This window comes from Streptomyces sp. NPDC040610, assembly GCF_055594065.1.
Window position 1 is genome coordinate 37,022 of sequence record NZ_JBVIXA010000006.1, and the last position, 40,789, is coordinate 77,810.

At 73.4% G+C, this 40,789-nt stretch carries 36 protein-coding genes and 2 pseudogenes; 17 read left to right on the forward strand and 21 right to left on the reverse strand.

The window, feature by feature from the left end; all coding sequences use genetic code 11:
* The 5 genes and pseudogenes from ACZ6AA_RS21540 to ACZ6AA_RS21560 all read right to left on the reverse strand — a co-directional run.
* A pseudogene (locus ACZ6AA_RS21540) lies at window positions 1-1,950 on the reverse strand (hypothetical protein); the annotation flags it as partial.
* Window positions 1,951-2,050: 100 nt separating this feature from the next.
* Window positions 2,051-2,953, reverse strand: a complete 903-nt coding sequence (locus tag ACZ6AA_RS21545; protein ID WP_468483931.1) for a hypothetical protein — start codon at window positions 2,951-2,953, stop codon at window positions 2,051-2,053.
* Complete coding sequence (locus ACZ6AA_RS21550) at window positions 2,950-3,084, reverse strand: hypothetical protein (protein ID WP_468453423.1); 135 nt, start codon at window positions 3,082-3,084, stop codon at window positions 2,950-2,952. The genes ACZ6AA_RS21545 and ACZ6AA_RS21550 overlap by 4 nt, the downstream gene beginning before the upstream one ends.
* Window positions 3,084-4,610: a hypothetical protein gene (locus tag ACZ6AA_RS21555; RefSeq protein ID WP_468453421.1), complete on the reverse strand. Its 1,527-nt coding sequence runs from the start codon at window positions 4,608-4,610 to the stop codon at window positions 3,084-3,086. Before ACZ6AA_RS21555 ends, ACZ6AA_RS21550 begins: the two co-directional genes overlap by 1 nt.
* A gap of 148 nt (window positions 4,611-4,758) precedes the next feature.
* A complete protein-coding gene (locus tag ACZ6AA_RS21560; protein WP_468453419.1) occupies window positions 4,759-5,463 on the reverse strand; it encodes a GntR family transcriptional regulator in 705 nt (234 codons plus the stop codon).
* A 211-nt stretch (window positions 5,464-5,674) separates the two neighbouring features.
* Between ACZ6AA_RS21560 and ACZ6AA_RS21565 the strand changes: the two genes are divergently transcribed.
* From ACZ6AA_RS21565 to ACZ6AA_RS21585, 5 genes are all read left to right on the forward strand, one after another.
* Complete coding sequence (locus tag ACZ6AA_RS21565) at window positions 5,675-6,976, forward strand: MFS transporter (protein ID WP_468483929.1); 1,302 nt, start codon at window positions 5,675-5,677, stop codon at window positions 6,974-6,976.
* Window positions 6,973-7,755, forward strand: a complete 783-nt coding sequence (locus tag ACZ6AA_RS21570) for a putative hydro-lyase (RefSeq protein WP_468483928.1) — start codon at window positions 6,973-6,975, stop codon at window positions 7,753-7,755. The genes ACZ6AA_RS21565 and ACZ6AA_RS21570 overlap by 4 nt, the downstream gene beginning before the upstream one ends.
* 115 nt (window positions 7,756-7,870) lie before the next feature.
* The gene (locus ACZ6AA_RS21575; protein ID WP_471459493.1) at window positions 7,871-8,635 is read left to right on the forward strand and encodes a LamB/YcsF family protein; all 765 of its coding nucleotides are present in this window, start codon (window positions 7,871-7,873) and stop codon (window positions 8,633-8,635) included.
* A gap of 95 nt (window positions 8,636-8,730) precedes the next feature.
* A complete protein-coding gene (locus ACZ6AA_RS21580) occupies window positions 8,731-9,363 on the forward strand; it encodes a 5-oxoprolinase subunit B family protein (protein WP_468453514.1) in 633 nt (210 codons plus the stop codon).
* Complete coding sequence (locus ACZ6AA_RS21585; protein WP_471459495.1) at window positions 9,360-10,247, forward strand: 5-oxoprolinase subunit C family protein; 888 nt, start codon at window positions 9,360-9,362, stop codon at window positions 10,245-10,247. The genes ACZ6AA_RS21580 and ACZ6AA_RS21585 overlap by 4 nt, the downstream gene beginning before the upstream one ends.
* A 107-nt stretch (window positions 10,248-10,354) precedes the next feature.
* On the opposite strand, the gene ACZ6AA_RS21590 is transcribed toward ACZ6AA_RS21585, so the two are convergent.
* The 5 genes and pseudogenes from ACZ6AA_RS21590 to ACZ6AA_RS21610 all read right to left on the reverse strand — a co-directional run bounded on the left by ACZ6AA_RS21590 (window position 10,355) and on the right by ACZ6AA_RS21610 (window position 16,572).
* The gene (locus tag ACZ6AA_RS21590; protein WP_468483926.1) at window positions 10,355-11,212 is read right to left on the reverse strand and encodes an SGNH/GDSL hydrolase family protein; all 858 of its coding nucleotides are present in this window, start codon (window positions 11,210-11,212) and stop codon (window positions 10,355-10,357) included.
* A gap of 497 nt (window positions 11,213-11,709) precedes the next feature.
* A pseudogene (locus ACZ6AA_RS21595) lies at window positions 11,710-12,858 on the reverse strand (glycosyltransferase); the annotation flags it as partial.
* Window positions 12,859-12,872: 14 nt separating this feature from the next.
* Window positions 12,873-14,003, reverse strand: a complete 1,131-nt coding sequence (locus ACZ6AA_RS21600) for a glycosyltransferase family 4 protein (protein WP_471459498.1) — start codon at window positions 14,001-14,003, stop codon at window positions 12,873-12,875.
* Window positions 14,004-14,432: 429 nt separating this feature from the next.
* Complete coding sequence (locus ACZ6AA_RS21605) at window positions 14,433-15,851, reverse strand: HEAT repeat domain-containing protein (RefSeq protein ID WP_468483925.1); 1,419 nt, start codon at window positions 15,849-15,851, stop codon at window positions 14,433-14,435.
* A 301-nt stretch (window positions 15,852-16,152) separates the two neighbouring features.
* The gene (locus ACZ6AA_RS21610) at window positions 16,153-16,572 is read right to left on the reverse strand and encodes an ankyrin repeat domain-containing protein (protein WP_468453403.1); all 420 of its coding nucleotides are present in this window, start codon (window positions 16,570-16,572) and stop codon (window positions 16,153-16,155) included.
* A 360-nt stretch (window positions 16,573-16,932) separates the two neighbouring features.
* Between ACZ6AA_RS21610 and ACZ6AA_RS21615 the strand changes: the two genes are divergently transcribed.
* Together ACZ6AA_RS21615 and ACZ6AA_RS21620 are read left to right on the forward strand one after the other, a co-directional pair.
* Window positions 16,933-17,127: a hypothetical protein gene (locus ACZ6AA_RS21615; RefSeq protein ID WP_030360399.1), complete on the forward strand. Its 195-nt coding sequence runs from the start codon at window positions 16,933-16,935 to the stop codon at window positions 17,125-17,127.
* Window positions 17,128-17,173: 46 nt separating this feature from the next.
* Window positions 17,174-18,745 (forward strand): P-loop NTPase family protein, encoded by a 1,572-nt coding sequence (locus tag ACZ6AA_RS21620; RefSeq protein WP_468453401.1) that lies wholly within the window; start codon window positions 17,174-17,176, stop codon window positions 18,743-18,745.
* Between the two features lie 21 nt (window positions 18,746-18,766).
* Here ACZ6AA_RS21620 and ACZ6AA_RS21625 read toward each other — a convergent pair whose 3' ends face one another.
* The gene (locus ACZ6AA_RS21625) at window positions 18,767-20,272 is read right to left on the reverse strand and encodes an SCO1417 family PLP biosynthesis transcription factor (RefSeq protein ID WP_468453399.1); all 1,506 of its coding nucleotides are present in this window, start codon (window positions 20,270-20,272) and stop codon (window positions 18,767-18,769) included.
* A gap of 97 nt (window positions 20,273-20,369) precedes the next feature.
* Here ACZ6AA_RS21625 and yczE point away from each other — a divergent pair, with 97 nt between their 5' ends.
* The 3 genes from yczE to ACZ6AA_RS21640 all read left to right on the forward strand — a co-directional run bounded on the left by yczE (window position 20,370) and on the right by ACZ6AA_RS21640 (window position 22,747).
* On the forward strand, window positions 20,370-21,059 hold the full coding sequence (gene yczE / locus ACZ6AA_RS21630; RefSeq protein ID WP_468483924.1) for a membrane protein YczE: 690 nt from the start codon (window positions 20,370-20,372) through the stop codon (window positions 21,057-21,059).
* On the forward strand, window positions 21,056-21,823 hold the full coding sequence (locus ACZ6AA_RS21635; protein WP_468453395.1) for a glycerophosphodiester phosphodiesterase: 768 nt from the start codon (window positions 21,056-21,058) through the stop codon (window positions 21,821-21,823). The genes yczE and ACZ6AA_RS21635 overlap by 4 nt, the downstream gene beginning before the upstream one ends.
* 549 nt (window positions 21,824-22,372) lie before the next feature.
* Window positions 22,373-22,747: an RNA polymerase-binding protein RbpA gene (locus tag ACZ6AA_RS21640; protein WP_030360404.1), complete on the forward strand. Its 375-nt coding sequence runs from the start codon at window positions 22,373-22,375 to the stop codon at window positions 22,745-22,747.
* 308 nt (window positions 22,748-23,055) lie between these two features.
* Here the strand turns inward: ACZ6AA_RS21640 and fxsA are convergent, their stop codons facing one another.
* The 4 genes from fxsA to ACZ6AA_RS21660 all read right to left on the reverse strand — a co-directional run bounded on the left by fxsA (window position 23,056) and on the right by ACZ6AA_RS21660 (window position 27,232).
* Window positions 23,056-23,649 (reverse strand): FxsA family membrane protein, encoded by a 594-nt coding sequence (fxsA, locus tag ACZ6AA_RS21645; protein ID WP_468453393.1) that lies wholly within the window; start codon window positions 23,647-23,649, stop codon window positions 23,056-23,058.
* Window positions 23,650-23,711: 62 nt separating this feature from the next.
* Window positions 23,712-24,506, reverse strand: coding sequence for a polyprenol monophosphomannose synthase (locus ACZ6AA_RS21650; protein WP_468453392.1), 795 nt, complete (start codon window positions 24,504-24,506; stop codon window positions 23,712-23,714).
* A 592-nt stretch (window positions 24,507-25,098) separates the two neighbouring features.
* On the reverse strand, window positions 25,099-26,736 hold the full coding sequence (locus tag ACZ6AA_RS21655) for an amidohydrolase (protein ID WP_471459502.1): 1,638 nt from the start codon (window positions 26,734-26,736) through the stop codon (window positions 25,099-25,101).
* Between the two features lie 55 nt (window positions 26,737-26,791).
* Window positions 26,792-27,232, reverse strand: coding sequence for an Lrp/AsnC family transcriptional regulator (locus ACZ6AA_RS21660; protein WP_468453388.1), 441 nt, complete (start codon window positions 27,230-27,232; stop codon window positions 26,792-26,794).
* A 320-nt stretch (window positions 27,233-27,552) separates the two neighbouring features.
* Here ACZ6AA_RS21660 and ACZ6AA_RS21665 point away from each other — a divergent pair, with 320 nt between their 5' ends.
* Window positions 27,553-28,008 carry a hypothetical protein gene (locus ACZ6AA_RS21665; RefSeq protein WP_468453386.1) on the forward strand — a complete coding sequence of 152 codons (456 nt, stop codon included), beginning with the start codon at window positions 27,553-27,555 and terminating at the stop codon, window positions 28,006-28,008.
* A gap of 51 nt (window positions 28,009-28,059) precedes the next feature.
* Here ACZ6AA_RS21665 and ACZ6AA_RS21670 read toward each other — a convergent pair whose 3' ends face one another.
* Window positions 28,060-29,160: a phosphotransferase family protein gene (locus tag ACZ6AA_RS21670; protein ID WP_471459505.1), complete on the reverse strand. Its 1,101-nt coding sequence runs from the start codon at window positions 29,158-29,160 to the stop codon at window positions 28,060-28,062.
* 32 nt (window positions 29,161-29,192) lie between these two features.
* Window positions 29,193-30,320: an Rv3169 family protein gene (locus ACZ6AA_RS21675; RefSeq protein ID WP_468453382.1), complete on the reverse strand. Its 1,128-nt coding sequence runs from the start codon at window positions 30,318-30,320 to the stop codon at window positions 29,193-29,195.
* Window positions 30,321-30,774: 454 nt separating this feature from the next.
* On the opposite strand from ACZ6AA_RS21675, the gene ACZ6AA_RS21680 reads away from it, so the two are divergent.
* The gene (locus ACZ6AA_RS21680; RefSeq protein ID WP_471459507.1) at window positions 30,775-31,206 is read left to right on the forward strand and encodes a hypothetical protein; all 432 of its coding nucleotides are present in this window, start codon (window positions 30,775-30,777) and stop codon (window positions 31,204-31,206) included.
* Here the strand turns inward: ACZ6AA_RS21680 and ACZ6AA_RS21685 are convergent.
* The gene (locus tag ACZ6AA_RS21685; RefSeq protein WP_469005399.1) at window positions 31,169-32,341 is read right to left on the reverse strand and encodes an acyl-CoA dehydrogenase family protein; all 1,173 of its coding nucleotides are present in this window, start codon (window positions 32,339-32,341) and stop codon (window positions 31,169-31,171) included. The two genes, ACZ6AA_RS21680 and ACZ6AA_RS21685, sit on opposite strands and share 38 nt — an antisense overlap.
* 455 nt (window positions 32,342-32,796) lie before the next feature.
* On the opposite strand from ACZ6AA_RS21685, the gene ACZ6AA_RS21690 reads away from it, so the two are divergent.
* Window positions 32,797-34,047, forward strand: a complete 1,251-nt coding sequence (locus tag ACZ6AA_RS21690) for a glycoside hydrolase family 18 protein (RefSeq protein WP_468453376.1) — start codon at window positions 32,797-32,799, stop codon at window positions 34,045-34,047.
* Between the two features lie 59 nt (window positions 34,048-34,106).
* On the opposite strand, the gene ACZ6AA_RS21695 is transcribed toward ACZ6AA_RS21690, so the two are convergent.
* Window positions 34,107-34,775: a TetR/AcrR family transcriptional regulator gene (locus ACZ6AA_RS21695; RefSeq protein WP_471459510.1), complete on the reverse strand. Its 669-nt coding sequence runs from the start codon at window positions 34,773-34,775 to the stop codon at window positions 34,107-34,109.
* A gap of 138 nt (window positions 34,776-34,913) precedes the next feature.
* On the opposite strand from ACZ6AA_RS21695, the gene ACZ6AA_RS21700 reads away from it, so the two are divergent.
* Genes ACZ6AA_RS21700 through ACZ6AA_RS21710 form a run of 3 tightly spaced genes read left to right on the forward strand, consistent with a single transcriptional unit; the run spans window position 34,914 to window position 37,522 of the window.
* Window positions 34,914-35,528: a DUF6230 family protein gene (locus tag ACZ6AA_RS21700; RefSeq protein ID WP_468453372.1), complete on the forward strand. Its 615-nt coding sequence runs from the start codon at window positions 34,914-34,916 to the stop codon at window positions 35,526-35,528.
* Complete coding sequence (locus ACZ6AA_RS21705; RefSeq protein ID WP_468453370.1) at window positions 35,519-36,481, forward strand: DUF6114 domain-containing protein; 963 nt, start codon at window positions 35,519-35,521, stop codon at window positions 36,479-36,481. The genes ACZ6AA_RS21700 and ACZ6AA_RS21705 overlap by 10 nt, the downstream gene beginning before the upstream one ends.
* A gap of 42 nt (window positions 36,482-36,523) precedes the next feature.
* Window positions 36,524-37,522 carry a hypothetical protein gene (locus ACZ6AA_RS21710; RefSeq protein WP_468453368.1) on the forward strand — a complete coding sequence of 333 codons (999 nt, stop codon included), beginning with the start codon at window positions 36,524-36,526 and terminating at the stop codon, window positions 37,520-37,522.
* Here ACZ6AA_RS21710 and ACZ6AA_RS21715 read toward each other — a convergent pair.
* A complete protein-coding gene (locus ACZ6AA_RS21715) occupies window positions 37,500-37,643 on the reverse strand; it encodes an SCO1431 family membrane protein (RefSeq protein ID WP_468453366.1) in 144 nt (47 codons plus the stop codon). The genes ACZ6AA_RS21710 and ACZ6AA_RS21715 overlap by 23 nt on opposite strands.
* A gap of 206 nt (window positions 37,644-37,849) precedes the next feature.
* On the opposite strand from ACZ6AA_RS21715, the gene ACZ6AA_RS21720 reads away from it, so the two are divergent.
* Window positions 37,850-39,337, forward strand: a complete 1,488-nt coding sequence (locus ACZ6AA_RS21720) for a M1 family metallopeptidase (protein WP_471459513.1) — start codon at window positions 37,850-37,852, stop codon at window positions 39,335-39,337.
* Between the two features lie 49 nt (window positions 39,338-39,386).
* Here ACZ6AA_RS21720 and ACZ6AA_RS21725 read toward each other — a convergent pair.
* The coding region (locus ACZ6AA_RS21725; RefSeq protein ID WP_471459515.1) for a peptidase C39 family protein at window positions 39,387-40,789 on the reverse strand (1,403 nt) is incomplete at its 5' end.

Consider the following 40,789-nt stretch of genomic DNA (forward strand, 5'->3'; position numbering starts at 1 on the left):
TTCCCCCCCCCCCCACCCCCCCCCCCCTCCCCCCCCCCCCCCCCCCCCCCCCCCCCCCCCCCCCCCCCCCCCCCCCCCCCCGCCGCGCCCGCTCCCGCCGGATCCGCCCGGCAGGCCCAGGAGTTCGGCGACGCGCTCGTCCTGCGCGAGGGAGTCGGCGGTGCGGCTCTCCGCGTCGTGCGCCTGCTCGGCGGCCGTCGCCGCGTCCTCCGCGCGGGCCGCCGTCAGCTCGGCGCGGGCTTCGACAGCGGCGGCTTCCTTGGCCTGGTCGGCGGCCCGGCGTGCGGACTCGCGGGCCTCGTCCCAGGCGGCGACCGCGGTCTTCTCGGCGTCGCTGGCGGCGAGCGCCGCGCGGGCCGGGTCGGCGTCGGGTGTGCTGTCGTCGAGCCAGCCCGCGCGGACGGCCTCGGCGGTCTCCTGCTCGACCTCGGTGAGGCGCTGGCGCAGGTGCCCGGCCTCGCTGCGGGCGCGCTGCGCCTCGGTCGCGGCGGTGGTGGCGTCGCGGTGCGAGGCCTCGCCGGTCTCCTGGAGGGCGGCGGAGCGCTCCTCCTCCTCGTTGGCGTGGGACTCGGCGTCCTCGGCCGCGGTGTGCAGGGCGCGGACGAGGTCGGCTGCGGCCTTCGCGCGGGCGGCGAGGGCCGGGGCGGCGTCCCGCTCGGCCTCGCGGATGGCGACGGCGACGCGCGCGGAGCGGTCGGCGGCGGCGCGGTGGCGCAGGACGGCCTCGGCGGCCTGCCAGGCGGAGTGCAGGGTGCGGGCGTCGGCCAGCTCGCGGCGCTGGGCGGCGGCGGCCTTCTCGGCGACGGTGAGGGCCAGGGAGGCGTGCCGGTAGGCGAGTTCGGCGGCGATGAGCGCGGAGCGGCCGCGGGCCTGCTCGGCGGCCGTGACGGTGTGCGCGGCGGCGGTGACCTGCTCGGCCAGTTCGGCGGCGCGGCCCCGCTCCTCGACGGCGCGGGCCGACAGGCGACGGGCCAGGGTGCGGGTGCGGCGTTCGGCGCCCGCGTGCACGTCACGCGCGCGTGCCCGGGTGTCCGCGGCGTCCACGATGCGGCCGAGGAGGTCCACGGAGCCCGCGGTGAAGTCGCGCTCGGCGATCAGCTCGGCGCGGCGGCCCAGCTTGTTGCCGAAGCCGTGCACCAGGTCGGCGAGGCCGTCCGTGTCCCGGGTGTCGGTGACGGCGCGCAGCAGCAGGTCGGTGAAGTCGGAGTCCTTCTTGACGGCGAAGAGGCCGGCGGCCTCGCCCTCGTCGGCGTTCATCTCGCGCTGGTAGCGGAACAGTTCGGGGTCGAGGCCGAGGTCCCCGAGGTGTTCGTTCCAGCGGTCGTGGATCTCCTCCCAGTGCACTTCGAGGTGCGGGTAGGCCTTCGTGGCCTCCATGAGGGCGTCCCGGAAGCCCTTCATGGTGCGCCGCCGCCCCTGTGCGCCGGACGCGCCCTCGGCGGACGGCCGCACGGCGGTGGACTCGGCTACCGGCAGCGAGTCCAGGCTGAGTCCGGGGCCGGGGCGGAAGGAGTACCAGGCCTCCGCGAACTTGCGCGGGTCGTTGGAGACCTGCCGTCCGCGCCACTCGCTCACCTTGCCGACGACGACGCACTCACCGGTGAGCGTGTGCTGCCACTCCAGGGCGACGTGTCCGCAGTCGTCGGCCAGGAGGAACTTGCGCAGCACTCCGGAGCTGGCGCCGCCCAGGGTGTTCCGGTGGCCCGGCAGCATCACCGAGAAGATCAGCTTGAGCAGGACGGACTTGCCGCCGCCGTTCTCCAGGAAGAGCACTCCGGCGGGCGCCGGGCGGCGCGGCGGGCCGACGGGCTCCTCCTCGAAGAACTCCGCCTGCGCGGGCGCGGGGTCGGGCACCACGTCACCGACGCCGCGCAGGTCCAGCACGGTGTCGGCGTAGCGCGCACCGGCGGGGCCGATGGAGTAGAGGCGGACCCGGGACAGCTCGTACATGGCGGCGGACTCTCGTCGTAAGTCGTGCGGGACGAAGAAACGGAACGTGGCGGAACGTCGGTGGACGCGGGCGGGGCGGCCGGATGCCGTCCCGCGCGGATCAGGAGTGGAACGGCAGGCCGGCGTCGGCCGCCAGCTCCAGGTCGTCGGTGTCGTCGGGGGGCAGCAGCGTCGCGGAGCCGTCGGTGACGGGCACGACGCCGAGCTCCAGGAGCTCGGCCATGGCGGCGGTGCCCGCCATGTCGCGGACCTGGAGCTGATAGCGCGCGGTGGTGCGGTAGGTCCCTCCGGAGTCGTCGCCGGTGCGCTGGAGGAACCCGGAGTCGGTGAGGAACGCGGCGGCCTTGCCCACGATGCCGGTGGTCGAACCGGCGAGCCTGCGCGCGTCCTTGGTGGCGCCCGTGGAGCTGCGGCGCGCCCAGATCCGCCAGGCGGACTCCAGGCCCGGCGCGTCCGACGCCGGGTCGGTGTTCTCGCCCTGCTCCTCGGCGCGCTCCTCAAGGCGGCGGCAGGCCTGTCGTACGAAGGCGTCGACGCCGTTGACCGTGACGCGGCCGATGTATCCGTCGTCGGCCAGGTCCTCGGGGCGCGGGAAGGCCATGGCGGCGACGGCGAGGTGGGCAAGGCCGTGCAGGAAGCGGTCGGTGGAGTCGGCGGCCGCCCGGCGTGCGTAGTCGCCCATGCGGACGGCGAACACGGAGTCCTCGGCGGCGGTCACCGCCATCCCCGCGCGCGGGGACACCTCGAGGACGACGAGGCCGAGCCCGGCCGCGACGGCGTCGGCGAGGCGGGCGAAGGGCGGGTCCTCGCGGTATCTGCGGAGCAGTTCGCCGTACTCCTGGTCGCGGGCGGGCTGGAGCTTGGGCTGGAGTCCGAACGCGACGAGGCGGGCCGCGTCGGCGGCGTCGGCCGGGGTGACGGCGGCGCTCGCGGTCGCCGCCGCCGGGGCCGCTGCGGCGTCCGGCTCGCCCCACGCGGCGTGCTCTGCGGGGTGATCGGTCACGGCTGGGGCTCCTTGGTGCGGTCGGTCGGTCGTACGTGTTCGGGGGCGTGGCCCGCGTCGTCGGGGGCTGTGCGCGCATCCCCGGGGGCGGCCGGGGCGAGGGCGGCGCGCCGCCTTGTGGGTGGTGTCATCAGGCCGCCTCCGTCCGGTCGGCCGCCATCCCCACCGCGTCGAGGAGTGCCGTGCCGACGATGAGGTCGGCGCCGCCGAACTCCGGGTCGTCGAGGTCGGTGCCGTCGTCCACGGCGAACAGCAGTTGCTGCTCGCCCTGGCGGTAGGCCGTGCCGACCGGCGGGCTCGCGGCGTGGACGGCGAGGAGGGCGACCAGGTAGGGCAGTTCGGGGTCGCGGCGGCGGGCGTCGGCGAGGAGCCCGGAGAGCCTGCGGGGCGCGTCGGGCGGCAGCGCGAGCAGTTCCATGGCGCTCGCCAGCTGCTCCTCGCTGAAGCGGCTGTCGTCGGGCGTGGCGATGAGGTCGGGCTCGGGCATCTCCGCGCCCAGGTGCTCGCGCTCCTGCGGCGGCGTGAGCAGTATGTCGACGAGGTCCCCGACCCGCACCGACACCGGCGTGCGCAGGCCCGTCCCGCGCGCGAAGAAGGCGTCGGTGACCCGGATCGCCTGCTCGGCGGGGAGCGGCAGGATCGGGGCGACCAACTGGCCGTACAGGTCGAGCCCTGTGCGCGCGGTGGGGGTGGCGAAGGCCTGCCGGTCCTGCTCGGCGCGGAACAGGGGGCCCGCTTCGAGGAGCCGGGACTGGAGCTGGGTGTGGCGGCGGATGCAGTCCTTGACGATGTCGACGAGCTCGGCGGCGCGGCGCTTGTGCTCGGGGTCCTCGGACTCGTCGCGTGCCTTGCGGATGTTCGTCAGGATCGCGTTCTCGTGGCGGTACCGGTCGGCCACGTGGTCCAGGGCCTCGGCGATCATGTCCGGCACGGACTGGAGCCAGTCCACCGCGCGGACGTTGCGCCGGGTCGCGTCGAGGGCCCTGCGGAGGGTCTCCGAGTACTGCACGGTGCGGTACCGCGCCTGTTCGGCGGCGAGCTGGGCGTCGGCGAGGCGGCCGCGGCTGATCAGGACCTCCAGCTTCACCTCGGCGGCGATCTGGGCGCTGGTGACGTCCGTGTCGAGGGCGCCGACGAGGACGTTCACGGCCTCGTCGGTGGTGCGCAGGCAGACACCGCCGCCGTAGCCGGGGACCTCCTCGATCAGTTTGAAGTCGTAGTCCCGCCGGACGTAGGTGCCGTCCGGGTCGAAGGTGCCGTACACCGCGCGGAAGCCGCGGTCGACGCTGCCCACGTTGATCAGGTTCTCCAGGACCCAGCGGGCGACGCGCTCGTGCTCGGCGGTGGGGCGGCGCGGGGCCTGGGCGGCGACGCGGGGCAGCAGCCGGGCGACGACCTGGTCGTGGTCGGCGCCCGTGTCGAAGTCCATGTTCAGCGTGACGAGGTCGATGGCGGACAGGGCCACCTCCGCCATCGCGTACACCGAATACTCCCCCGCGAGGTTCGCCTTGCGGGCGTCCAGGTCGTGCAGCGGGGCCGTGCACGCGAGCGCGCGCAGGCGCCGTGCCAGGCCCTCGTCGGCGGCCGGGCCCGGTGCGGGCCGCGGCCCCGCGCTGAGCTGGGACGGAACGGAGTCCGGTACGGCAGGCGAAGTCACGGTGCACAGACTAGGTCCTCGGTCTGACAACGGTCGAAACGACGCAGATGCCCCGCCGCCCCGACCTGCCCCGGGGACTCGGCCCGCCCCTCGGACCGGCGCACCCCACGACCTCGACGCGCACCGCCGACGAGCGAGTCCCGCGACCTCAGCCCGGCCCGGCCCCACCCGCCGCGACCCGGCGCGCGTACGTGTCGACGAGCCCCTGCAGCGAGTCGTCCAGGTAGATCCCGAGCAGTCGCTCGGCCTTCGGGCCGAGGCCCGCCCGCAGGGCGTCCAGAATCTCCTGGTTGCGCACCAAGTAGGGCTCGTGGAGGCGGCGCGGGTCGTCCACCACGTGGAAGGCGAGCCGCAGTTCGGCGAAGACGCTGCGCATCAGCTCGTCGGTGCGGGCGCTCCCGGCGAGCGCGACGAGCTCACGGTGGAAGTGGATGTTGGCCGTGGAGACGCCGTTCCAGTCCCGGCGGCTCGCGGCCGACCTGCCCTCGGCGACGGCTCCGGCGAGCGCGTCCACGGCGTACGGCGGGCGGCCGAGGCCGTGCACGACGGCACACTCCACCAGGCGCCGGGTGCGGTAGATGTCCTCGACGTCCTCGACGGTCAGGACCCGCACGAAGACGCCGCGGTTGAGTTCGTGGACGAGCAGCCGCTCGTGGGTGAGCAGCCGGAAGGCCTCGCGGAGGGTGTTACGGGAGACGCCGAGCGCGCCGCCGATGCTGTCCTCCGACAACCGGGTGCCGGGTGGGAAGTACCCCTCGGCGATGCGGCTCCGGAGGATGTCCGCGACGCGCTCCGCGGTGCTGGTGCGTCCCAGGAGCGCGCGGTCGTCGGCGAGACCGGTCAGTTCAGCCATGATCAGCCATCCCCTCAGCCATGCCCGGATTCAACCGCAGATACAAGAACGAGACAACATGGGTATTGAGGGATCGTTGAACAATCCTCTACGTTGTCCGGCAGGCGTCACCCCGCCCCCGTCCCCAGAGGGCACCGGCCACGCGCCGGTCAGCACACCCCCGCTCCTCAGAAGCACCCTCCAGCTCCGCCGACTCCTCTGTGAGGTGCCCATGAGCACGACTCCCCCGCCTTCCGCGATAGAGCTGGACGACCAGCCGCGCGGGGATCAACCACCCGACGACGACGGCGCGTTCGGCTGGCTGCGCGCGCTCGGCCCGCGCGGCCGCCGCGCGTTCACCGGTGCCTTCGGCGGGTACGCGCTCGACTCCTACGACTACTTCACGCTGCCGCTCAGCATGGTCGCGCTCTCGGCCTACTTCGGCCTGAACAGCGGCCAGACGGGTCTGTTCACGACCGTCACGCTGGTCGTGTCCGCGGTGGGCGGCGCCGTCGCGGGCGTCGTCGCGGACCGCATCGGCCGGGTGAAGGCGCTGATGATCACCGTGATCACGTACGCGGTGTTCACGGTGGCCTGCGGCTTCGCGCCCAACTACGAGACCCTGCTGGTCTTCCGTGCCCTCCAGGGGCTCGGTTTCGGCGGCGAGTGGGCGGTCGGCGCGATCCTGGTCGCCGAGTACGCGACCGCCAAGAACCGCGGCCGCACGCTCGGCGCGATCCAGAGCGCCTGGGCCGTCGGCTGGGGGCTCGCGGCGATCGTCTACACCCTGGTCTTCCAGTTCCTGGACGACGACATCGCCTGGCGCGTCATGTTCTTCACCGGGGCGCTGCCCGCCCTGCTCGTGATCTACGTACGCCGCCATGTGCACGACGCCCCCGAGGCTGCCGCCGAGCGCGAACGGAGCACGGAGAAGGGCTCGTTCACGGCGATCTTCAAGCCGGGGCTGCTGCGCATCACCCTGTTCGCGGTGCTGCTGTCCACCGGTGTCCAGGGCGGCTACTACACGCTCGCCACGTGGGTGCCGACGTACCTCAAGGAGGACCGCGGCCTGACGGTCGTCGGCACGGGCGGGTACCTGACGTTCCTGATCTCCGGTGCCTTCATCGGCTATCTGACGGGCGGGTACCTCACCGACAAGCTGGGCCGCAAGCGCAACATCGCGTTGTTCGCGTTCCTGTCCGCGGCCAGCATCGCGGCGTACACGAACATCCCGGACGACGCCAACGGCCTTCTCCTGGTGCTCGGTTTCCCGCTGGGCTTCTGCATGTCGGCGATCTTCAGCGGCTTCGGTTCCTTCCTGAGCGAGCTGTACCCGGCCGCCGTGCGCGGCACGGGGCAGGGCTTCACGTACAACACCGGCCGCGCGGTGGGCGCCGTGTTCCCCACGACCGTCGGTTTCCTCGCGGACAGCTGGGGCGTCGGCGGAGCGCTCATCTTCGGAGCGTTCGGTTACGCGCTCGCCGTGATCGCCCTGTTCGGTCTGCCCGAGACGCGCGGAAGGGAACTGCTGTGAACCCCGAAGCCGTGAACCCCGTAGAGGCACGCTCGGCGTTCCGTGCGGGCCACAGCGCGCCGACGACCGGCTGGGCGCCCGGGCACACCCAGGCGAACCTGGTGTCCGTCCCCGCCGACTGGGCGTACGACATGCTCCTGTTCTGCCAGCGGAACCCGAAACCCTGCCCGGTCCTCGACGTGACCGACGCGGGTTCCTGGTCCACACCGCTCGCCCCGGGGGCCGATCTGCGCACGGACCTGCCGCGCTACCGCGTGTGGGAGGACGGTGAACTGGTCGACGAGCCCACCGACGTGCTCGGGCACTGGCGCGACGACCTGGTGTCGTTCCTCATCGGCTGCAGCTTCACCTTCGAGTGGTCGCTCGCGGCGGCCGGTGTACCGCTGCGCCATGTCGCGCAGGGCCGCAACGTCGCGATGTACGTCACCGACCGCCAGTGCCGTGCCGCAGGGCGGCTGCGCGGCCCCCTGGTGGTGTCCATGCGCCCGGTGCCGCCCCGCGACCTGGCCGCGGCGATCCGGGAGACCTCCGTGCTGCCCGCGGTGCACGGCGCACCGGTGCACTGCGGCGACCCGGCCGGACTCGGCATCGCCGACCTCGCCGAGCCCGACTTCGGCGATCCGGTGGACGCCGAGCCCGACGACATCCCGGTGTTCTGGGCGTGCGGCGTGACACCGCAGGCGGCCGTGATGGCGTCGCGACCGCCGTTCGCGATCACGCACGCGCCGGGCCGGATGTTCATCACCGACGCGCGCGACGAGCAGTACCGCGTCGCCTGACCGACTCGGGCGCGGCGCGGACCACGCCCCACGCGCGCGGGGCCGAGAACCCCACCGCGCACGAAACGCACCGCCACGCGCGCGGGGCACCCGAATTCACAGGAGCGATACGCACATGACCTGGGCCTCGATCGACCTCAACGCCGACCTCGGCGAGGGCTTCGGGCGGTGGCGGCTCACCGACGACGAGGAGCTGCTGTCCGTCGTCACCAGCGCAAATGTGGCCTGCGGCTTCCATGCGGGCGACGCGGCCACCATGCGGCGCGTGTGCGAGCGCGCGGCGGAGCGGGGGGTGCGGATCGGCGCCCAGGTGTCGTACCGCGACCTCGCGGGGTTCGGGCGGCGCGCGATGGACGTGCCGGCCGCCGAGCTCGCGGCCGAAGTGGCGTACCAGATCGGCGCCCTGGAGGTGTTCGCGCGCGCGGCGGGCGCCGGTGTGGCGTACGTGAAGCCGCACGGCGCGCTGTACAACCGCGTGGTGCACGACGGGGAGCAGGCGGCCGCCGTCGTGGACGGCGTGCTCCTCGCCGACGTCGGGCTGCCCGTCCTCGGCCTTCCCGGATCTCGTCTCCTGGAGGCGGCGGAGAAGGCCGGGCTCCCGGTCGTCACGGAGGCGTTCGCGGACCGGGCGTACACCGATGAGGGCACGCTGGTGCCGCGCGGCACCGACGGCGCCGTCGTCACGGAGCCGGACGCCGTCGTCGAACGGTCCCTCGGCATCGCCCGGTTCGGCGCCGTCACCTCGCACGGCGGGCGGCGCATCGACGTCCGGGCCCGCTCGCTGTGCCTGCACGGCGACACCCCCGGAGCGGTGGAGCTCGCACGGCAGGTCAGAGCGCGCCTCGAAACGGCGGGCGTGCGGGTGGAGGCGTTCGCATGAGCACCCGCCCGACGGCACAAGCACCGGCATCACCGCCGACGCCGACACGACTCATGTCACCCTCGACACCCATGATGCCGCCGTCGACGCCGCCCATGAAGGTCCTGCCCATGGGCGAGCGCGCCCTGCTCGTCGAACTCGCCGACGGAGCGGCCGCCGCGGCCCTGCACGCCGAGCTGCTGCGCCGCCGCGCGGCCGGGGACCTCGTCGTACGCGAGATCGTGCCCGCGGCCCGCACGGTGCTCCTGGACGGCCTCGACGGACCCGAAGGGCCCGACACCCCGCTCCGACTCGCCGCGCGCCTGCCCACCTGGGAGATCCCGCCGCTGCCCGCGCGCGCGGACGACGTCCTGGAGATCCCGGTGCGGTACGACGGCCCGGACCTGGCCGACGTGGCGGCGCTGTGGGACGTGCCGGTGCGAGACGTGGCCCGGATCCACTCGGCGGCCGAATTCCGCGTCGCCTTCTGCGGGTTCGCGCCCGGGTTCGGCTATCTGACGGGCCTCGACGGGGTGCCCGACGTGCCGCGCAGGGCGACGCCGCGCACGGCGGTGCCCGCGGGCTCCGTCGGCCTCGCCGGGCCGTACACGGGCGTGTACCCGCGCTCCTCGCCCGGTGGCTGGCAGCTGATCGGGTCGACGGACGCCGTGCTGTGGGACCACGCGCGCGTACCGGCGGCGCTCCTGTCGCCGGGCGCGCGGGTCCGGTTCGTGCCGGAGGGCCGATGACCGACCGGGCCTTCGCGGTCGTACGGGCCGGGGCGCTCACCACGGTGCAGGACGAGGGCCGTCCCGGGCACGCCCACCTCGGGGTGCCGCGCTCCGGCGCCCTCGACCGGCCCGCCGCCGCCCTGGTGAACCGTCTCGTCGGCAATCCGGCCGCCGCGGCCGTCCTGGAGACCACCCTCAACGGCTGTGCGCTGCGGCCCCGTTGCGACGTCACGGTCGCCGTCGGCGGCGCGCACTGCCCGGTGACGGTCGACGGGCGCGCGGTGGCCTGGGGCGCGCCGGTGCGGGTTCCTGCCGGTGCTCTCCTGGAGGTGGGTACCGCTGTCTCCGGAGTACGCGGTTACGTCGCCCTTGGTGGCGGCGTGGCCGTCGAGCCGGTCCTCGGCAGCCGCTCCACCGACCTGTTGTCCGGACTCGGCCCGCCCCCGCTGACGGACGGCGCGGTGCTGCCACTGGGTGCCGCACCCGTCGCCCACGCGCGTGTGGACGCCGCTGCGCAGCCCGGGCCGCCACGCGAGCTGATTCTGCGCGTGGCACCCGGACCCCGCACCGACTGGTTCACGGCCACCGCCCTGCGGACGCTCACCACGCGCGCGTACCGCGTGTCCTCGGCGAGCAACCGCATCGGCCTGCGCACCGACGGGCCGCCCCTGGAGCGCGCGGTGAGCGGCGAACTGCCCAGCGAGGGCATGGTCCTGGGCGCGATCCAGGTGCCGCCGGACGGCAGGCCCGTGGTGTTCCTCGCCGACCATCCGACGACGGGCGGCTACCCGGTCGTGGGCGTCGTCAGGGAACGCGACCTCGCGGCGGCGGCGCAGGCGGTGCCGGGGACGGTGGTGCGGTTCGTGGCGGTGGGGGGCTGGCCGGGGGTGCGCCGCAGGTGAGACGCCGGTGCGGCGTGGGTCAGACGCCTGTGGGCCGGGGGTGAGGTGCGGGTGCGCCGCAGGTGAGACGCCGGTACGCCACGGATCAGACGCCGGTGCGCCACGGGCTACGCCGCCTCCACCCGGCGCTCGGCGGTCCCGAGCCCCGCGAGTGCCGCCGCCGCGGCGTGCGCGTCCCGGACGTCGAGCCCGCCGCTCGTGCCCCGCACCTGGTGCCGCACCTCCTCCACGGCGAGGCCGAGCAACTGCGGCAGCAGATCGGTGCAGCGCCGGGCGATCCATCCGGTACCGGCCGTGGCCAGCCACAGCAGGCTCGCCGACGGGGCGGGCGGCGGCAGTTCGGGCTCGACGGCGGGGGCGGGCCCGGGTGCCAGGCCCTGCGCGGCGAGCAGCGCGTGGAAGCGGGCGGCGAACACCCGGTGCCCGCGCTCCCCGGGGTGCAGCCGGTCCGCGCTCCACAGGGCGCGGTCGGCGACCCACTCCTCGTCGGCGGCGTGCAGGTGGACGGCGCCGTGGCGTTCGGACAGGGCGTGCACGACGGCGTTGACCGCGCGCTGCCGCCGGGCCAGCGGGCGGCCGAGCGCGCCGGGCAGGCCCAGCATGGCGCCGGGGTCGGGCATGCAGGCGGTGAGCAGCACCGCGCCGTCCGCCGTGACGGCGCCGTACACCTCGTCGAGGCGCGCGGCGACGGCACGGATGTCGAAGGTGCAGCGCAGGGTGTCGTTGACGCCGACGACGACGGACACGATGTCGGGCCGCAGGGCCACCGCCCTGGGCGTCTGGCAGCCGTGCACGTCGCAGGTCTGCGCGCCGCTGACGGCCAGGTTGTGGAATTCCACGGGCCGTTGGGGCGTGCCGAGGCCCGCGGCGAGCAGCGCCGCCCAGCCCCGCCACGCGCCGTCCACGGGGTCCCCGACGCCCTGCGTGAGCGAGTCCCCGAGCGCTACGAACGTCACCCGACTCATCCGTCGGCGCCCCCGTCCGGCACGCCGCCGGGCCCCACCACGAGCCGCAGCGCCCGGACCCCGCCCTCGGCCGGTGCCGCGTCCCCGGCCGGTGCCCCGTCCCCGGCCGCGGCGGCCGCCACCCACGCACCGCCCTGCCCGGAGTCGGAACGAGGCCCGCGACTGACAGCCGCACCCGAGCCGTCCCCCGCAGCGACCCCGCCCCCCACAGCCACCGCACTCCTCACAGCCGCCCCGTTCCTGACAACCGCCCCATGCCCCACACCCGCCCCGCTCCTGGCAGTCGCCCCATCCCCAACAGCCGCCCTGTTCTTGACAGCCACCTCATCCCTCACATCCACCCCGTCCCTGGCGGCCGCCCCATCCCTCACACCAGCCCCATCCCTGCCAGCCATCCCATCCTCCGCATCCGCCCCATATCCCGCACCCACCGCATGCGACCTATCCATCGCATCTACCCCACACACCCCATCCACTCCCTGCACTCCCTGCACCCCATGCGCAGCCAAAAACGCCCCCACAGCCGCATCCCACCCAAAGCACTCCGCACGCGCGCGTGCCATCGCCCGTCGGATGTGCTCCGGGCGTTCGAGGACCGCCCGTACCGCGTGGGCGAAGGTGCGGGGTGTGTCGGCGGCGGCCGCCCCCGCGCCGCCCACGATCTCCGGCAGCGCGGACGAGGCGCTGGCCACGACCGGGGTGCCGCAGGCGAGCGCTTCGAGCGCGGCCAGGCCGAATGTCTCGCAGGGGCCCGGGGCCAGGCACACGTCGGCCGAGGCCTGGAGGGCGCCGAGCGCGGTGCGGTCCCCGACATGGCCGAGGAACGTCACCGGAAGCCGCCGCTCCCGCGCCCGCTGTTCGAGCCGCGAACGCAGCGGCCCGTCGCCCGCGACGACGAGCACGGCCGGTACACCACGCCCGCGCAGCGTCTCCAGCGTGTCGAGCGCCATGCCGGGCCGCTTCTCCACGGAGAGGCGGGAGCACAGCACCAGGAGCACATCGTCGTCCCCGCGCGCGTAGCGGTCCCGCGTCCGCCGGTCCCACAGCGCAGGGTGGCGGTCCGCCAGATCGACGCCCAGGGGGGCGCGTACGACATTGCCCGCCCCGACGCGTACGAACTCGCGCTCCGCCCAGGCCGTGGTGCACACCACGCGCGCGTAGGCGTGCGCAGTACGGGTGTTGAGCGCGTCGGCCGCGCGGCGCGCCAGGCCCGGCGGCAGCCCCCAGGTGCGCATCACGGCGTCCGCCGCCTCGTGGGAGACCATCACGGCCGGGACGCGGGCGCGGCGCGCCCACTCGCCGGTCCAGCGCAGGGTGGTGCGGTCGGAGACTTCGAGGCGGTCGGGGGCGAGGCGTTCCAGGAGGCGGGTGAGGCGCCGCCGGTCGGCTATGACGCGGTAGCCGCCGGTGCCGGGCAGCTCGGGCCCGGGCACGGTGATGACGAGTCCCTGCTCCGTGCGGACGGTGTCGGCGCGCTCTCCGGGGACGATCAGTACGGGGTCGTGGCCCGCGGCCAGGTAGCCGCGGCCCAGTTCCCGCAGGGCGGTGCGCAGTCCGCCCGACGAGGGCGTGACGAAGTTGGCGAGGCGCACGATGCGCAGCGGCCCTGCCGTGCGCGCGGTGCGTGCCGCGGCGAGGGGGTTCATGCCGAGGGCCGCGCTCATGCCGCCACCACCGTGCGTTCGGCGAGCACTTCTTCGTAGTGCTCGATGAGCTGGTCCCCGATGGCGTCCCAGGTCCGCCCCTGGACGGCGGCGCGTCCGGCGGCCCCGTACGCGGCCCGCAGCCCCGGATCGGCGGCCATCACCCACACCGCGTCCCGCACGGCGGCGGCGTCACCGGGCGGGACGAGGATCCCGGTGCGCCCGGGGACCACCAGGTCGAGCGGTCCGCCCACAGCGGGCGCGATCACGGGAACGCCGCTGGCCATGGCCTCCTGCACGGTCTGGCAGAAGGTCTCCAGGGGCCCGGTGTGCACGAAGACGTCCAAGGAGGCGAAGATCCGGGCGAGTTCGCCGCCGGTGCGGCGGCCGAGGAGCGTGGCTCCGGGCAGCGCCGTGCGCAGGGCGCCCGTGCTCGGCCCGTCGCCCACGACGACGACCCGGACGCCGTCGAGGCCGCACACCTGCGCCAGGAGTTCGACGTGCTTCTCGGGGGCGAGCCGCCCGACGTAGCCGATGATCAGTTCGCCGTCGGGGGCGAGTTCGCGGCGCAGGGCGGGGTCGCGCAGCGTCGGCCGGAAACGCTCGGTGTCCACGCCGCGCGGCCACATCCGCACCCGGGGCACGCCGTGCGCGACCAGGTCGGTGAGGGCGGCGGTGGAGGGCGCGAGGGTGCGGTCGGCGGCGGCGTGCACCGCGCGGATGCGCCGCCAGGCGGTGGCCTCGCCCCGGCCCATGTACGTGCGCGCGTAGCCGCCGAGGTCGGTCTGGTAGACGGCGACCGTGGGCAGGTGCTTGCGGGTCGCCGCGGCCATGCCGCGCGCACCGAGCACGAAGGGGCTGGCCAGGTGGACCAGGTCGGCCTGGTGCGCGCTCAGCGCCGCCGCCAGCCGCCGACTCGGCAACGCGACCCTGACCTGCGGATATCCGGGGAGCGGCAGGGAGGGTACGCGCACGACGGGGCACGGGGACAGAGGGTCGGCGTCGGCGTCGGCACCTGCCGCGGTGGCGGGGGCGACGACAAGGGGCTCGTGACCGCGCGCGACGAGCTGCCGGGCGGTCTGCAGGGCGCAGTGCGACACGCCGTTGATGTCGGGCGGGAAGGATTCGGTGACGATGACGACACGCATACCCGTGTTGTCGTCAGACGGGGCGTGCCCACGTCAACGTGGATCTTTCCTGACGAGGAACGTCCCATGAGCGTTGCGCTCCACGGAATGCCGCCATTTCGCCCCAGGCGGGGCGTTCCGCACTTCGCGGGGGCCGCCGCGCCCTGGGGAACGGTGGCGCTCCTGCGCGTGGAGGGTGCGGCGGGAGGGCCCGGTCTCCTCCGTGTACGTGGGGGCGGGGCGCCCCCGCGGCGCGCGGGTACTACGGGAGGGTGGGGCGGCACGGGAGGGCTGCCTCAAGGCCGCGCGGCGGCGCGGGACGACCGACTCAAGGCGCGGCGGCGACGCGGAAGGGCCGACTCCAGGCCCGGCGGCGGCGAGGGAGGAAGCCCTCCGGGAGGAAGCTCCCCGAAAGGGATGAAGCCCACGAAGCCCCCCGCCGCCCCACCCTCACACGGCAGGCGCGTCCGGCCCGATCCGGCTCCGTACCGCCGACTGCACGTCGTCCTCCTCGGCGGGATCCGCGGCGAGCCTGCGGAGGCGGTTGACCACGCGGGCGTCGCCGGTCTCGGCGTGGCGGGCGGCGACTTCGCGGGTGGACTCCTCGCAGTCCCACAGGCACTCGACGGCGAAGCCCGCGGCGAAGGAGGGGTCGGTGGCGGCGAGCGCGCGGGCGGCGCGGCCTCTGAGGTGGGAGGAGGCGGTCTCGCGGTAGACATGGCGCAGGACGGGCGCCGCGCAGCCGATGCCGAGGCGGCCCGCGCCGTCGACGAGCGGCCACAGGGTCGGTGCGTCCGGGCCTTCGCCGCGCACCGCCTCGCGCAGCGCGGCGAGCACCAGATGGCTGTCCTGGGCGCCGCCTCTGCAGGCGAGCACACGGCCGGCGGCCGCGCCGAGCGCGTCGGGGCGTCCGGCCCACTGCCGGGCCCGCTCGACGGCGGCGACGGAGCGCATCCGCTCGAACGTCTCGGCCGCGATGTCGGCGACGGCGCGCGACGGGCTCTGCGCCGCTTCTTCCAGGAGGTCGAGTACGCCGGGGTCGTTGGCGTCGGCCAGGTAGCACAAGGCCGTGCCGCGCTCGGCGTCCGCGCCGTGGCGGGCGGCCTCGAGGATCTCGGCGCGGTCCTCGGGCCCGGCGACGGCGGTCAGGCAGCGGGCGGCAGGCACATGCAGTGCGGCGCCGCGCTCCAGTCCTTCCTGGGCCCAGGCGAGCACGGCCCGCACGCTCCAGCCGGGGCGTGGCCCCGCGGGTGCGAGCTGGCGCTGCCAGCGGTCGAAGGAGCCGCGCTCGGCGGCGGCGCGCACGCGGCCGCCGATCTCGGGCCGAGGATCCTCCGCCCACAGCCGCCAGGGCCGGGGCTCGAAGGCGTCCCGCACGGCCTCGGTGAGGGCGGCCTCACCCTCCGCGTCGGAGGGGAAGCGGGCCAGCACGGGAACGGCGAGGGCGCGCAGGCCCGCGTCGTCGTCGCGCAGGGCAAGCTCGTCCAGGGCCCAGGCCCAGTTCGCCCCGTACTCGGCGTAGCTGCGCAGCAGGCGCAGGGCGTCCAGCCTGTCGTACGAGGCGAGGTGGCCGAGGACGGACAGCGCGAGCCCGGTGCGTGAGTCGTCCGGGTCGAGCGTGTCGTCGGGGTCGAAGAGATGGCGCTGGATCGCGCCGAGCCCGCCGTTCAGATCGAGGTAGAGCCGCGCGTAGTACAGCGAGCGGTTCTCCACCTGCCAGTCGTGCCGCGGGTCGTGCAGCACACAGTGGTCGAGGGCGGAGAGCGCCTCGGACCGAGGCGCGGTGAGTGCGTGCAGGGTGCCGTCGCCGCGGCCCCGCTGCAGCAGGCCGAGCAGCGTACCGCTGGGCGCTATGACCGGTTCGAACATGGGAAACAGCCTCACATCAAGCGTCGACGCAACCGGGAATCCGCACTACCTGGCCGCGCGCCAACACGTCGGGCCGCCCCACGTCTGTTGCTTGCTGAAGACCATCTTCCTCTGCCTCTCGTCGGTGACCCGGAGGGTCCCGGACGCCATGTCCGGGGTTTCGGGCCGCTCACGGTCCGCGCGCTGCGGCAACACCTGCCCCGACGTCGCGTCCGTGAATCACGTCGTCATGATGACCCAGCGGTTCAACCCGCCGCGACCACATTTCCGGCGCCCCCGTGCTGCCGGACCGCCTACCCGCTCAGGCGGCGCCGAACAGTGCGAGCAGTTCGGTCTTCTCGAACATGCGCGCGGTGTCGATCGCCGACGGCGTGCCCGCGGCCGGATCGGCGCCCCCGTCGAGCAGCGCCCGGACCACGTCGTCGGAGCCCTTGAAGACGGCACCCGCGAGCGGCGTCTGCCCCTTGTCGTTGGCGCGTCCGACGTCCGCGCCGCGCTCGATCAGGACCCGGACGGTGGCCACGTGGCCGTGGTAGGCGGCGAGCATGACGAGCGAGTCGCCGCTGTCGTTGGTGAGGTTCGCGGACACGCCCGCGTCGACGTACGCGGCGAGCGCGTCGGTGTCACCGGCCCGGGCCAGGTCGAAGATCTTGCCCGCCAGCGCCACGACCTCCGGGTCGGGGACGGCCGCGTTCCCCGTGTCGGGGACTTCATCGCTCACAGTGATGATCGCCTTTCGTGTTCCGCGTGCACAGGGCCGAAACGAATGCGCGGCCGGTCCGGATCGTTCCCGGTGTCCCAGCCGTGCAGCCGTACGAGTGAATCGACAGGGTACTGCCCGTCACGGCACATGACCGACCGCGTCCACGGCAAAGATCACGTCGAGTGACGTCCTCCCCCGGACGCCCACCCCGATGCTCGCTTCGAAACCGCCTCCGACGTGCACAGTCGACCCATCAGGCCGCCGCCGTTCGAGGTAAATATCGGAAATTTACCCCATTTGCACCCTTTATCGTATGGATACATGCTGTGAGCCTGGAAGAACTCATGGTGACTGTCCCCATCGACCAGGAGAAACCTCATGATCCTGTCCATCTCAGGCGTCGTGCTGCTCGGAGTCATCGTCTTCCTCTTCTTCCGCAAAGACGGACTGAAGGCCTCCCACGCGCTGGTGTGCGCGCTCTTCGGCTTCTACCTCGCGGGCACCGCCATCGCCCCGAGCATCAAGGCCGGCGGCGCGAGCCTCGCGAGCCTGCTCGGCGGCATCAAGTTCTGACGGTTTCCGACGGTTCACCGCTCACCACCACCCCCAGGAGAACGACGTGGCTCGGCGCCCTCTCCCCCGCATCCTGAGCAACGGCACCGCCCAGATCGCCCGGAGCCGGGAGCACATCGCGCGCAGTCGCGAACTCGCCCGGTCGGCCGCCGACAGTGCCACCGACGTCCTCCACCCGCTGATCACGATCACGCGCGGGCTGCGCCGCCTCGCCGGAGCCGGGCGGCGCAAGTGGTCCGAGACCCCCAAGGACCGCCGGGGCCCCCTGCTGTTCCTGGTGGCCTCCGTGGTCCTCGTCGTGGCGCTCATTCCCTACGGTCCGCTGCTCGCCGCCATCAGCCTGATGGCGGCCGCCGCCTGGACCGGCCGTGAGCGCACCGCGCCGGCCCCCTCCGGCCCGGACGACGCCCAGGTCCAGCGGTTGCAGTCGCTCTACGAAGCACTCGTGCCGTACTTCTCCGTCCCCGACGACCCGAGCCCGCTGTTCGCGCACGGCGGCGAGTGGGACAAGGCCTTCAGCGACTACACGTTCGACGACGACGGCCGCGTCTCCCGTCTGGTGCTGCGCTATCCCGCGTACTTCACCGACGGCGAGGCCGAATCCCGCGCGCGCATCGAGCAGTTGCTGCACGCCAAGTCGGGGCGCGGCCGGGAGTACCACTTCACCTGGGACGAGGAGGGCAACACCCTCACCGTGACCGTGCTGCCGCCGCTGCCCACCGACATCGCGGCCCAGCGCTTCGTCACCGCCCCCGGCGAGACCGTGCTCGGCTTCACCGACCCGTCCGCCGTGCAGCGCACCCTGCCCGTGGCCGACGGCGACGAGCAGCGCGACGTGCCGCCCGTCGTGTGGCGCACCGGCGGCCGCTCCACCGAGCCCCATCTGCTGGTCCTCGGCCACCCCGGCAGCGGCACCACCACGCTGCTGCGCTCGGTGGCCCTGCAGGCGCTCCAGTACGGCGACGTCGTCATCATCGAGGGCAGCGGCACCGGCGACTTCGCGTGCCTGACGGGGCGCGACGGCGTCCTCGCCGTCGAGTGCGGGCTCGCCGGGGCGCTCGCCAGCCTGGAGTGGGCGGCGCACGAGACGGAGCGGCGGCTCATCGCCGCGAACCGCGCCCGGCAGGCGGGCCACCCCCCGCCGGACGACATCAAACGACCTCTGTGGATCCTGCTCGACCGCCCCAGCACCCTCGGCCACCTGGCCGCCGCCGACGGCCACCGCGATCCGCAGACGCTGCTCCAGGTGCCGCTGCGGCACGGGCGCGCCGCGGGCGTCACCGTCGTCGTGGCCGACCAGCTCGACAGCGCGGACGCCCTCACCGACGCCGTGTGCCAGCACACCCGCGCGCGCGTGGTGCTCGGTCCGGCCACGCCCGGCCAGGTCGAGGAGGTCCTGGGCGCGCGGCCGCACACGACCCCCACGGCGGACATGCCCCCCGGGCGCGGCTATGCCCGCCTCGGCACCGGTCCTGTGCACCGCCTCCAGGTCCCGGCGACCCCCGACCCGTACGACGACGCCACGAGCGACGCGCACCGGCGGGCCGTCCTCGACCTGCTTCCCGCCCGCACGACACCGGCGGACGCGGCGCTGGCCCCCGCCGTCGCCGAGGGCTGAGCACGCCGGGCGGAGGGGCCCTCACGCCACGAACGTGTGCGGCCCCTCAGCCCCGGACCCGGCGCCCGTCCCCGACTCCACCAGCCGGGCAGCCGCGGCGAGGCGCACCGCGGCCTCCTCGGCGACGGCCCCGCCCACGGTGAACGGCAGGCGTACGTAGCCCTCGAAGGCGCCGTCCACGCCGAAGCGGGGGCCCGACGGCACGCGCACGCCCACGCGTTCGCCGACCTCGGCGATGCGCGAGCCGGAGAGCCCGCCGGTGCGCACCCACAACGTGAGCCCGCCGTGCGGCACTTCGAACTCCCAGCCGGGCAGCTCGCGGCGCACGGCGGCGACCAGCGCGTCGCGGTTGTCGCGGGCCTGCTCCCTGCGCACGTCCACGGCCTGCTGCCAGCCCCCGGTACTGAGCAGCCAGTTGAGGGCCAGCTGCTCCAGGACGGGGGTGCCGAGGTCGGCGTACGCGCGCGCGGCGACCAGGCTGCGGATCACGTCGGGCGCGGCGCGCACCCAGCCGATGCGCATGCCCGCCCAGAAGGCCTTGCTCGCCGAGCCGACGGTGATGACGGTGGAGCCCGCGGGGTCGAACCCGCAGACGGGGCGCGGCATGTCGAGACCGTCGTCGAGTCGGAGTTCGCTCATGGTCTCGTCGACGACCAGGACCGTGCCCGCGTGCCGGGCGGCGTCGACCAGGCGGCGGCGCTGGTCCTCGTCGGCGAGCGCGCCGGTCGGGTTGTGGAAGTCGGCGACGACGTACGCGAGCCGGGGCGCGGCGTCGCGCAGGACCTGGCGCCAGCGGTCCATGTCCCAGCCGCCGAGCCCCTCGGCCATCGCCACGGGCACCAGGCGCGCGCCCGCCTCGCGCATCAGCTGGAGGATGTTGGCGTAGCTGGGCGACTCCACGGCGATGCGCTCGCCGCGGCCCGCGAAGAGGTGACAGATCGCGTCGATGGCGCCCATGGCGCCGGTGGTGACCATGATCTGTTCCGGCATGGTCGGTATGCCGCGCGCGGTGTAGCGCTCGGCGAGCATGGCGCGCAGTGCGGGCAGTCCGGCCGGGTAGTCGCCGTGGGTGTGGGCGTAGGGCGGAAGCTCTTCGAGCGCGCCCTGCACGGAGCGGGTGAGCCAGGGCTCGGGCGCGGGCAGGGCCGCGCAGCCGAGGTCGATCATGGAGCCGAGCGCTTCCGGGGGCAGCGGTTCGAGGCCGCGCGCGGGCAGCGGGTTCCCGGCCGGGACCGCCGTCCAACTGCCCGCTCCCCTGCGGGACTCCAGGAAGCCCTCGGTGCGCAGCGCCTCGTAGGCGGCGGCGACGGTCGTCCGGCTGACGGCGAGCGCGACGGCCAGCTCGCGCTCGGCGGGCAGGCGGGCGGCCACGGGAACGCGTCCCTCCAGGACGAGGAGGCGGATACCGTCGGCAAGGGCGCGATAGGCGGGCGGGCGGCGGGTGCCGGGGCCCGCGGGCCGCGCCTGCTGGGAGGTGAGCAGCCGGGCGAGCTGGGTCGAGCCCACCGCTGATGTCCACTGAGGCATGATCCCAGTCCACCTTCATCGAATTGGCCATGGTTGGCGTCCGTCACCAAGCCACAGAGTGTCATGCGTCAGGCCACTACCACCACGGGGGCTTCTCTTGTCCAGGGCGAAATCAGGTCGGCCCACTACGGGATCGCACGGCGGGCGCCACCTCGCACGGCGGCTGTGCCAGCTGTACGTCGGTCTCGCCCTGTACGGGGCCAGCTCCGCGCTCCTGGTGCGCTCGGGTCTCGGCCTGGAGCCCTGGAACGTGCTGCACCAGGGCATCGCCGAGCGCACCGGGATGTCGATCGGCGTCGTGTCGATCTTCGTGGGCGCCGCCGTGCTGCTCCTGTGGATCCCGCTGCGCCAGCGCCCCGGCCTCGGGACGGTCTCGAACGTCTTCGTCGTCGGCCTGGCGATGGACGGCACCCTGGCCCTCGTGCCGGACGCGCACGCCCTGGGCATCCGCATACCGCTCCTGGTGGCGGGGATCGTGCTCAACGGCGTGGCGACGGGTCTCTACATCGCGGCCAAGTTCGGTCCCGGACCGCGCGACGGCCTGATGACGGGTCTCAACGAGCGCACCGGGCGCTCGATCCGCCAGATGCGGACCCTCGTGGAGGTGGCGGTCGTCGTCACCGGCTTCGTGCTCGGCGGCACCGTGGGCGTGGGGACGGTCCTCTACGCCCTGTGCATCGGCCCGCTCGCCCAGTTCTTCCTGCGCTTCTTCGCCGTCCCCGCGTCCACCGCGGGCCGCGTCGTGGCCTCCGGAGAGCCATCGGAGCAGGCGATACTGCAACGGTGACCACGCGCGTACGCCACCCCTACCTCGACCACCCCGGCCCGCTCGCGTTCGCCCACCGCGGCGGCGCGGCCGACGGCCTGGAGAACACCGCGGCCGCGTTCCGCCGCGCAGTGGACGCGGGCTACCGCTACATCGAGACCGATGTGCACGCCACGGCGGACGGCAAGCTGGCCGCGTTCCACGACGCGACGCTGGACCGGGTCACGGACGCGTCGGGCCGGATCGCGGACCTCCCCTGGAGCGAGGTGAGCCAGGCGCGCGTGGCGGGCACCGAGCAGGTCCCCCTCTTCGAGGAGATGCTGGCGGCCTTCCCCGAGGTGCGCTGGAACGTGGACGTCAAAGCGGAGTCCGCCCTCCTGCCGCTCCTGGAACTGATCGAGCGCACCCGCACCTGGGACCGGGTGTGCGTCGGCTCCTTCTCGGAGGGCCGTGTCGCGCGCGCCCAGCGCCTGGCGGGGCCGCGCCTGGCCACGTCGTTCGGCACGCGCGGCGTCCTCGGGCTGCGGCTGCGCTCCCTGGGGGTGCCGACGACGCCGCGGGTCTCGGCGGTGTGCGCCCAGGTGCCGGAGGCGCAGTCGGGGGTCCGGGTGGTCGACCACCGCTTCGTCCGCACCGCCCACGCGCGCGGGCTCCAGGTCCATGTGTGGACGATCAACGACGCCGACCGCATGCACGCCCTGCTCGACCTGGGCGTCGACGGCATCATGACGGACCACATCGAGACCCTGCGCGACGTGCTGGAGGCCCGGGGCACCTGGGTCTGAGGCCCTGGCGGTCTCCCGTATCGGGTGCCGCGGACCACGCAGGGGCAAGAAGAGGAAAGAAACGGAAAAGAAGCCGAGTGCCGCCGGATGCTTCCACGTACGAGTTCGGCGACCGGGGCACGGCACGGCTCGGGCGCCCGCCTTTCGGACTGACGTACCAGCTCACAGGGGCGTACCGGGGCACGATCCCGCCGCTCACAGTCCCTTTCGCGCTCGGCCGCGGGCCGCTCGCGCGGGTTCCGGTACGGCGCACGGCGCGCGACGCGGGCCGTTTCGGACCCGGCCGGATTTAGCACCGAGCGGCGAAGGCCGGTAGTGTACGCGTTTGGCCTGCCAGGCGGACCGTTACTGCGCGCTGAGGATTCAGAAACGCTGGGTGACATCTGCTGCCAGATGTGACAAACCGGGCGCTGGTGGGTACAACAAGGGGCGGCATACGACGGCGACGCATGACCCTGAACGGGAATCTTTACCGCCGACCGGACGTTGACCGGATGACGACGACAGCGACACCTGTCCTGTGGGCGACAAGCCCGGGAGGCACGATTCATGAGTGAGCGAGCTCTTCGCGGCACGCGCCTCGTGGTGACCAGCTACGAGACCGACCGCGGCATCGACCTGGCCCCGCGCCAGGCCGTGGAGTACGCATGCCAGAACGGACATCGATTCGAGATGCCGTTCTCGGTGGAGGCGGAGATCCCGCCCGAGTGGGAGTGCAAGGTCTGCGGGGCCCAGGCACTTCTCGTGGACGGCGACGGACCTGAGGAGAAGAAGGGCAAGCCCGCGCGTACGCACTGGGACATGCTCATGGAGCGCCGTACTCGAGAAGAGCTCGAGGAGGTCCTTGAGGAGCGCCTGGCGGTTCTCAGGTCCGGTGCGATGAATATTGCGGTGCATCCGCGTGACAGCCGCAAGTCCGCGTAAGCGCGCGGACCGCGGAGCGGAGTAACGACGAGGGCGGGCCCGCTGCTTCGGCAGCGGGCCCGCCCTCGTTTGTGCGGGTGGGTGGTGCCCTCGCGGGGGCGCCCCAGGCCCGCCCCTTTCCCGAAACTGGGGGCTCCGCCCCCAGACCCCCGCTCCTCAAACGCCGGAGGGGCTGGATCTTGCGGCACATATCCAGCCCGTCCGGCGTTTGAGGACGAGGCGCGAAGCGCCGATCAGCGGGGTCCAGGGGGCGCAGCCCCCGGTTTCGGAGAAGGGGCGGGACCGGGGCGCCCCGCGAGGGCCAAGCCTCAGCGCGGCAGCTGCGGATCCTCCGGCCCCCGCGACGGCCCGGGCGACGCCGAGGGACCGTCCTCGCGGATCACCTCACCCTGGACCACCTTCCCGTCAGGGTGCTGCATCCGAGCCTGCTGGAAGGCGTCCCCCAACCCCCCGGGCGCCGCGGCCGCAGCCGCCCGCACCTTGCGCTCGAAGGCCCGCTCGGCACTCCGGCTGAGAACCTTCTGCAACGGCGGCACGAGCAGCAGCAGCCCGACGGCGTCGGAGATCAGACCGGGCAGGATCAGGAAGAGACCGCCGAGCATCGTGAGGGCACTGCCGCCCCCGGAGTCGGGCGCGGCCGCAACCCCCCGCTGCTGCTGTTGCACCGCCTCGCTGAGGTTCTTGAAGGCGCGCCGCCCGGCCCGCTTGATGACGAAGGAGCCGAGCACCAGGCCGCCCACGAGGAGCAGGAAGACAGTGAGCCCGCTGGTGGCTCCGGCGACGACGGTCAGCAGCCAGATCTCCAGGACCAGCCAGGCGGCGAGTCCGAGCGGCAGGAACCTGAGGACGCGCGAGCGCCGGGGCCGGGCGGGCTGGGTGGGAGGCGGTGCGCCAGTCGTCATGCTCCCAGTGTGCCTGGGCGCGGCTCAGACCGGCATAAGGGGGTGATCAACGACGTACGGGATCAGGGAGAGGACTTGCGGCCCAGGACCTTGCCGACCCGCTCCCCCACGCCCCACGCCGTGACCCGCCACAGCGCCTCGGCGACGATGTCGCGGCTCATCTTGCTGTCGCCGAGCTCCCGCTCGACGAAGGTGATGGGCACCTCCACGACGTGGTAGCCGGCCTTGATGGCGCGGCGGGCCAGGTCGACCTGGAAGCAGTAGCCCTGGGAGGCCACGTCGCCGAGGCCGAGGCCCTGGAGGGTCTCGCCGCGGAAGGCGCGGAAGCCGCCGGTGACGTCGCGGATCGGCACGTCGAGGAGCAGCCGCGAGTAGGTGCTGCCGCCGCGGGAGAGGAACTCACGGGACCGGGGCCAGTTGACGACCCGCCCGCCGGGCACCCAGCGCGAGCCGAGCACGAGGTCGGCGCCCTTGAGGGCGGTGAGCAGCCGCGGCAGTTCCTCGGGCTGGTGGGAGCCGTCGGCGTCCATCTCGACGAGGACTCCGTAGCCGTGCTCCAGGCCCCAGGAGAAGCCCGCGAGGTAGGCGGCGCCGAGGCCTTCCTTGCCCTTGCGGTGCAGGACGTGGACCTGGTCGTCGTCGGCCGCGAGTTCGTCGGCGATCTTCCCGGTGCCGTCGGGGCTGTTGTCGTCGGCGACGAGGACGTGCGCCTGCGGCACGGCGGTGCGCACCCGGCCGACGATCGCCTGGATGTTCTCCGCCTCGTTGTAGGTCGGGATGATCACCAAGGCCTCGCCGAGCGGGCCGAACTGCCGCTCCGCGTCCGCTGCTTCGCTGATCCCGCCGCCGTTGCTCACTACTGCCCCTTCGTTCGTACGCAGGGAACCACCATAGTGGCCCGGGCCTGGGGTGTTGCGACGCCACGGACCCTCGGCCCGGCAGGGACGCGGCGGGGAGGGCGGCAGTGTCCGGAGCGCGACTTTCGTCCCCCTGGGGATCACGCAGGAGCGATCCTGCGGATCGGGCCCGGCGCCCTTCGGGCCGGCCTGGGACCCGCTGGCTGCGGATCGACCGAGAGCCGTTGTCTACTGAGCGGCCGGGCCCTACCCGGGTCGCACCTCCCCCGAGCTCCTGGGAGCAGGAGGGACGACCCCCTTCCGGCGGATGCGTTCCCGCGCCTGAGCGTCGTGGGCGCTGGACCTGGCTCCCGGTGGCGGTGCGCCGGGGTGGCGCACCGACCATGATCCAGCGGCGGTCGACGGTTGTGCGCGGGTTCGCCGGTCGGACGTCCTGTGGTGGACGCGGCCGAAACTACCCGCCGACGGCCGCCGTCTGTCAATAGCCCTCTGACCTGCGTTTTTCGCGCAGATCAGCAGGTCAGTGGCGAGGCGCCGCAGGTCGCGCGACGCGCCGTGTGGCCCCGTTCGGAGCCGCGCCGCACCGGTGACGTCACTCGTTGGGCCGTACGAATACCGACTGTCCGCCCACCACGGTCCGCAGACAGCGGGGCAGTTCGGCGCCGGGGCCGAGGTCGGGAAGGCCGGGGGTGCCGGAGCGCGGGTCGGTGGACCAGCGGGCCACCCGGTCGTCGGGGGCCTGGACGACGAGTTCGCCGGTCCGCCACACGGCGTAGTCGGCGGGGGCGCCGGGCACCAGGACGCCCGCGTCGTCGCGGCCGATGGCCCGCCAGCCGCCGCGCGTGTGGGCGGTGAAGGCGGCGCGCACGGACACCCGGTGCTCGGGCGTGCGGTGGAAGGCGGCGGCCCGGACGGTGCCCCAGGGGTCGAGGGGGGTCACGGGGCTGTCGGAGCCGAAGGCCAGCGGGACGCCGGCGCGCAGGAGGGCCGCGTACGGGTTGAGGGTACGGGCCCGTTCGGCGCCCAGGCGCTGGACGTACATGCCGTCCTCGCCGCCCCACAGCGCGTCGAAGGCGGGCTGCACGGACGCGGTGAGGCCGAACTCGGCGAACGCGGCGACCGTCTCGGGGGTGAGCATCTCGACGTGCTCGACGCGGTGCCGCGCGGCCCGCACCCGGGCCAGGCCGACCTTCTCCGCGGCGGCGCGCATCCCGTCCACGACGGCCCCGACGGCGGCGTCCCCGATGGCGTGGAACCCGGCCTGGACGCCCGCCTCCGCGCAGGCCACCACGTGCACGGCGACGTCGGCGGCGGTCAGGTAGGCGTTGCCGGTGCCGGGGGCCTCGTCGGCATAGGGCTCGCACAGCCACGCCGTGTGCGAGCCGAGCGCGCCGTCCACGAAGTGGTCACCGGCGGCGCCGACCGCGCCCAGCTCGCGCGCGCGGGCGACGCCTTCGGCACCCTGCTCGGCCCAGTACCCGACGACGCGGGGCCCGGCCTCCTCGTCGGCCAGGCGCAGCAGCGAGGTGAAGTCGTCCTCGCCGGAGATCACGGGGCCCGCGCACTCGTGCACCGAGCCGATGCCGAGCGAGGCGGCATGCCGGAGCGCGGCGCGCTGGGCGGCGGCCCGCTGCCGGGGTGTCACGGCGGCGTGGGCGGCGGTGCGCACGGCGTGGTGGGCGTCGGCGGTCAGCGGCGCGTCGGCGTGGAAACCGGCGGCGTCGGCGACCCCGGGGACGAGGTCGAGGAGCGCGGTGCTCGCGACGGCGGAGTGCACGTCGATGCGCGACAGATAGAGCGGGCGGCCCCCGGTGGCCTCGTCGAGTTCCGTACGGGTGGGCGGACGGCCGCCGGGCCACCGGGCGGCGTCCCAGCCGTGGCCGAGCAGCACGCGGTCGTGCGGGTGCGCGGCGGCGTGTTCGCGTACGAGAACGAGCGCGTCGTCGAGGCTCCGGGCGTCGGACAGATCGAGTCCGGTGAGCGTGAGCCCGGTGGACGTCGTGTGCACATGGGCGTCCGTGAACGCCGGGGTGACCAGGTTCCCTTCGAGGTCGACGATCTCGTCGACACCGTCGGCGAAGCCGTCGGCGGCGCCCTCGGAGCCGACCCAGGCGATATGCCCGCGCTCGACGACCATCGCGGTCGCGAAGGGGTCGGCGGGGCTGTGGACTTCGCCGCCGCGCAGCAGGACGGTGCGATGCCCGGTTTCGGGGGTGATGCGCTCACTCATGGGGAACAGTCTCGCGCCTGCGCGCGAGGCTCCGGTTCGCGGGGCCCCCGCCGGGTCAGATCCGGGGCGGCCGCGACTCGTACGGCGTCGAGAGGACCACCGTCGTATGCGTGGAGACCCCGGCGAGGGTGCGCAGCCGGGCCAGCAGGTTCTCCAGCTCGTGCGGGGTCGCCACGCGCACCTTGAGCAGGTAGTTCTCGGCGCCCGCGACGCTGTGGCAGGCCTCGATCTCGGGCACTCCGGCGAGCCGCTCGGCGATGTCGTCGGGGGCGCTGGGGTCGAACGGCTTCACCGCGATGAAGGCCGTGAGCGGCAGGCCGACCGCTTCGGGGTCCACGACGGCGGCGTACCCGCGGATCACTCCTCGCTGCTCCAGCCTGCGCACCCGCTGGTGCACCGCTGACGTGGACAGGCCCGTGGCCTTGCCCAGGTCGGTGTAGCTCATCCGCCCGTCCTTGACGAGCAGCTGCACGATTTGTCGGTCCAGCTCCTCCATGCGCCGAACCTACAGGCCTCTTGATCCTCACCGATACCTGAGGGACGCAAGGGATGAGGCAAAACGCGCGCCCCGGCCCCCGGAGGGCCCACTCACCGGCTCCAGGGCGCCCACCCCGGCCCCTGGAAGGCGCGCACCCCGCCCCGGCGCCCCGGCGGCCACCCCGCGCGAAGCGGCATCTCCATCTGGCATGTGACGAACACCACAGACATATGGCCGTGTCCGTCGGGCAGGAGCGATTACCCCCCGGACCGGACGGGAAGTGCTTGCTGTGGTCGAGGCCGCAGCGCCTTGTCGGCCCACCCGAGGGGGAGATTCCCATGCAGAACCTGAAGCGCCCCGGTCGTTCCACGCGCCGCAAGCAGCAGCCCGTCGAGCTCGAGCCCGCCCCGGAGGGCGTCGAACAGACCGTCACCGACGACGGCACGGCGGACGAGCCGGACGCGTACGACACCTTCGAGATGTACCGGGTGATCTGCCCGGACTGCCGGCAGCCCATCGCGCTCCTCGCGGACGAGGACGCTCTGCCCGAGCACGCGCTGTGCCCCACTCCGTGGAACCCGTTCGGGCTCACCGTCTGTGCGGGCACGGGCCGCGCCGCGTCCGAGGCCAGTGCCGCCGACGAGTCCCTGGAGGCCCAGGAGCAGGACACCGCCCTGCTCCTGACGCTGCCTCAGGGCCTGGACTGGCGCACCCAGCCGTTCTCGCACGTGGGCGGGCCCGGCTCGCGCCCGATGCGGGTGCCCCGCCAGGCCACCCGCCGCGCGGCCGCCTGAGACGCCTCGGCCCCCGGCCCGCGGTACCACCGGGCCGAGCCCGGCACACCGTCACTCATAGCTGCCCTGCACCATCGCCGCGAGGCTGGCGTGGTGCAGGATCAGCGTGTCCGGGTCCGCCGGCACCGTCGCCTCCCCGAAGTGCACCTGCCGGTAGGCGACGCGCAGCATGACGATGGCGTGCCGCAGCGCCGCGTACAGCGTGTAGAAGTCCATGTCGCGGGGCCGGTGCCCGGTGAGTTCGGCGTACCGCTCCTCGATCCGCTCGCGGCGCAGGAAGTCGGGCAGCCCGCTCTGCCCGAAGCTCACCGTGAGGTCCTGGAAGAACCGGTGCAGATAGACGGTCCAGCCGAGGTCGACCTCGCGGGGCGCCAGGCACGCCATCTCCCAGTCGAGCACGGCGGCGGGCTCGAAGCCGTCGTAGATGATGTTGCCGATGCGCGCGTCGCCCCAGTTGAGCACCGGCGTGCCCTCCTCGTGCGGCCACAGGTCCACCAGTTTCGCGAAAGCGCTTTCGATGAGCGGGGAGCGCGGGAGGCCGGTCACCACCCAGTCGTAGTAGGCGCGTTGTGAGGCGACATGGCGGCGCAGCGCGCCGCCCTCGCCCGGCAGCGCGAGGAACGCCGCGTCGGCGGCCGGGACTTGGTCGTGCAGCCGCGCGAGGACGGAGACGGTGGCGTCCTCCAGGTGTGCGCGCTGCGCGTCGCTCGCCTCGTACAGCCAGTTCCCCTCGTACGTATAGGGCATCACGTCGGGCGGCACCCGCCCCTCGACCCGCTCCATGACGAAGAAGGGCGCGCCGAGCGGCTCCGGGTCCCGTTCGAGCCACAGCACGCGCGGCACGGGCACGTCGGTGCGGTCGGCTACCAGGCGCATGGTGCGGTGCTGGCGCTCCATGTCGTACACGGGGAAGATCGTGTACGCGGCCGGGTCCGCCGCGAGGCGCAACGCGCACCGGGCGAGCGGCGGTTCGGGGTGCTCGATGTCGAAGAGGAGCGTCTCGCTGGACATGCCGTTCGACTCGGGCACGGACACATGGACGGCTTCGGCGCCCGGCAGCTGGCCGCCGAGCCAGGTCGTGAGGCGCCGGGCGAGTTCGTCCGGTTCACGGGTCGTGGTGCGAAGTCGGGGCCGGTCGGATTCCGTTGCCATGTCCGTACTCCTCCCTCGGGGCGCCCGGACGCTCAGGGCGCCATGGAGCCGAAGTCCGCGAAGCCGCTCGGGTCGTGGCGGCCGAACGTGCCGTGCTCGAAGATGCCGTGGCCGACGCGGCCGTCCAGGGTGAAGCGGGCCGCGTGGTCGATGACGCCGTACGCGGCCAGCGGGTGCGCGGCCGGGTCGGAGAGGTCGTAGGTGCGCCGGTCGACCCAGTCGCGGCCGCGCCAGGTGCCGTGCTGCCAGTCGTCGGCGGGCGGGTACCCGGCGCCGACGGCGAGCGGCAGGGACGTCAGCGTCTCGACGCCCAGCTCCAGGGGCTTGCGGGTCTCGGGGTCCATGAGGTGGACGACGGCGCGTTCGGGGTGGCGGGTGCCGGAGCGGTAGCCGATGTCGGCCTGGGGCCAGCCGAGTTGGCGGTCGGGGTGGCCCGGGCGGACGAGCGTGGCGTCGTTGAGGGTGCGGTAGCCGTCCGCGTCCTCCTGGGTGATGACCATCAGGAAGCGGTCGTCGAAGCGCACCGGGCACCAGATCCAGTGGAAGCCCTCGGTCGGGAAGTCCTCCCCGATACGGCCCGCCTCCTCGCCCGGAATGGGCCGCACCCCCCAGCTCCGGTCCCGGGTCGCCGTCCACTCCCCCGCCGTCACCGCGATCTCCGCCCCGCCCGCGCGGATCACCCCGGCGCAGCCGCCCGCCTGCACGAACCGGCGTCCTTCGAGGGTGAGCCTGCCGCCGCGGCGCTGGATGTGGTGCGGCTCCCACAGCGCCGGGAAGTCGGCGCTCCACTCGATGTCGTACGCGAGCGAGTCCGCGTCGTCCGGGTCCGCCGCGCAGGTCAGGCGCAGTCTGCGCAGGGGCTCCTCGACGGTGATGCGCAGCGGTCCGACGGACAGGTTCGACCGGTCGTCGCCGAGTGCGTCGGAGGCGCGGACGGCGTGCAGGGTGTCGCCGGTGCGCAGGGTCGCGTAGGCGTCGATGACGCCGGTGTTCGGGTAGACGCCGAGGCCGAGGATGAGCAGGGCGCGGCCCCGGTGGTCGAAGAGGTGGAAGATGCAGCGGTCGTAGGCGTTCCGGTCGCCGGTCGCCACGTGTTTCATCGACAGCGGCACCTGGTGGACGGGGTACTCGTCGAGCGGTACGGGGCGGTCGTCCGGCACGGCACATCTCCCTGGACGCCGGGGAGTTGGCGTCGCCCGGTGTGCGGCGGACCCCGGCGTGGAGGTGACGGTACGTCAGTTGCCGTGCCGGGGCCAGACACGCGTCAGGCCGCGTTCACCCGGTGGCGCGGGCGCCGAGCGCCGTGCGCGCCGCGGCCGGACGGGGCATGAACGCACGCACGATTCGACCCGACGGTGACCTGGCCTCCGCGCCGACCGTTGGCCCGGCATGACCACCCCCACCCATGCTCCGGCCGGCCACCGCAGGCGCCCGCTCGCGACCGCGCCCGCCGCCCCCGCAGAATCGGTTCCTCACAGGCCCCAGTACACCCACTACCCCCAGCCGAATCCCTACGCACAGCCGTCGCCGTACTCACAGCAGCAGCCGTATTCACAGCAGCCCCAGTACCCGCAGCAGACCCCGACGGTCCCGCCCCCGCCACAGCCCGTCCCGGTGCAGGACCCGCCGATCTACCGCGCCCTGCTGCGCCTGTGGGCCGAGCGCGGCCGGACGCTGCCGGGCCGCCACGACCCGGAGTGGGTGCGGCTCGCGGCGCCGACCGTGCGCAGCGGGCAGTTCGGCGGGCAGTACGGGTCGGAGGGGCCGTTCGGGGCGGACGGGGGGTTCGGCTCGGAGGGGGCGTTCGGTTCGGGCAGGGACACGCGGTACGGCATGGACCGGGAGGGGCGTTTCGGCACGGACCGGGACACGTCCTTCGGCGTGAACCGGGACACTCGGTTCGGCACCGACCGGGATGCCCGCTTCGGCACCGCCCGGGACGCGCGGTTCGGTACGGACCGCGACAACCAGTTCGGCCCCGTCCCCGGCGCTCCCCCCGACCCGCGGCTCAGCGCGAGTCGGGACCCGCGAGATGGCGGGCGATGACCATGCGCTGGATCTGATTGGTGCCCTCGACGATCTGCAGCACCTTGGCCTCGCGCATGAAGCGCTCGACCGGGAAGTCGAGGGTGTAGCCGTAGCCGCCGAGCACCTGCACGGCGTCCGTCGTGACCTTCATCGCGGTGTCCGTGCACAGCAGCTTGGCCATCGCCGCCTGCTTGGAGAACGGGCGGCCCGCGTCCCGCAGCCGGGCCGCCGCCAGGTACAGCGCCCGGCCCGCCTCGATCTGCGTCGCCATGTCCGCGAGCATGAAGCGCAGGCCCTGGAAGTCGGCGATGGGGCGGCCGAACTGTTTGCGCTCGGTCGCGTACGCCACCGCCTCGTCGAGCGCCGCCTGGGCCACGCCGATCGCACACGCCGCGATGCCGAGCCGCCCCGAGTCGAGCGCCGAGAGCGCGATCGCGAAGCCCTGCCCCACGTCCCCGATGCGCCGGGCGTCGGACACCCGGACGCCGTCGAAGTGGAGCTGCGCCGTCGGCGAGCCCTTCATGCCCATCTTCTTCTCCGGCACCGCGGCCGTGAGCCCCTCGGCGTCGCCCGGCACCAGGAAGGCGGTCACGCCGTGGGCGCCCTCGCCGCCGGTGCGGGCCAGGACGGTGTAGAAGTCGGCGATGCCGCCGTGGGTGATCCAGGCCTTCGTACCCGTGATCACCCAGTCGTCGCCCTCGCGCACGGCTTTGGTGCGCAGGGACGCGGCGTCGGAGCCCGAGGACGGCTCGGAGAGGCAGTAGGCGCCGAGCAGCCCGCCGCCGAGCATGTCGGGCAGGTGCTCGGCCTGCTGCTCCTTGGTGCCGTACCCGGCGAGCCCGTGGCAGGCGAGGGAGTGGACGCTGACGCCCAGGCCGACGGTCAGGCGCGCGGCGGCGAGCTCTTCGAGGACCTGGAGGTAGACCTCGTACGGCTGGTCGCCGCCGCCGAACTCGGAGTCGTAGGCGAGACCGAGCAGCCCCGATTCGGAGAGCAGGGTGAAGAGTTCGCGCGGGAAGCGTCCGGCCTCCTCCTCGGCGGCCGCGTGCGGCGCGATCTCGCGCTGGACCAGTTCACGCACGAGCGCGAACAGATCACGGGCCTCTTCGGTGGGCAGCTGACGCTCGACCGACTGTGCGGCTCCCTCGGGCATGGCGCTCTCCTCTCCCTGTCGGGCGCTGCGACGGGCTCGCGCACGGGGTGTGGCGCCGCCGTCGGGGACACTGCCAAGCCGATGCTGCCCTTCCGGGTCTCGGAAGCGGCTGACCAGCGACTGTGGCGGGTTGAGTATGCCCGATCGGCGGCATGGCGTCACGGGTTCACGGGCCGTGCGACTGATCTTCATCGGCCTGTGTCCGACACGGCCGTGTCGGGCGGCCCGGAGCGGGAATTGGTCCGAACCATTGACGCAATGGTCTAGTCCTCCTAGAGTCCAGCGGCACAAGACGTCTTCGCGTTCATGCCAATTCAACACGCGACTACGTAGGGGTCGTTGGCGCGTCCCCTGCCCGGTCGCCCGGTCCTGCCTGCAGGGGCGCGAAGTGTCCGCAGGTCAGTAGGTCAGCACCACCCCCACATGCTCCCCTCTCCCCCCACGAGGAGACAGCGATGCCACGACCGAACCGTCCCCGCGCCCGCTTCAGGGCGCTCCTGGCCACCGCTTGTTGCGCCGTGCTCGGCGCGGGTCTGCTCGCCGGCGCGGGCACCGCGGCCGCCGACCAGAACACCGGCGCCCCCGCCGAGGCCGACGCCAAGGCGGGCTCCCGCGTGGTCGGCTACTTCACCGAATGGGGCGTCTACGACCGGAACTACCACGTCAAGAACATCGAGACGTCCGGGTCCGCCAACAAGCTCACGCACATCAACTACGCCTTCGGCAACGTCCAGGGCGGCAAGTGCACGATGGGCGACGCCTACGCCGCGACCGACAAGGCGTACACCGCCGACCAGAGCGTCGACGGCGTCGCCGACACCTGGGACCAGCCCCTGCGCGGCAACTTCAACCAGCTGCGCAAGCTGAAGAAGAAGCACCCGAACCTGAAGGTCCTGTGGTCCTTCGGCGGCTGGACCTGGTCGGGCGGCTTCACGCAGGCCGCGCAGAACCCGGCGGCGTTCGCCCAGTCCTGCTACGACCTGGTCGAGAACTCCAAGTGGGCGGATGTCTTCGACGGCATCGACATCGACTGGGAGTACCCGGGCGCCTGCGGTCTGACCTGCGACACCAGCGGCCGCGCCGCCTACAAGAACCTGATGTCCGCGGTGCGCGCCAAGTTCGGCTCCAAGAACCTGGTGACCGCCGCCATCCCGGCCGACGCCTCCTCCGGCGGCAAGATCGACGCCGCCGACTACGCGGGCGCCGCCCAGTCCGTCGACTGGTACAACCCGATGACGTACGACTTCTTCGGCGCCTGGGACGCCAAGGGACCGACGGCGCCCCACTCGCCGCTCAGCTCCTACTCCGGCATCCCGAAGGCCGAGTACCACTCGCAGGCGACGATCGCCAAGCTCAAGGGCCTCGGCATCCCCTCGGACAAGCTGCTCCTCGGCATCGGCTTCTACGGCCGCGGCTGGACGGGCGTCACCCAGAAGGCGCCGGGCGGCACCGCGACCGGCCCCGCCCCGGGCAAGTACGAGCAGGGCATCGACGACTACAAGGAACTGAAGACCAAGTGCCCGGCCAACGGCACGGTCGGCGGGACCGCGTACGCGCACTGCGGCAACAACTGGTGGAGCTACGACACCCCGGCCACCATCGCCGGGAAGATGAACTACAAGAACCAGCAGGGCCTGGGAGGCACGTTCTTCTGGGAGCTGAGCGGTGACACCGGCAACGGTGAGCTGATCAAGGCCATCAACTAGCGGTCACCGTACGACAGTTGCGGGGTGGGGCGGGAGCCGGCGGGCTCCCGCCCCCTTCGTCATACGGCCGGCGGGGCGGGGAAGGCGGGCTCGAACTCCTCGATGACGCTCAGCGTCTCGCGCAGCATGCGCACCAGGTAGTCGCGCACGGTGTCGCGCTCCAGCTCCCGTGCCGCCCCGATCCAGTCGAGCGTGACGCCCTCCACGCTGCACAGCCAGCCGAGCAGCGCCGTGCGCACCAGGGCCGGGATGTCACGCCGTCCGTACGCCCCGTCGGCGATGGTGCCGATCATCGCCTCGCGCACGCCGTCGCGTATGGCGTGCACCTCGGTGTCGAAGCCGACGCCGCCGCTGACGATGGTGCGGTAGGCCTCCTGGTGGTGCTCGGCGTAGCGCAGATAGCCGTCGATCGTGCGGTGCACCCGCTCCGTGGGCGGCAGTTCGGTGCCGCTGGCCGCGCGTTCGACCAGGTCGGCGACCGAGTCCTCGATGATCGCGAGATAGTAGCCGCGCTTGGACTTGAAGTAGTAGTAGATCAGCCCCTTGGCGACGCACGCCTGTCTCGCGATGTCGTCCATCGACAGCGCGTCGTAGGACGTGTCGGCGAACAACTTCCGGCCGATGACGATGAGTTCGGCACGGCGCGCCACGGATCGGTCGGTGCCGCGCGCCTGCGGGCGGTCGGCTCCTCGGGAACGATCGGTACCGCGCTGTTGACTATTATTCAATTTCGGCCCTAGTCTCCAACTGCCTCGGGATCAGCCGCAGTATGGCAGACCCACGTCGCCTGCCCGGACGGGCGCGACCCGCGACGGCGCTCTGCCACGCACTCCCCTTACGCACCGGACGACGTACGGGAGGAACCAGTGAGCACGGCGAAGAAAGCATTACGCGAGGGCAGAACCAACTGGAAGAAGACGGCCGTTGTCGCGCTGCCCGCGGTCCTCGCGGTCGGCGCGATGGCGTCCGTGATGGCCGAGGGCGCGCTCGCCGCGTCCTTCGCGGTCAGCGGCACCAGCTTCCAGGTCTCCTCGGGCAAGCTGACCAGCCAGGGCCTGTCGAGCTACGTCCAGGTCGACCGGGACGTCGACGGCAAGGGCCACCCGGTGGCGCTGCTCGGCATCGGCGACGCCACGCTGTCCGACATCTGCCAGGCGGCCGAGGTCAAGACGCCCGTCGGCACGGTGGTGTTCAAGCTGACGGCGGGCGGCGACGCGGGCAACGTCACCGCGAGCAACCTGATCATCGACGGCGAGGACCTGGTGGGCGACGCCCGCTTCGGCACCGCGCAGATCGGCCGGGACGCCTCGACGCTCGACGAAGTCCCGGGCGTCAAGGGCGAGAAGGGCAAGTTCGGCCTCCAGGCCGGCGACATCGAGGTGGCCAAGGTGCGCTCCCACGCCTGGTCGGCCACCGGCGGGAACTTCCGTCTCAAAGGCATGCGGGTCGACGTCAGCCTCGGCGGCAAGAAGTGCTTCTGAGCGGGCCGGGAGCCCCGCGCGCCGGGGGCTGGCTCGATGACCGGCTGCCGCTGCGGGACCTGCGGCGCGGCCTGCGCAAATGGCGGCGCACGCGGCCGTTCTGGGGCGGGCTGCTGCTGATCCTGGGCGGGGCGGAGCTCCTTGTCGTACCGCTGTCGCCGCTGACGGTCCTGGTGAGCCTCGGGCTCGGCGGGATCGCCGCGATCGGCATCGGGATCGCACTGATGGCCGCCGGGTTGTTCCTGTGGCTCCTGCCGCACGCCCATCACTACGTGTCCGTCAACGCCCTGATCCTGTCGGTGCTCTCGTTCGCGGCGACGAACCTCGGCGGGTTCCTGATCGGCATGCTGCTCGGCATCGTCGGCAGCGCGATGGGCTTCGGCTGGACGCCGGTACCGGACGACGACCAGGAGCGGGCGGGGCGGCCGAAGGTGCGCGACGGGCAGGGCACGCGGACGCTGGCCGTGCTCCTTCCGGTGGTGCTCGCCGGGACGGTGCTGTGGGGCGCCGTCCCGGCGAGGGCGGCGCCCGGGGACGGCTCGATCGTGGCGGCGCGGACGCCGCCGACGATCACGACGACGCTGTTCGCCCCGCAGGGCTTCATCGTCGCGGGCGTCACCGACATCCCCACCGCCGACGGCCCGCTGAAGGTGATGGTGCTGCGCATGAAGGCGGCCTCGCTCACCGACTACCGCCTGACGACCCGCGACGGCAGCCGTGAACTCTCCCTCGGCGCCGACACCTTGGACCTCAGCGGGGCGGTCACGCTCTATCTGACCAAGTTCAGGGGCTGTATCGAGGGCATCCTCTGTCTGACCTTCACACCCGACAAGCTGCCGGTGCCGCCCCTCGTCCCGCCGTTCGTCTTCATGACGCAGGTCAGCGCCGAGCAGGCCCTCGTCACCTCCGACTCGATCGTCGCGGGCGGGCTGAAGCTGGGGGCACGGGCGTGATCCGGGCAGCCCGGGTCCCGTGATCCGGAAGGGAGCGCCGCCATGATCCAGATCCAGGCCGCGCTGTTCTGGGCGTACGCGGTGGGCGCGACCTTCGCGCTCGCCGCGGGCCGCCAGCTCCAGGTGTGGGAGCGGATCAACGCGGGCGAGGGCCCGCGCACCCGCAGCCGCGCCGCCAACCCCTATCTGGCCCTCACCGTCCTCTTCGCGGCCGTCCTGATGGTGCCGACCGGTCTGTTCCTGCTCTGGCAGAACCCGTCCTGGGCGACCATGCACGTCGCCGACAGCCACGAGGGCGTGTGGGCGGGCTTCGTCCTCTTCTACGCGGGCGGGATCCCCGTCGCCGCCGTCCTCGGGTTCCTCGCCGCCCAGGTGCTGGTCCTCGTGGGCGCGGGCTACTGGGCGTACCTGAATTGTGTGGGCGGCTACTTCCTGCTCTTCGGCACGCTCGTGCACGGCTGGGACGGCAGCGGCTACGAACGCTTCCTGTCCCCCGGGGCGCGCGACTGGGCGGACTGGCCGCGCGACAGCGTCGTCAACAACGCCCTGGACTTCCTCACGTCCGGCACCTTCCTCGCGCTGCTGGTGTTCGGCGCGGCCGTCATCGGCACGATGCTGATGACGGAGATCGGCTGGCTCCTGGAGGGCTGGTCGCTGCCCGGCGCCGACGAGGACCGCAAGGTGCACCCCGTGCTCGCCGTCGCCATCGCGGGCGCCGGGGTCTACGGCCTGCCGTTCCTCGGCGCGGTGACCGCGAGCGTGCTGGTGCGGCTGCTCGGCGGCTGGCTGGGGCTGCCGCTGTTCGCGGTGCTCGCGGGGGTGGCGCTGCTGCCGGGGCGGTCGCCGGTGCGGCGGCTGTACGACCTGGTGGGGGTGCCGCATCGGCACTGGCGGGCGGACCTGGATCTGGCCGCCGGGTCCGGTGCGGGCGGCTCGGCCGATGCCGGCGGCGGGCCCGGCCCGGGCGCTACGCCTCCCGGCGCCGGTGGCCCGTCCGGCCCCGGCGGTGAGACTCAGCTCACAGAAGGCCGACCTGGCTGACGAGCATCGCGAGCACGACGACGAGGGTCCAGCCCGCGAGGTGCTCCAGGACGTTCGGGCCGTCCTTGGGGCCGCCCGTGCGGGTCTGGGAGCGGACTGCGGTGGCAGAGGTCGCGGTCATATGGCTTCTCGCTGACGTTTTCCGGCCGACGGCGGCCTCCCCCGGCCGCACTGGCAGTGGACATTCCCCCCACTGGCGTCTTCCACCATGCCAGCCGTGCCCGGAAATGTGGGAGAGACGTTGGTCACCCGTCACCACAACTGCCGCGGATCGCCGTGCGTCTAAGACGGCGTACGTCCGCGCAGCATCCGACCGAAAGGTTTCCGATGAGCACGATCAGGACGCCCCGCCGCAGAAACACCGGAGCGCGACTCGCCCTCGCGGCAGCCGTGACGGCGGCGGCCGCCCTCACCGGACCGGTCTCGTACGCGACTCCCGCGGCGGCGGAGAAGCCCTCCCCCGGAGCCCCGGGGCTCGGCGACCCGATGTTCCCCCTCGACGGCAACGGCGGATACACCGTCGACCGCTACCTCCTGGACTTCGACTGGCAGGCCCCCAAGACCCCGTTCGCGGCGTCGGCCACCATCAAGGCCACCGCCACCCAGTCCCTGTCCCGCTTCAACCTCGACTTCGGCGGCAACACGCTGCACTCGGTCACCGTCGACGACAAGGCGGCCGCCACCTCGCGCGACGGCGACGAGCTGACCGTCACGCCGAAGTCACCGATCGCCGAGGGCCGCGCCTTCACGGTCAAGGTCACCTACACCGCCGACCCCACCCAGACCCGGCACCGCGACGACGCCATCGAGGACTACGGCTGGATCCCCACGCCCGACGGCACGGTGGTCTACCCCCAGCCCAACGGCGCCCGGCTGATCTTCCCGGCCAACGACCACCCGAGCCAGCGCGCGCCCATCACCTTCCGGATCACCACGCCGAAGGACCGCACGGCCGTCGCCAACGGCAAGCTGACCAGCAAGAAGAAGGTGTCCGGCGACCGGGTGCGGTGGACCTACGACTCCGAGCAGCCGCTGTCCACGCAGCTCGTGCAGCTCGCCGTCGGCAAGTTCACGATGGTCGACAGCACCGGACCCGGCGGCCTGCCCCTGCGCGACATCGTCCCGGACGCGCTGGTCGAGCCGACGGCGAAATACCGCAAGCTCACCCCGGACCATCTGACGTGGCTGGAGAAGAAGCTCGGCACGTACCCCTTCAACCGGTACGGCATCCTCGTCGGCGACACCGACCTCGCCGTCGCCCTGGAGACCCAGACGCTCTCCCTCGTCCCCAAGGCCGACCTGCTCGGCACGCAGGTCGACGCCGAGCGGAACCTGGTGCACGAGCTGGCCCACCAGTGGTTCGGCGACAGCGTCGCCCTCGCGGGCTGGTCCGACCTGTGGGTCAGCGAGGGCCACGCCCGCTTCTACGAGCGGATGTACTCCGAGGAACACGGCGGCGACAGCTTCGAGGCCGCGATGAAGGCCGCGTACAAGGCGCACGACCAGTGGCGCCGCGACTTCGGCGCGCCCGCGGAGCCCACCGAGCCGAACCTCTTCAAGCGCATGCGCTACGACGGTTCGGCGCTCGTCCTCTACGCGCTGCGCGAGAAGGTCGGGGACGCCACGTTCCAGAAGATCGAGCGCGCCTGGGTCACCGAGTACAAGGGCAGGACGGCGAGCACCCAGGACTACATCGACCTCGCGTCGAAGGTCTCGGGCCAGGACCTTCAGGGCTTCCTGAAGCCGTGGCTGTACGGCGCGAAGACCCCGCCGATGCCGGGCCACCCGGACTGGGTGGTGGACCCGGCGACCTGAGCCGGGGAGCCGTGCGCAGGGCCCCGTCCGCCGGGGCGGGGCCCTGTCCTCAGCGCACGCCGACAGCGGCGAGCGCGCGCGTCTGCTCCTTCGTGGGGCGTACGGGGAAGTACAGATAACAGACCCCGCCGGTCCCGGAGACCACCGTCCCCTGGGCGTTCTTGCGCTGGGTGCGGAGCCAGATGTTCTCCCACTCGCGCCGCTTGTAGACGCGGCGCACCGCCGGGTTGCTCGGCGAGGCCGGGTCGTTGGCGATCACGTCGCCGCTCTTGGTGAAGCCGATGACGGTCATGAGATGTCCCGCGGTGCCGTACCCGGCGCCCGTCAGCTCCTCCTTGAGGAAGGACTGCGAGGTGATGGCCGGGATGCCCGCCCGGATCAGCGTCTCCAGGTCGGTCAGCGAGCCGAGCCGGGTGACGACGCCCTGCATGTCCTGGAACGTCGCCGCGTAGGCCGCGTTGAACGGCCAGTTCCCGCAGCCGCCGTACTGGTAGTCGTAGGTGAACCGGGCCGCGTGGCACACCTGCGGGTCGGCGAAGGCGGGGTCGACCCAGGCCAGGTCGGCCGCCGTCGGCCTGCGCCCCCAGTACTCCAGGATCATCTGCGAGGACGTGGGGCTGCACCAGGCCTCGCCGCCGTTGTCGTACTCCGGGTACTGGCCCTTGTGGATCTCCTGCGAATAGCGCGGCACCTTCAGTTCCTTGGCGAGCCCGGGCACGGACGCGGGCACCGTGAAGCGGTCGGGCACCGCGGAGGCCATCGCGCCGAGCCGCCACACCGTGGGCGTGAGCGCGCTGCCCGGCTTGCGGTAGAGCGTCAGCCGCAGCCGGTACGCGACCACGCGTGGGCCGCTCGTCGTGTCGTCGACGGACAGCGTGTCCGTCCAGACGGTCGTCTTGCCGTCGGACTGGTCGTCCACCGAGGTGCGCCGGATGACGGCGGCCTCGGCGTCCTCCCGGTCGTCGCCCGAGTTCCACCGGCCGAGGACGTACCAGGGGGAGGTGGCGCCGTCCGAGTACGTCGCCTCCAGCTCGACCTGGATCCAGGTGCCGGTGGGGGTGCGGGCGTTCCAGGAGGCGATGGCCTCCGTGGCGGGGGTCGCGGGGCGGTGCGCGGGCCCGGTCCACTGGGCGTACTCCCAGGTGGAGGCCCTGCCGGTGTGCGGGTCTGGGTAGTCGGCCGTCCCCGCGGGCTCGGCGATCTCGACTCCGGCGCGCCCCTTGGCGACGACGCGGGTGCCGTGCGCCGTGCCGGAGCCCCAGTCCTTGCGGGAGACCCAGAAACGGTTCTCCACGAGCCGCTCCGCGCGGGGCGGGCGGCGCCGGGGCGCGGGGGCGGCGCCCGCCGGGGTCACGGTGGCGGGGGGGGGGGGGGGGGGAACCCACCCCCCCCCCCCCCCATCAAAAGTAGGAGGGGCTCTTCTGTGGCAGTCTTTCGCTGTTCTCCTATCCG

What these genes read in the sequence shown, in the direction of transcription:
- ACZ6AA_RS21550 (WP_468453423.1), bottom strand. Translation starts at nt 3,084, where the DNA reads ATGACACCACCCACAAGGCGGCGCGCCGCCCTCGCCCCGGCCGCCCCC.
- ACZ6AA_RS21560 (WP_468453419.1), bottom strand. Translation starts at nt 5,463, where the DNA reads ATGGCTGAACTGACCGGTCTCGCCGACGACCGCGCGCTCCTGGGACGC.
- ACZ6AA_RS21565 (WP_468483929.1), top strand. Translation starts at nt 5,675, where the DNA reads ATGAGCACGACTCCCCCGCCTTCCGCGATAGAGCTGGACGACCAGCCG.
- ACZ6AA_RS21575 (WP_471459493.1), top strand. Translation starts at nt 7,871, where the DNA reads ATGACCTGGGCCTCGATCGACCTCAACGCCGACCTCGGCGAGGGCTTC.
- ACZ6AA_RS21580 (WP_468453514.1), top strand. Translation starts at nt 8,731, where the DNA reads ATGAAGGTCCTGCCCATGGGCGAGCGCGCCCTGCTCGTCGAACTCGCC.
- ACZ6AA_RS21585 (WP_471459495.1), top strand. Translation starts at nt 9,360, where the DNA reads ATGACCGACCGGGCCTTCGCGGTCGTACGGGCCGGGGCGCTCACCACG.
- ACZ6AA_RS21590 (WP_468483926.1), bottom strand. Translation starts at nt 11,212, where the DNA reads ATGAGTCGGGTGACGTTCGTAGCGCTCGGGGACTCGCTCACGCAGGGC.
- ACZ6AA_RS21600 (WP_471459498.1), bottom strand. Translation starts at nt 14,003, where the DNA reads ATGCGTGTCGTCATCGTCACCGAATCCTTCCCGCCCGACATCAACGGC.
- ACZ6AA_RS21605 (WP_468483925.1), bottom strand. Translation starts at nt 15,851, where the DNA reads ATGTTCGAACCGGTCATAGCGCCCAGCGGTACGCTGCTCGGCCTGCTG.
- ACZ6AA_RS21615 (WP_030360399.1), top strand. Translation starts at nt 16,933, where the DNA reads ATGATCCTGTCCATCTCAGGCGTCGTGCTGCTCGGAGTCATCGTCTTC.
- ACZ6AA_RS21625 (WP_468453399.1), bottom strand. Translation starts at nt 20,272, where the DNA reads ATGCCTCAGTGGACATCAGCGGTGGGCTCGACCCAGCTCGCCCGGCTG.
- ACZ6AA_RS21640 (WP_030360404.1), top strand. Translation starts at nt 22,373, where the DNA reads ATGAGTGAGCGAGCTCTTCGCGGCACGCGCCTCGTGGTGACCAGCTAC.
- fxsA (WP_468453393.1), bottom strand. Translation starts at nt 23,649, where the DNA reads ATGACGACTGGCGCACCGCCTCCCACCCAGCCCGCCCGGCCCCGGCGC.
- ACZ6AA_RS21655 (WP_471459502.1), bottom strand. Translation starts at nt 26,736, where the DNA reads ATGAGTGAGCGCATCACCCCCGAAACCGGGCATCGCACCGTCCTGCTG.
- ACZ6AA_RS21660 (WP_468453388.1), bottom strand. Translation starts at nt 27,232, where the DNA reads ATGGAGGAGCTGGACCGACAAATCGTGCAGCTGCTCGTCAAGGACGGG.
- ACZ6AA_RS21665 (WP_468453386.1), top strand. Translation starts at nt 27,553, where the DNA reads ATGCAGAACCTGAAGCGCCCCGGTCGTTCCACGCGCCGCAAGCAGCAG.
- ACZ6AA_RS21670 (WP_471459505.1), bottom strand. Translation starts at nt 29,160, where the DNA reads ATGGCAACGGAATCCGACCGGCCCCGACTTCGCACCACGACCCGTGAA.
- ACZ6AA_RS21685 (WP_469005399.1), bottom strand. Translation starts at nt 32,341, where the DNA reads ATGCCCGAGGGAGCCGCACAGTCGGTCGAGCGTCAGCTGCCCACCGAA.
- ACZ6AA_RS21690 (WP_468453376.1), top strand. Translation starts at nt 32,797, where the DNA reads ATGCCACGACCGAACCGTCCCCGCGCCCGCTTCAGGGCGCTCCTGGCC.
- ACZ6AA_RS21710 (WP_468453368.1), top strand. Translation starts at nt 36,524, where the DNA reads ATGATCCAGATCCAGGCCGCGCTGTTCTGGGCGTACGCGGTGGGCGCG.
- ACZ6AA_RS21715 (WP_468453366.1), bottom strand. Translation starts at nt 37,643, where the DNA reads ATGACCGCGACCTCTGCCACCGCAGTCCGCTCCCAGACCCGCACGGGC.
- ACZ6AA_RS21720 (WP_471459513.1), top strand. Translation starts at nt 37,850, where the DNA reads ATGAGCACGATCAGGACGCCCCGCCGCAGAAACACCGGAGCGCGACTC.